Source organism: Halomonas sp. GXIMD04776 (assembly GCF_049808615.1).
Classification (GTDB): Bacteria; Pseudomonadota; Gammaproteobacteria; order Pseudomonadales; family Halomonadaceae; genus Modicisalibacter.
The window spans coordinates 114,441-167,792 of record NZ_JBNCAN010000007.1; the positions used below are offsets into that span (position 1 = coordinate 114,441).

Genomic DNA, 53,352 nt, shown 5'->3' on the forward strand with positions numbered 1-53,352 from the left:
CTTGCCTTGAAATGGTCCCAGGCTGAGTATTTCCGGCTCGCGCTGCAGATAGAAGCCTGCCCAGTTGATCCGATCCACCTCCTGCATGATGAAGGCGCAGGTCTGGGCGGCATTGGTCAGCCAGTCTCGAGTATCGAGCAGCGCCTCGAGTTGGCGTGTTAGGCGATCGTAATTCGTCATGATGAATGCTCACTCTTCCCAGCCAGGTACTGCGGCTCCCTTGAACAACTCCTTGGCCTTTTCCTTCACCTCTTCACTCTGATAGGCGTTCACCAATTGTTGAATGGCTTCGCGCTCCTCATCGCCTTTGCGCACCGCGATCAGATTGACGTAGGGAGATTCGGGCCCTTCCTTGATCAGCGCATCATCCAGGCTTAAGCCCGCCGGCTGGGCGAAGGTATTGTTGATGAAAGCCATGTCCACATCCGGCAGTACCCGCGGCAGCTGCGCGGCTTCGATCTCGCGGAACTCGTACTTGTGCGGGTTTCCGACGATATCGATGGGGGTTGCCTCGAGATTGGACGGGTCCTTGAGTTCGATGAGCCCTTCGTTGTGCATCAGGATCAGCGCACGGCCTTCATTGGAAGGATCGTTGGGCAGGGCGATGGTGGCTCCATCCGGCAACTGCTCGATGCTGTCGTATTTTTCGGAGTAGGCGCCGATCGGATAGACGAAGGTGCGCCCGGCGATGGCGAAGTCGTATCCCCGATCCTCGATCATGCTCTGCATGTAGGGCTCGTGCTGATAGGCATTGGCGTCCAGACTGCCATCCGCCAGCGCGGCGTTGGGTGAGACATAGTCGGTGAACTCGATGATCTCCACCTCGAGGTCGTGCTGCTCCTTGGCCAGACGCTTGGCAACCTGCATGACCTCGGTCTCCGGACCGGCCACGGTGCCGACCTTGATCGAATTCGAATCACCATCGTCACCGCCGCTACAACCGGCGAGAAGCGTGGCACCAAACAGAACGGCGCCTAGTAGCCGGGTCGAACCAGCAATGGAAGGGAGAGAGAAGGTCATGCGTGTTGCTCCTTATTTAAATTAACAACGTTATCTGCCGAAGAGCCGGTTCATGGGCGTCATGGGCGAGTTCTCATTTGTGGTCGGCCTTGCGTACCATTGCATCCCCCAGGCTCTGAAAGCCCTGCACCATCACCACCAGGATCACCACGGTAATCAACATCACCATCGGGTCGAAGCGGTTGTAACCGTAGCGAATACCCAGGTCGCCGAGACCGCCGCCGCCTACGGCGCCGGCCATGGCCGAGTAGCTGATCAAAGTGACCAGGGTGATGGTCAGGCCGGTGATGATGCCGCCGCGCGCCTCGGGAATCAGTACCTTGGTGATGATCTGATAGGGCGTTGCGCCCATGGACTGGGCCGCTTCGATCAGCCCCGGAGAGATTTCGTTGAGCGCTCCTTCTACCAGTCGTGCCACGAAGGGAATCGCGGCAATGGTCAGTGGCACGATGGCCGCATTGGTGCCGATCGAACTGCCTGCAATCAGGCGCGTGAAAGGAATGATCGCCACCATCAGAATGATGAAGGGGATCGAGCGGCCGACGTTGGTGACGATGCCCAGGATGCGATTGGTCAGTGGCCGGGCGAGTATCTGTCCCGGACGCGTGACATAGAGCAATACGCCGAGCGGCACCCCAAGGGCCGCTGCCACGAGCCCGGACAGCCCCACCATGTAGAGCGTATCGAGGGTGGCCTTGAGAATCAGTTCAAGCATCGCGTTGGACATGGCCAAGCACCTCCACTTGCAGGTCGTGAGCTTTTAGATAGTCCAGCGCCGCGCTAATCCGATCCTGTGGGCCGATCAGTTCAGCGATCATCAGCCCCAGGGTGCGATCCTGGATCGACTCGACCTTGGCTTCAAGAATGCTGACATCGACATCGCAGTCCCGCGTCAGACGAGAAATCAGAGGCATCGACACCGAATCGCCGGTAAAGGCGAGACGCACCACCGGATGGGTATGCTCTCCGGCTTGAGCCTGCATGCGCTCGACCAGGGCCTGAGGCGGTTCCAGTTCGAGAAAGGCATTGAGAAAGGTGCGACCGAGATGCGTCTTGGGAGCGGTAAAGAAATCGCCGACATCCGCTTCCTCGACCAGTTCACCGCTGGCGATCAGGCCGACACGATGGCAGATCGATTTGACCACTTCCATTTCGTGGGTGATCAGCAGAATGGTCAGTCCCAGCTTGCGGTTGATGTCCTTGAGCAGTTCGAGTATCGACGTGGTGGTCTGGGGATCCAGAGCCGAAGTGGCCTCGTCGCACAATAATACCTTGGGGCGGCTGGCCAGGGCCCGGGCGATCGCCACACGCTGCTTCTGACCTCCGGAAAGCTCCGAAGGATACTTGTCGTGCTTGTCGGTCAGGCCGGTCAGCTCGAGCAGTGGGTGCACGCGCTCGCGAATCTCGCGCCGTGGAACGCCCATCAGTTCCAAGGGCAGGGCGACATTGGCGAATACCGTGCGCGAGGAGAGCAGGTTGAAGTGCTGAAAGATCATGCCGACCCGGTGGCGTGCCTGGTTGAGCGCCCGAGACGAAAGGGCGGTAAGCTCTTGGCCATCAACGAAAACGCGACCGCTACTGGGGCGCTCGAGTAGATTGACACAGCGGATCAGCGTCGACTTGCCCGCGCCGGAGAGCCCGATCACGCCATGAATGGCGCCCTGGGGCACATGCAGGTCGGTCGGCTTCAAGGCATGGATTGCCTGAGCGCCATTGCCGTAGGTCTTGGAAACGTTTTCGAGTGTGATCATTATCCTGGTCGAGTCGTGGCGCCGTGCTTGGACGCGGAAGCAGATAGGCCGCCGCGGGGCGTTGATTGACCGAAGATGCGAACAAGTGCGGACAAGGAGGGTGGCTTCACCGCGGATGCGAAACCAGTAAGCCACCCGATACAGATTAGGGCGGCCATTAATGCTGGACACACCCTTTTAGCTGCATTTCCAAACCCTGGAATCTGGGACCCAAGGGCTTCGGCGCCCGCAATCCGGGATCAAATCGGCGCCTGTATGATGTGCGCGAGATGTTAGAAAGCTCGGCGCTCGCTGTCAATGATGGGAGTGAAAACGCCAGAGAAATCGGGTGCTCATGCTCCCATCGTCTCGGTCGAACTTCTGTAATACGGCGTGGACGCGCGGGGTGAATTTTCCCTAGACTAGCGGTCTTGCAACAGGAGAGCAGGATGTTCACTGGAATCGTTCAGGGCACGGTCGAGCTGGTGTCAATCGAAGAAAAAAGCGAGTTTCGCACCCATGTACTGGCGCTGCCAAAGCCACTGCTCGAGGGATTGGCGCTGGGGGCTTCCGTGGCTCATAACGGCTGTTGTCTTACCGTCACCGCCATCGACGACGAGCGAGTCAGTTTCGATTTGATGCGCGAAACCCTGCGCTTGACCAACCTGGGCGACCTCGTGCCGGGCGATCGGGTCAATATCGAACGCGCGGCCCGTTTCGGCGATGAGATCGGCGGTCACGTCATGTCCGGACATATCATTTGCATGGCCGAGCTCACGGATATCGAAGAGGCACCAAACAATAAACGTCTATGGTTTGAGTTGCCTACGGAGTATGCGCGCTTTTTGTTCGAAAAAGGCTACATCGGTATCGATGGGATCAGCTTGACCATCGGCGACGTGCAGGGGCGACGTTTTTGCGTCAATCTGATTCCCGAGACATTGGCCCGCACCACCCTGGGTGAACGTGTTCCGGGGGATCGCGTCAACATCGAGATCGATCCTCAGACCCAGGCCATCGTCGAGACCGTGGAGCGAGTGCTCGCGTCGCATCGTGTGGGATGATCTAGTCACAACCTATCTATAACAATCATGTACGGGGTCGAGCCCATGTTGAAAAAGCATCTGAACGACTATTTCAGGCTGGATGAGCATAACACTTCAGTCCGCACCGAGATCGTTGCCGGTATCACCACCTTCCTGACGATGGCCTACATCATTTTCGTCAACCCCAGCATTCTGGCGCAGGCGGGGATGGACAGCGGCGCCGTATTCGTCGCCACTTGTGTCGCTGCCGCCATCGGCTGTCTGATCATGGGGCTGTGGGCCAATTATCCCATCGCCTTGGCACCGGGCATGGGGCTCAATGCCTTCTTTACCTTCGGCGTCGTGTTGGGGATGGGCTATACCTGGGAAGCCGCTCTGGGGGCGGTATTCCTGTCGGGCATCATCTTTTTTATGCTCAGCATCTTCCGCATCCGTGAATGGATCATCAACTCGATTCCCATGTCACTTCGCCTCGGAATTGCAGCGGGTATCGGTCTGTTCCTGGCGCTCATTGCCTTGCAGAATGCGGGGATCGTCGTCGATCATTCCGCGACGCTGGTGACTATCGGCGACCTGTCCCAGCCCGCGGCGCTGTATACGCTGGCCGGGTTTTTCGTGATCTCGGCGCTGTCCTATCTGCGCGTGATCGGGGCGGTCATGATCGGCATCCTTGGGGTCACCTTCGTGGCCATCCTACTCGGTCACAGTGAGTTCGGCGGTATCGTTTCAACGCCTCCTTCCATTGCGCCGGTGTTTCTGGAACTGGATATTGCCGGGGCCTTGAACATCAGCATGATCAGCGTGGTCTTTGCGTTCCTGTTCGTCGATCTGTTCGACACCGCCGGTACCTTGATCGGCGTCGCCCAGCGCGGTGGTCTGCTCGACAAGGACGGCAAGCTGCCGCGGCTCAACAAGGCCTTGATGGCGGACAGCACGGCCACCATGAGTGGCGCGCTATTGGGTACGTCTTCGACCACCAGCTATATCGAGAGCGCCTCGGGCATTGCCGCCGGCGGGCGTACCGGTCTGACCGCAGTGATCGTCGCCCTCCTGTTTCTGGTCAGCCTGTTCTTCGCGCCGCTGGCGGGGTCGATCCCGGTCTATGCCACCGCCGGGGCACTGCTCTACGTGGCGGTGCTGATGTGCGGTAGCCTGGCTCATGCCAACTGGGAGGATGTCACCGATGCGGGTCCGGTGCTGATCGCCGCGCTGTCGATGCCCTTGACCTACTCCATCGCTAACGGCATCGCCCTGGGCTTTATCAGCTATGCTGGCATCAAGCTATTGTCCGGTCGCTATAAGGAACTCAATCCGGCGGTGATCGTGTTGGCTATCCTGTTTGCGCTTAAATTCCTGTTCATCGACTAAGGCTTCTCATGAGCATCTATGGCGACTACATCAAGTCCGTGATTCGCACCGTGCCGGATTGGCCACAAAAAGGGGTCAACTTCCGGGATATTACTCCGGTGCTGCAGAATCATTCGGCCTTCCGCAAGCTGATCGATAGTTTCGTGCATCGCTATCAGGATTCGAAGCTGGATGCCATCGCCGCGATCGATGCGCGAGGCTTCATCATCGGCGCGCCGGTGGCCTACGAGCTGGGGTGTAGCTTCGTGCCGGTGCGCAAGAAAGGCAAGCTGCCGTTCAGGACCATCAGCGAGACCTATACGCTGGAATATGGTGAATCCGCGGTGGAGCTTCATTCCGATGCGTTTCGTGCCAATGATCGCATTCTGGTAATGGATGACCTGATCGCCACCGGTGGCACCATGCTGGCCGCAGCCAAGTTGATCCAGCGCAGTGGCGGGCAGGTGGTGGAGACTGCCACCATCATCGATCTTCCCGAGCTGGGCGGCTCGCAGAAGATTCGAGAGGCCGGCCATGAGGTGTTTGCCGTGTGCTCCTTCCTCGAAGATGAGTGACCCGACCATGACTGCCAATCGCTATCAGCAACACTTTACCGTCTCCTGGGATCAGCTCCATCGTGATGTGCGTGCACTGTGCCATCAACTCGTCGAGCGGGATTTCAAGGGTATCGTGGCGATCACTCGCGGCGGGTTGATCCCAGCCGCACTGATTGCCCGCGAACTCAACGTGCGACTGATCGATACGGTCTGCATCAAGAGTTATGAGCATATGGACCAGGGCGGGCTCGAGGTCATGAAAGGGGTCGATCATGACGGTGATGGCTGGCTGCTGATCGATGATCTGGTGGATACCGGCAAGACCGCCCGGGCAGTACGCGATATGCTGCCCAAGGCGCACTTCGTCACCGTCTACGCCAAGCCGGAAGGGCGCCCGCTGGTCGATCAGTGCCTGACCGAGGTCGCTCAGGATTGCTGGATTCAGTTCCCTTGGGACATGGGCATCGCCTATGTGGAGCCGCTGGTGGATCAGGTGCGAGGACCTAGCACATGAACTACGATCTGCTGCGTGTCGGTCATACTTTGTTAAATTCGGACTCGTGCGCGAGCCCGGTGAAAATACTCATTTGCACCAGCAAACTCGCGTGCGAGCCCAGTCCGTTTTTTCGTCCGAATTTGCCTTGTCTGACTCTAACTCGCTAGATCGTGAGCAGGCTCCAAGGAGATGAGTGTGTCCGCCAATCCTTTACCCGAGAGCTGGAATCGTTATCTGGGCGATGAGTTCGATGCGCCTTACATGCAGGCCCTGCGTGCTTTCCTGGCACGAGAGAAAGACGCACACAAGGTCATCTATCCCCATTCATCGAACTGGTTTCGCGCGTTTGAACTCACACCCCTCGATCAGGTGCGGGTGGTGATCCTAGGGCAGGACCCCTATCACGGTCCCAATCAGGCACATGGATTGTGCTTCTCGGTACGCCCGAATATACCTACACCGCCATCGTTGCAAAATATCTACAAGGAGCTGGCCGAGGATGTCGGCATGACACCGGTCAATCATGGTTTTCTGGAAAGCTGGGCTCAGCAGGGGGTGCTGTTACTCAACAGTGTGCTCACCGTCGAGCAGGGCAATGCCGGGTCACACCGCAACCAGGGCTGGGAGCGTTTTACCGATCGTGCCATTCAGGTCGTCGATGAACACTGCGACCATGTGGTGTTTCTGCTGTGGGGCAGCTATGCCCAGAAAAAAGCCTCTTTCGTCGATCGGGACAAGCATCTGGTGCTGCATTCGCCGCATCCTTCGCCTCTCTCGGCACATCGGGGATTCTTCGGGCAACGGCATTTCTCCCAGGCCAACGCCTTTCTCGAAGCCAAAGGTAAGGGCGCCATCGATTGGCAGTTGTCAGCCCAAGCGCGGTAAAATTGCCGACAATTTTCAGCGCATTTTGAAGCGTTCTTTATTATCGCATTTATCATGAGGACACCGTGCAATGAGCGTTCATACCATCGATCATCCACTGGTCAAGCACAAGCTAGGCCTCATGCGCGCCGCGGATGTCAGTACCAAGGCCTTTCGTGAGCTGGCCGGCGAAGTCGCCAAGCTTCTGACCTATGAAGCCACTCAGGATCTAAAGCTCGAGTCCTCCACCGTGCTGGGCTGGGGCGGCGACGTGGCGGTTGAGCAACTCAAAGGCAAGAAAGTGACCATTGTGCCGATCCTGCGAGCGGGACTGGGCATGCTCGATGGCGTCACCGATCTGATTCCCAGTGCGCGAATAAGCGTGGTGGGGCTATACCGCAACGAGCAAACCCTGGAGCCGGTGGCGTACTTCGAGAAATTCGCCAACGACCTCGGCGAGCGCCTGGCGATCGTCATCGACCCGATGCTGGCCACCGGCGGTTCCATGGTGGCTACCCTGGACAAGCTCAAGGAACGCGGCTGCAAGTGGATGAAGGTCATCGTGCTTGTCGCCGCACCGGAGGGCATTCGCCGCGTGCAGGAGGCCCATCCAGAGGTGGAAATCTATACCGCGGCAGTGGACGAACGACTCGATGGGAATGGTTATATCGTGCCGGGATTAGGAGATGCGGGAGACAGGATTTTTGGCACTAGATAATGTTGTTTTGATGGCTGGACGCAAGTGATCACAAGCCTCTTTCGTTTCTAACGTCAGGGGCATTTTTTTGCCTGTGGACCGAGCAGGTAACGACTCAAGAACGATAACTCTGGAGATTCTCTGATGACCGATGCCGTAAGTTCGGCTCCTTCGACCGAGTCCTGGCCACGTACGCTGCTGGCCGGTTCGCAGATGCTGTTCGTCGCCTTCGGGGCACTGGTACTGGTGCCGCTGCTGACCGGGCTCGATCCCAGCGTGGCGCTATTCACCGCGGGTATCGGTACCCTCGTGTTTCATGGGGTGACCCGTAAGAGCGTGCCGGTATTCCTGGCCTCGTCCTTTGCCTTCATCGCCCCGATTCAGGGTTCGATTGCGAATTTTGGTATTCCCGCAACCTTAGGTGGTCTGTTTGCCGCAGGGCTGGTCTATACGGTGATTTCCCAGTTCGTGCGGCTCAAGGGCACCGGCTGGTTACATCGATTGCTGCCGCCGGTGGTGGTTGGGCCTGTGATCATGGTCATCGGACTGGCGCTGGCGCCGGTGGCGGTGGATATGGCCACCGGTGAAACCAGCGACAATATCGGCTACGGTCAGGCGATCTTTCTGTCCATGAGTAGCCTGCTGGCCACCTTGATACTGGCTGTCTTCGGGCGCGGCATGCTGAGATTGGTGCCGATCCTCGGCGGTATTCTGATCGGTTATCTGTTGGGCCTGATGATGGGGGTGGTCGACCTGTCGCCGGTGCAACAAGCAAGCTGGCTGGCGCTGCCGGATTTCGTTGCGCCGACTTTTCATCTATCGGCGATTCTGTTCATGATCCCGGTGGCGATCGCCCCGGCGGTCGAGCATATCGGTGACATGATCGCTATCGGTTCGGTAACCCGAGAGAATTATCTTGTCAAGCCGGGTCTGCATCGCACCCTGCTGGGCGACGGCTTGGCCACTTCTACCGCAGCGCTCTTCGGTGGACCGCCCAATACCACCTATTCCGAGGTGACGGGGGCGGTAACGCTGACCCGTAACTTCAATCCCAATATCATGGTAGTGGCCGCCGGCGTTGCGATCGTGTTGGCTTTTGTCGCCAAGCTTGGCATGTTGCTGCAGACCATTCCTGGGCCGGTGATGGGCGGCATCATGACGCTGCTGTTCGGCTCGATCGCCGTGGTGGGGATGAATACGCTCGTGCGTGCGGGCGCGCCGCTGACCGCGCCGCGTAATCTGGTGGTGGTATCGCTGATCCTGGTGTTCGGTATCGGTGGTATGCAGATCGGTGGCGGCCAGTTTGCCTTGCAGGGTGTCAGTCTTGCCGCGGTGGTAGGTATTCTGCTGAATCTAGTGCTGCCACCAGCCCGGGAGGATTATCACTGATCCATCCTCAGCCGTGATGCTGGGTATCACCGCCCTCAGCAAAGGAGGGCGGCGTATTGGCACTGACGATCACGCAGTCGCTGTCGCCGGTATTGCGAAAACGATGAGGCAGTCGGGAGTCGAAATAATAGGCATCGCCCTGGGTCAGCACCTGAGTGTCGCCATTGACCGAGATCTCGATGCTGCCCGCTACAATGACGCCGCCTTCCTCGCCTGCGTGTTCGAGCATGTCCTCGCCGGTATCGGCGCCGGGAGGGTAATGCTCGTAGAGAATCGACATGCTGCGATTGGGGCGTCGTGCCCCCACCAGACGCCAGGAGAGCATGCCGTCCCCGATCTCTGTCAACTCAGCCGCGCGATAGAAAACCTGGGCATTGGCGAGTTCTTCTCCGGCGAAGAATTCACTGATGGAAACGGGCAGGGCGTCGAGTATCTTCTTCAGCGAGCTGACCGAGGGGCTGACACTGTTCTGTTCGATCAGTGAAATGGTGCTATTGGTCACCCCGGCACGCTTGGCCAGTTCGCGCTGAGAAAGGTCACGGCTTTGACGCAATTGTTTGAGACGTGTGCCGACATTGAATCCGCTCATTGAGCATCCTTGTTGAACATCCTTGACGGTATGATACCTCTTCATCAAGGGCTCGATAAGCGCGGAAAATCGATCCCTTCATCCAGGAGGGCCGTATTCGCCTGGCTGAGCGGCATCGCTGAGACCCTCGAGCAGTTTGCGGGCGATGTCATCCTCGAAGGCGCCGGAGGGCGCGTGACAGGGTAGCCAGACATGAAAGGTGGCGCCTTGGCCCGGTATCGAGGTAACGCTGATATCGCCGCCGCCACGTCGAAGGATGCCGGCACAGATCGCCAGGCCAAGTCCGGAACCGGCCTCGCGAGTGGTGAAGAAGGGGTCGAAGATACGGGCTTTCAGATGCTCGGGAATGCCAGCGCCTTGATCGCTGACGGCGATACTTACGCCAGGCTCGGTATACTGATTGCTGTCCCGAGTCGTCAGTGCGATGCACTGGCCAGCATCGCCGGATTGCACGGCATTGAGGATCAGGTTGATCAATACCTGCTGCAGCTGGGCACTGTCGCACTCCACCTGGCGCCGTGCATTGAGCTCCAGCGTCAGCCGTTGGTCATGCTTGTCGAGGGTGTGGCGTACCAGCGTGTCGGTGCTGGTAACGATGTCGTTGACATCGTGACGCTGTAGCGGGGGGCGTGGATGGCCGGGACGAGAATGCCCCTGATGAGAATGCCTTTGATGAGAATAGTGCAATAGGTTATCGATCAAGGCGCGGATGCGCTCCACCTGGGCAATGATGATGTCGATCTCTTCCTTGACCGGCGCCGCCGCAGCGGGACCGAGCTGCTGTTCGATGAGCTCGACATGGCCGAGAATCACCGCGGCGGGGTTGTTGATTTCGTGAGCGATGCCGGCGGTCAACTCACCCAGCGCCGCCAGCTTTTCCTGGGTCAGCAGCCGAGTGCGTGCCTGCTTGAGCAAGGCGACGTGTTTCTCGAGGGCGCGAGTCTTGTCACGCAGAGAGTGGGTGCGCTCATCGACACGGCGTTCGAGCTCGGCAGCGGCACGGCGCAATTCATTCTGGTGTACCTCCAGGCGATCGAGCATGGCATCGAATTCCCGGGCCAGTTCTGCCAGTTCATCTTCGCTGCCAAGTTCGCCGATGCGCAGATGATTATCTTCCCGGACTCCGCGAATGACCTGATGCATACGTCGAATCGGTGCTGACAAACGCTCGACACCACGCAGGACGAGGGCAAGGGAAAGCAAGGTGACCAGTATCAGCGTGACGGCAATCTGCAACAGGGTCTCGCGATACAGTCGTGTAAAGGGCGCTTCGGGATAACCCGCATAGATCATGCCGATACGTTCGCCCTGTATGTTTCTCAAGGCTTCATAGGCGGCGACGTACCAGTCGCTGACCACGAAGGCACGATCGATGAAGCGTTCGCCCTGCTCGAGTACCTGATGAGCCACCTGGCGCGACACCCGAGTGCCGATGGCGCGTTCACCATTGGTCAGGCGGACGTTTGTGGCGATTCTGACATCGCTCAGAAACAAGGTGACCGTGCCCTCGCTGTTTTCCGGCAGTGTGCCGGGGCCATAAAGCAGATCGCGAATATCGTCGACGAGCGCTGCATCCCGGTTGAGCAGGCGTCCCCCATCGAGCACCAGACGCAAGCGCCCTCGACGGTCCTTGAGCGGGTAGAGGATACGCAGGACCAGTCCTCGGCGTTCGACCTGGCGTGCAGTGGGCCGTGCCCGCGGTGTGTCCTGCAAGGCCAGCCGCGCGAGATCGGAAAGTAATGGGTCAATGGCATCCAGTCGCCCCGGTGCCAGTGCCTCCAGCCCAGCGACCGTTTCGTCCTGGCGCAAGCGTTGTGCCACCCCGATCCCTAGCTGAGCCGTCAAGTCGCCAGGGGGCAGCGGGCGCAGCCAGTCGAGTTCGTTGGCGATCCGGGTTTCTTCGAGTACGGCATCAAGGGGTTGTATCCCATTGCCTTCCAGCGCGGTGGTCAAGGCATAACTGTCGGCCAGTTCCTCCAGTCGCGCTTGCTGCTGTTCGATCAGGCCCTCGAGCAAGCGACTGGCCACGGCCAGATCGGCTCTCACCTTCATGTAGAGCTGTCGATCGCTATAGGCATTGGTCCAGTAGTAGGTCAGACCGACCAGGGCCAGGCTGAACAGCAACAGGGGAACGCTGGCCATCCATAGCAGACGACGCCGAATCGAGACGTCCAACCAGCGTCGCAATCTCTTCACATTGCACTCTTCACATCGAATCCTGCCAGGCAGCGAGTTTGCGATCGAGGGTCTTGCGTGACACGCCCAGGCTGCGGGCAGCCCGCGATTTGTTGCCATCGTTGGCGTGGAGTACCGTCAATAGATGGTGCCGTTCCAGCGTTTCGAGGGACCAGTCGAGAGGCACATTGATGGCATCGCTTTCGTGCTGTTCACTCGCACCCTCTTCGAGAAGCTCTCTGGGTAATTTGCCCAGCAGGATGCAGCGCTCGACGAAATTCTTGAGTTCGCGGATGTTGCCGGGCCAGGAGTGACGCGTCATGCGCTCGAGATCGTCATGTTGCCAGGGCAGCGCCGGCAAGCCCAACTCATGGGATAGATGCTGGGAAAAATGATGCGTGAGCAACGCGATGTCGTCGGTACGCTCGCGCAGGGACGGCAGCCTGATCGTCAATACATTGAGCCGGTAGTAAAGGTCTTCGCGAAAGCGCCCCGCGGCAACTTCCTGTTCCATGTCCCGGTGAGTGGCGGTCACGATGCGTACGTCCACTGGCTGTTCCTGCTCGCCGCCCACCGGGCGAATCCGTTTTGTTTCGATGACCCGCAGCAGCTTTGCCTGCATGGCGAGCGGCATCTCAGCGATTTCGTCGAGAAAGAGGGTGCCGCCATCGGCGTAGGTGAACAGGCCTTCGCGGGTCTTGACCGCCCCGGTGAAAGCACCTTTGACATGACCGAACAGCTCCGACTCGAGCAATTCACCGGCCACGGCGCCACAGTTAAGGGGGACGAAGGCCCCCAAGCGACGGGAGAGGCGATGCAGGTCACGGGCGGCCAGCTCCTTACCGGTACCCGACTCCCCAGTGATCATGACGGCGGACGGGGTGGGCGCCACGCGCTCGATGATGGCCTGAACCTCGCGAATGGCCGTGCTGTTGCCCAGCATACTGTCCTGGGCCGGATGTAGCTGCGCCGCTTCACGGCGCAAAACAAAATTTTCCCGAGCCAGGCGGCGGCGCTCCAGACAGCGATCCACGGCATTGAGCAGCTGCTCGAGGCGAAATGGCTTCATGATGAAATCGCTCGCACCGACTCGCAGCGCATGGATGGCCATTTCGAGATCCGCATAGGCGGTCATGAAGATGATATCGCTGCGCCGATCCGCTCCCAACGCCTCGTGCCACTCGATACCGCTGCGATCGGGTAGACGTACATCCACCAGCAAGAGGTCAAAATGTAGCCGCTGACGCAGCGCCTCGGCGTCCGCCAGGGTGCCGGCGGTTTCGAGCATGGCGAAACGAGGCGCCAGCGCCTTGCTCAAATAACGGCACATGCCGGGCTCGTCATCGACGATCAGCACCGAGGCGGTAGGTAGTTCACTAGGCACGGTCATGCAGGCAACCCTCCATCGAGCGAGTCAGTTTGTCCCGATACGGGTCAATGTGGCGCACTTCGGGTGCGTCTATGATTTTTTTCATGGTAAAGAAGGCGATTTAAAACGGCAATCCGCCAAGGGTCGCGACAAGGATGCGAGAATGGGCATGTTGCTTGCTAGTGAAAGAAGATGGAACGGGCACGACAGCGAAATGTCCGCGACCATTCGATGGCGTCCTAGCGGCGATCGCCGCTAGGCAATGTCGTTTTACATTAGTGCTTCGACAACAGTACCAGTAAGGATCGAGAATCATGATGAGGTTATCCGTTCCCCTGCGCAAAGCCGCGATCGTCATAGGCGCTACTTTGCTCGCATCTCCGGTGCTGGCGGCAGAGGATGAGATCATCCGTCTGGCCACCACCACCAGCACCTACAATTCCGGTCTGCTGGATGAGCTGCTGCCCCAGTTTCAGGCCGATCATCCCTATCGGGTCCAGGTCATTGCCGTAGGAACCGGCAAGGCACTGCGCATGGGCCAGGATGGCGACGCCGATCTGGTGATGATTCATGCGCCGGCGGCGGAAAAGGAGTTTGTCGAGGCCGGCTATGGCGTCGAGCCCCACGGCGTAATGTACAACGATTTTGTCATCGTCGGGCCCGAGAACGATCCCGCCGACATCGAGGGTCTCGAGAACGCAACGGAAGCCTTCCAGCGCATCGCCGACAGTGACGCGCTGTTCGTTTCTCGAGGAGACGATTCCGGTACCCACAAGAAAGAGCTTGCACTGTGGCAGTCGAGCGATATCGAGCCCGGCTTCGAAGGCTATCGTGCCGTGGGTCAGGGCATGGGCAAGGTGTTGCAAATGGCGAGCGAGCTTCAGGCCTATACGCTGACCGATCGTGGTACCTGGCTGGCGATGCAGGACAAGCTGGATTTGAGCCTGCTCATGCAGGGGGATGAGCGCTTGTTCAATCCCTATCAGGTGATTCTGGTCAATCCTGAGCGTTACGACGATCTCAATACCGATGGCGCGCGTGCATTGGCCGAGTGGCTGATCTCCGAGGAAGGGCAGCAGGCGATTGGTGCGTTCCGTCTCGAAGGCGAGGCGCTGTTTCATGCGAGCGCCGGTGAGAAGGTATCGCCGCAAAAGGCAGTGAGCGGGGGTGGCAGCCAATGATGACAAGGGCCGGCGATGTCTGAATTGCTGGAATCCACCCGGGCAGCCCTGATACTGCTGATTTCCTTCGATCCCGATCTGTGGGAGATCATAGGTGTCTCGTTTCGGGTATCGCTGGCCGCCATGCTGTTTGCCATTCCGCCGGCACTGCTGATCGCCTTGATGCTGGCGCGCCTTACGTTTCCGGGGCGCTGGCTGCTGATTTCCCTGGCCAATACCTTGATGGCGGTACCCACCGTGGTGGTGGGGCTGGTGCTGTTCATGCTGCTTTCGCGCAGCGGCCCGTTGGGAGAGTGGCGGCTATTGTTCACCCAGCCGGCGATGGTCATCGGTCAATGGTTATTGGCCATTCCTTTGCTGGTTGCCATGCTGCACAGTGCCTTGCAGGGGGTCGATCAACGTGCCTGGGAGACCGCACGCCTGCATGGCGCCGGGCGTGGGGCGGCCTTGTGGCGTTTGCTGGGCGAGGCGCGTTTCGGCGTCATGGCGGCGATCGTCGCCTCCTTCGGGCGGATCATCGCCGAAGTGGGTAGCGCCGTGATGGTAGGCGGCAATATCGAACATTTTACTCGCAACATCACCACGGCAATCGCCCTCGAGACCCTCAAGGGCGAATATGCTCAGGGCATCGCCCTGGGATTGGTATTGCTGGTGCTGGCGCTGATCCTGAACCTGTTGCTGGGAATGTTGCGCGGGCGCGGACAGCAGACCTTGAGTTCCTGAATATGCTAGACATCAATCAGCTTTCTCATGGCTTCGCGGCCAAGCCGCTATGGATGATCGATCGGCTGCAATGGTCGGGTCGAGATATGGTGCACCTGCTGGGCGACAATGGCAGTGGTAAGACCACGTTACTGAGAATACTGGCGGGCTTGGAGACGCCTCGCCAAGGCACCGTACACTGGCGGCTCGATCGGCAATGGCAGCTTCCTCCTTGTCCGGGACGAGTGATCTATCTGCATCAAACGCCCTACATGTTCGATACCAGCGTATCCGAGAACCTTCGTCTGGCGGCCCGCTGGCATGGTCTGGGGCGGCGTGATACTCAGGCGCACGTCCGGCGCATGCTCATCTGGTGCGGCCTCGAACGGCAAGGACACCAATCGGCACGATCATTATCCGGTGGTGAACGCTTGCGTCTGGCATTGGCTCGGGCCTGGTCGATGCAACCCGACGTACTTCTTTTAGATGAACCCACCGCCAATCTGGATGCCCAGGCCATTGCCGATGTGGATACCCTGGTGGCCGATCTGGCGCGGGCCGGTTGCGCCGTCATCATGAGCGCCCATCATTCAAGCGTTCTGACCGAGCGCTGTCAGCGCTTATGGCAACTCCGCGACGGCACTCTGCAGGAGAGTGCGCCGAACGCCTTTTTTGAAGCAGAACGCATCTTGCGCTGAGCGCATTCATATTGAATCAGTCCTGATCTTGATCATGCCATCCGCACCCCATGAGAGTTATGCTGGGCACTGGCCATTAATCACGGACTCCCATGACTCAAGATGACATTACCCTGCTGGTATTGGCCGGCGGCCAGGGACGCCGTATGGGCGGCGTGGACAAAGGTTGGATATGTTGGTGCGGCCAGCCCTTGATCGTGCATGTTCTGTCGCGTCTGGCAGGGCAGGCGGGCTCGGTGCTGATCAATGCCAATCGTACACTCGAGGCCTATGAGCGACTTGGCTATCCGGTGATTACCGATCTCGAAGACGACTTCAAGGGCCCCTTGATGGGGATTCTAAGTGGATTATCCGCTGCATCGACCCCCTGGGTGCTCGTCGTACCCTGTGATACACCGGCGCTACCGGAAGATCTGGTCGTGCGCATGATCGATAATATCGGCGGGTGTGATATCGCCGTGGCTCATGACGGCGAGCGCGCACATCCGGTCATCGCGCTGATACGTCGCGAGCTGGCCGAGGATCTCCGCGAGGCCCTGGCGGCCGGTGAGCGCAAGATCGATCGCTGGTATGAGCGTCATGTCTGGTGTCACGTGGATTTCAGCGATCAGGCACTGGCCTTTACCAATCTCAATACCCCTGAAGACAAGACGAACCTGGCCCAGCGACTCGAGCGTGATGGGTCAACGTGACACAGTAGGATGAGTCACCGGCAGTGACAAAATGATAAGCCGGTGATTTCAGGATTTTATTCGCTGTCATGGGCGCAATCTCGGTACGATGGTTGCCTTGAATATTGACAGCGTAACCTGGGTGAGAGCGTCACCGCACACCACAAATTCGCAGATTATAGAACATCATGACACTCGATCTTGCCAACGAAACACTGCCCTTGCTGGGTATCGCCGCCTGGAGCGGCACAGGGAAAACCACCCTGCTCGAAGCCTTGTTGCCGCGTCTGGCGGAACGAGGAGTCCGCGTCGCGGTCATCAAGCATGCCCACCACGGCTTCGATGTAGATCAGCCCGGAAAGGATAGCCATCGTCTGCGCGCCGCCGGCGCGGCACCCATGCTGGTCGCCTCGAAGGCACGTTTCGCGCTGATGATGGAAACGCCGGATCGCACCGAGGCGGATCTTGCCATGCTGATCGATCAGGTTAGGCCCTTGCATCCGGATCTGGTGCTCATCGAAGGTTTCAAGGCCTGGCCAGTGCCCAAGCTGGAACTCTTCCGTCCCGTTCTTGAAAAACCACTATTGGCCGACAGCGATGGCTGGGTGCAGGTTGTCGCCAGCGACGACGCGCTGACGCTGCCCGAGGGCGTCGAAATCCTGGATCTGAATGATCTCGATGCTCTGACCGACTATATCGCGGCCTGGCCGCAACAGTGGACCCAGCGACGCCAACCTCGCGGGACGGGAGGCCGGCAATGAGCCTGTCCTGTTTCGAGCTTGGTGAGCGCATGCTCAGCGTCGATGAAGCCCTCGATGCCTTACGTGAGTTGGCGCCCAACTCACTGGAAAGTGAGTCTGTATCGCTATCGGCGTCATTGGATCGGGTGCTGGCGGAGGATGCGATATCACCCATTGATGTGCCGCAAAATACCAATGCGGCCATGGATGGCATCGCCATGAGCTGGCCCGGTGATAACGGACAAACCCGGTTCGCGCTTCAGGGAGAGGTGCTTGCCGGCAGCCGCTTTGATGGCCGTCTTTCTCCTGGCCAGGCGGTGACCATCACGACCGGTGCGCCACTGCCCGAAGGGGCCGATACCGTCATCATGTCCGAGCAGCTGCTCTGGGCACAGGAAGAGTCACAAGAAGGCGTGGGGCGCTGGGTCGAGGTACAGCAGGCGGATCGGGTACGCCGGGGCCAGAACGTGCGTGAGGCGGGGGAGGACATCCCTCGCGGCACGAAAGCCTTGAGTGCAGGGACCCGGTTGAAACCCCAGCATCTGGGATTGCTGGCATCTCTCGGGATGATCGAGGCGCGGGTCGTGCGTCGCCCGCGGGTCGCCATCTTTTCCACCGGCGATGAAGTGACCGCACCGGGTGAAACGCTACCTGCGGCGGGAATCTTCGACTCCAATCGCTTTTCTCTGCACGGGCTACTGACGCGGCTGGGCTGCGAAGTGATCGATCTAGGGATTCTTGCCGACGATTTTACTTACATTCGGGGCGCCCTGGAGGAGGCGACGCAGAAAGCTGACATGGTCATCACCAGCGGCGGCGTATCCGTGGGGCAGGCGGACTTGACCCGAAAGGCGCTGGATGACACGGGCCGACTCGGCTTCTGGCGTATCGCCATTCGACCGGGAAGGCCGCTGGCCTTCGGCACCCTGGGGGAGCACGAGATTCCTTTCTTTGGGCTGCCGGGCAACCCGGTAGCCGTGATGGTGACCTTCCTGCAATTCGTGCAGCCCTTGCTACGCACGCTGTTGGGAGAACACCAATGGCAGCCGCGTCGTCTGACGGCCATTGCCGACGAGCCGCTGCAAAGTCGTCAGGGGCGCGTCGATTTTCTACGCGGCGTCTATGCCTGCGATGATCAAGGGCGCCTGCATGTGCGCACGACCGGACGCCAGGGCTCGGGTATCCTGTCATCGATGGTAGCGGCCAACTGTCTGATCGAAATCGAGGCGGCCCGCGCCGGTGTGGCACAAGGCGAAACCGTGACCTTACAACCCTTTGGGGAGCTGACATGAGCCTGACGCATCTCAATTCACGTGGCGAGGCGCACATGGTCGATGTCGCCGACAAGACAGAAACTCGTCGCGAAGCGGTAGCCAGTGGACGAATTCACATGCGCGCGGAGACCCTGGCGCTCCTCGCCGAGGGGGGGCTGCCCAAGGGCGATGTCCTGGCCACGGCACGTATTGCCGGTATACAGGCGGCCAAGCGGACCTCTGAATTGATCCCGCTGTGTCACGCCCTGGCGCTGTCCAAGGTCAGTATCGACTTCGTTCTCAATGAGGCGGAGGCGAGTGTCGATGTGAGTGCCGCCTGTCGTCTGACCGGCCGCACCGGGGTCGAGATGGAGGCGTTGACCGCTGTATCGGTAGCCTGTCTGACTTTGTACGACATGTGCAAGGCGGTGGACAAGGATATGCGTATCGATGCCATTCAACTGCTCTCCAAGACCGGCGGCAAGTCCGGAGATTATCAACGCCAGCCCGGTGCAGCCGGAGAGGCCAGTGCCTCTTCGACCGCGATTGACACTGTGACGTCGGAGCCGGAGCAGGCCGGCGGTATGACTCCCATCGTGACCGGCAAGTGTTTCGAGGGCAATGTCGGTGTCATGCTGGATACGGAGCAGTCCTGCATCCATGTCAAGTGTCTTGCGGAACTGCGGGAACGCCTCGGCGTCAGCGATATCAGTGTTGCCTATACGGCCCTTCCCTCGCCCACCATTGCAGGACTCAAAAGCGCCCTCGAGCAACAGGACGAGCGCTTTGCCCTGCTGCGCGAACAGCGTGTATTGTGTGCTGTCAATCAGGTGATGAGCGCTGAAGAGACCCTGTTGACCGAAGGGGATGAAGTGGCTTTTTTTCCACCGGTGACGGGGGGATGAGAATGATCAACGTACAGACGCAACCGTTCGATGTCGGTGAAGAGCACAAGGCCTTGCTCGAAGGACGTACCGACGTCGGGGCCGTGGTATGTTTTACCGGGCTGGTACGGGATTTCAATGAGAGTCCGGAAGTAAAGGCCTTGTCTCTCGAGCATTATCCGGGCATGACCGAACAGGCACTTGCCCGCATTGTGAGCGAGGCCGAGCAGCGCTGGTCGTTGCAGGACGTGCGTCTGATTCATCGTATCGGTCGTCTCGAACCTGGCGATCCGATCGTACTGGTGGCGGTCGCCAGTGCTCATCGCCGCAACGCCTTCGAGGCGTGTGATTTCATCATGGATTATCTCAAGACCCAGGCGCCCTTCTGGAAAAAGGAGCACACGGCGGGGGGGCACTACTGGGTATCAGAACGTGACTCCGACAAGCAGGATGCCAAGCGTTGGGAGGTATCATGACGCAATTGATCGACGATTTTCAGCGCGTGGTGAGCTATGTCCGGATTTCCGTCACCGACCGCTGCGATTTTCGCTGTGTTTATTGCATGAGCGAAGAGATGACCTTCTTGCCTCGGGCGCAGATTCTCACGTTAGAAGAATTGGCAACCGTCGCCCGGGCCTTCACTGAACTGGGGGTGGAAAAGATTCGCCTGACGGGGGGCGAGCCCCTGGTGCGTCGGGGAATCGATGAGCTGGTGTCTGAAATCGGCAAGCTCGACGGCCTCCGGGATTTCGCCATGACCACCAACGGGGCCGGCTTGGTCAAACATGCCCCTGCCTTGCGTCAGGGGGGATTGCAGCGCCTGAATATCAGTCTGGACTCGCTGGATCCTGCGCTCTTCAAGAAACTGACCCGTACCGGCGATTTGCACAAGGTGATCGATGGAATGCATGCGGCCCAAGATGCCGGCTTTGATCGCATCAAGCTGAATGCCGTCATTCTCAAGGGTCGGAACGACAATGAGGTGCTTGACCTGGTGGAATTTGCGCGACGTGAATCTGTCGATATCAGTTTCATCGAGGAGATGCCTTTAGGCGACGTATCGGATCACTCTCGGGGTGAAACCTACTGCTCCAGCGATGACGTTCAAGCCATCATTGAATCTCGCCATGTACTCTTGCCGACCACCGAAACCACCCTAGGGCCTTCACGTTATTTTCGCATGCCGGATAGTTCTTCTAGAGTCGGTTTCATCTCGCCGCATAGCCACAACTTCTGTTCGACCTGCAATCGTGTGCGAGTGACGGCGGAAGGGCGACTTCTGCTCTGTCTTGGCAATGAGCATTCTGTAGACTTACGCGAGACCCTGCGACGCTATCCCGGTGATATCGATGCGTTGAAAGCACGTATTGTCGATGCCATGGCTCTCAAACCGGAGCGTCACCATTTCACGACCGATGGCGATGTACAAGTCGTGCGATTCATGAACATGACCGGCGGGTAATAGCGATTATCGATTGCTTTTTCCGATTAACAGCGATCCATGATCGCTGTTTTTTTGGATGAATACTTCTTTTTTTGTTATTAGTCGTTGGCATGTCTTGTCAATCGGGTAAGTAAGCATATACTTTTATGATAATAAGCTTTGAGTGGCCAATAATCTCTCGCACGGAGGAGTCCGATGTCCACCGAATCTCTTGAACGAATCGCACGTAATAAAAATGTCGCTCGTGCCGCTGCTCGACAGCTGAGCATGGAGCAGCTACATAAATTGGCAGAAGTCATCAGCGAAGTGATCGAGCAGAAACAGCAGGAAGATATTTATCGGCGTGAAGAACAAGAGCAAAAGGCTCGCAAGCTCGCCGAGATTCGTGAAGCCATTAATGATGCGGGCCTTTCCGTCGATGACTTGGTCGGCGAGCAACCTCGCCGCCGTCGAGGACGCCCGCCCAAGAATGCCAAGACATAACCACCTTCGCGGAAAACGTTTCTTGGCTACCATGCTCGATTCGTTATAAGAATATAAGAAGCGGTTTATAACCACTCCGCTTCTTTTTTAGTATGCGCAGTTCAAGTAGGTAAGATTCGAGGCTGTCTTTCACATATGCGTTTATAAAGATTGTTCGGCATTTGTCGTGAAATTTATCTCCGCAGGTGTCAGTTGCAGATGAACGGTGGGTAAATGACGCAGGTGGTCGGCGAGCCATTGCATCATTAGGGGTTGCAAGCGTTCTCGAAGTTGAACAAGGGTGGTCGCCGCTGCTTGCTCGAGCGTGGTGTCGATCCAATCGGCGAAACTGTCTTCATCGAGTGCCAATGGGACCGACGCATCGATCAGCAAGCGCCCGATACGCAGCCAGCCCGTCGACTCGGGAGCGACGGCGATCAGAATGAACAGCTCACCAAAACGCTCGCGGCGATCTCCCTTGGGCGCTTGCAGACCCGCCAACGCCTGTACTCGATCCTCCGTGATGATCCGCGGCGTCTGCGAATAGCGGGTTTCTACCGTCAATCCTTCATGATCGAAGCGTACGAGATCGCCATTGATCGGAATCAGCGGTGCGTTGATGTTTCTGGTTCTAGCCAGCGTCTGGTGGGCGCTTTGATGAGAATGCTCGCCATGCACCGGGAGTAGATAACGCGGCTTGAGCCATTCATAGAAAGTATGCAGTTCCTCCTGGGCGGGATGGCCGGAAGCGTGCAATTCGGGATGCAGGCGTTCCTCGAGAATAGCGACATTCAGACGCCGCAAGCCATTGTACAGTCGTTCGATGAGACGTTCGTTGCCGGGGATCGCCTTGGCAGAGAAGATGACCGTGTCTCCCTCCTGCAGTTCGAAATCCGGGTGGCGGCCCTGGGCAAGCCGGGATAGCGCTGCGCGCGGTTCGCCTTGACTGCCGGTCGCGATGACTACCACTTCCTGCGCGGGTAAATACCCGAGATCGCGTACCGGCACCAGAGGCGGGAAATCTTCCAGATAACCCAGTCCGCGGGCGATGCGTACCATGCGTTCCATGGAGCGCCCCATCAGGCTGACGCGTCGACCACAACGCGACGCGGCGCGTCCGATGGCAAGCACGCGAGCCAGATTGCTGGCGAAGCAGGAGACGATGACGCGACCCGTACAGTTCCCTAGCGTCTCTTCCAAGGCGCGAGCAACATCGCCTTCGCTGCGCGATCGGCCAGGCATCGGGGCGTTGGTGGAATCACCTACCAGCAGATCGATGGGTGCCAGAGAGCGAAAGAGTTCCTCATCGATTGCAGAGCCGATCAAGGGGTCAGGGTCGAGCTTCCAGTCCCCGCTGTGCAGCACTCGATGGTGAGGCGTCAAAAGCAACAGCGCACAGCTTTCGGGAATCGAGTGGGGCAGAGGAAGATAACGCAGAGCGAAAACGCCGATTTCCAGGGCGTCCCCCGGTTCGACGACTCGGATGGCGTCGGTGGCGAGACCGCGTTCGATGAATTTGGCGCGTAAGAGGCCCGCGGCTAGCGGTGTCGCATGAATAGGACAGCCCCAATGCGGCCACAGCCAGGCGGCTGCACCGATATGATCTTCATGACCGTGGGTAATGACCAGGGCCCGCGGGGTAATGCCCAGCGCCGGCAGCCCATCGATGTTGGGGACTTGCAGAGGGGAGTCGGGTAGATCCTGACGGATCATCATGCCGCAATCGACCGCTATCCAGTCGTCGCCGAAACCGTAGAGGCTCAGGTTCATACCGATCTCACCGCAGCCGCCCAAGGGCAGGAAATGTAAGGGGGGACGACGGCGAGGACGAAGCTGTACGCGGGAGTGAAGCATCATAGGCATTGGCGGCTAAAAAGATTTTTACTATACGTGATGCTAGGGCGACGTCACAATGAATGAACGCGGGTCGTTGGCTTCACTACACAGATTGACCCCGTATGATCTTTTTCTCGAGTTCGTATGAGTTCTCCATGTCGTTTGCTGCTGTTGTCCTCGCCCCCTGGATACTGATTCTAACCGCACTGCTTAGCATGAGCGTGCTGGTAAGAGCATTCTGGTTGTTTCCCTGGCAGCGGCTCGAGCAGGATCGTCCACTGCAGCATCGCCTGCTAGGCGCCACGGTCTTTGTCATGCTGATGTGGCAGCTACGTGCCCAAGCCATCGACTGGCTCACCCTGCATCTGATGTTTACGGTGTTTCTAACACTGGTATTCACCGCGCCGTTGGCGCTGTTGGCCAATGCGTTGATCAATCTGGCGATGGTCGTGATCGGCAAGATTGCCTGGCCCTTGTTGGGGGTCAACATACTGGTCACCGGGGTAATACCGGCCCTGATCAGTGTGGCGACCTGGCGCCTGGTGGACCGACGCATGCCGGACAATCTATTTGTGTTTCTTTTTGTCTGTGGTTTCTTCGGCTCGGCGCTGGCAACGCTGATCAGCGGGATCTGCACCATCGGGATCATATGGTTGGGCAGCAATGACCCGGAGGTGCTGCGCTTGATTGGCGAATATGCTCTATTCCTGCCATTGTTGTTGCCTTCAGAGGCATTCGTCACCGGTACGATACTCAGTTTGTTACTGGTCTATCACCCTCACTGGGTCCTGACCTTTGACAGTCATCGTTACATCGATACGAAGTAAGGGTTACTGCTGTTCATCGAACAGAGTCAACTGCCTTGCGCTGTCGGCAGGCACCAGGCGCACCCCTACACCAAGCAAGCGTACCGGACGGCTACCGCGCTTCCAGGCCTCATCGAGCAGGGCGAGGAAACGCTCGGTCGATGCTTGACGGCCCAGGCCTTCCAGCGTGGTCATGGAGAAATCGTTGAAGCGTACCTTGACGAACAGGCCCTTGATCGGCGGGTTCCCATGCCGTTCGAGACGCTGGCCGAGACGCTCGATCAGCGCCGGCAGTTCGGCTCGGCACTCGGTGAGCCCGGCCAGGTCGCGATGGAAGGTGTTTTCGGCACTCACGGATTTACGCTCGCGCTCGACCCTGACCGGGCGGTCATCCTGACCTCGAGCCAGTTCATACAGTCGGGTGCCGAACTTGCCGAAACGCTCGAGCAGGGTCTCCAGCGGCCAATCGCGTAGATGGCTGCAGGTGGTAATCCCCATGTTACGTAGCTTCGTCGCCGTGGCAGGGCCGACGCCGTGAAGCTTGCCCACGGGCAGGGCTGCGACGAATGATTCGGTGTCGTCGGGAGTAATGACGTGGAGCCCATCGGGCTTGTCCCAGTCACTGGCGATCTTGGCCAGGAACTTGCTGGGCGCCACACCAATGGACAGCGTGATCCCTGTGCGTCTCAAGGCCTCATCCTTGAGCCAGCGAGCCATCCAGGTGGCACTGCCCTTGAATCGGGTGACCGCGCTGACATCCAGGAAGGCTTCGTCCAGGGAAAGGGGTTCGACCAGCGGGGTCAGTTCGTAAAAAATCGCCTGAATGCGTTCGGAAACTGCGCGATATCGAGGGAAGTCCGCCGGCATCAGCGTCAGTTCGGGGCACAGCCGCATTGCCTGGGACGTAGGCATGGCGGAGTGAATGCCAAAGGCCCGGGCCGGGTAATTGCAGGTCGCAATGACGCCACGTCGATCGGCGCTACCGCCAATTGCCAGAGGAATCTCGCGCAGGCTCGGATTGTCGCGCATCTCCACGGCGGCATAGAAACAGTCGCAGTCGGCATGCAGGATCTTGCGCACGCGGGCCTCTAACGATTAGCCGAGGGCTTGGCCATTGCCACCACGAATCACGCCGACGCCTATTCCCTCGATTTCGAGATGCTCGCGGCGCAGATCGATCTCGATAGGTGAGAAGTCGGCATTCTCCGGCAGCAACCAGACCCGATGGCCGTCGCGCTGAATGCGCTTGACGGTAACATCGTCTTCCATGCGGGCCACGACGATCTGGCCGTCACGCACCCGGGTGGTCCGGTGTACCGCCAAAAGATCGCCTTCGAGAATGCCGATATCGCGCATGGAGAGCCCGCGCACACGCAAGAGATAGTCGGCATGGGGGGTGAAATAATCTGCGGGCAGAGGACAGTAACGATCGATATGGGCGGCGGCCAGCATCGGACTACCCGCGGCGACTTCGCCGATGACAGGCAAGCCTTGGCCGGTCTCGGCAGGATGATCGTCGTTTTCCGGTTGGGCGAGACGAATGCCTCGGGATGTGCCGGGAATCATGCGGATCACGCCTTTCTTGCTCAGCGCTCGTAGATGTTCCTCTGCGGCGTTGGGCGAACGAAAGCCCAGCGCTCGAGCAATTTCGGCACGGGTCGGGGGGTAGCCCTGTTCCTGCATGGTCTTGACGATGAAGTCATAGACATTCTGTTGACGGGGGGTGAGGGGACGGGTCATGGAATCTCCGCGATTACCACTGGTGGTTTGTGCAAGTATACAGCATGGGATTGTATCCAGTAATACAGGCGTTGGAAATCGATCGTTAGCGGTGTAATAGCGTCGGTGGTCGTGATTGAGTAGTCTGAGGAGATTATGACGATGTTTAAAACAGGCGTTTATCAGTCCAAGAGATCCTGCATGAACCAGACCGATACCGTAACGCGTATTCTCGATACCGCTGAAGTGCTGTTTGCCGAGCGCGGATTTGCCGAGACTTCACTGCGCACCATCACCAGCAAGGCCAAGGTCAATCTGGCGGCGGTGAACTACCATTTCGGTTCCAAGAAGGCCTTGATTCAGGCGGTATTCGCGCGCTATCTCGATCCCTTCACCGAGCGCTTTCACAAGACACTGGACAGGCTTGAAATCGAATATGGCGCTCAGCCCATTCCGCTTGAGGTATTGCTCGAGAGCATGGCGCGCACGGTGCTGGAGGTGCCGGCAGAGCGCAATAGTCTGAAGGTGTTCATTCGTCTGCTGGGGTTGGCCTATACCCAGGCCCAGGGGCATCTGCGGCGCTATATTCAGCAGCATTACGGTAGTGTCTTTACGCGCTTTACCGAACTCGTACGTCGCGCCACCCCCGAATTACCGGACGCCGAGCGCTTCTGGCGGTTGCATTTCATGCTGGGCACGGTGATCTTTACTCTGTCGGGACTCGATGCGCTGCGCGACATCGCTGCCAAGGATTACGGTGAGCAGGTCAGCGTGCGCGATCTGATCCACCGCTTGGGGCCCGTGGTGGTGGCCGGCATGAATGCGCCATTGCCCCAGGCTGTTCATCCGGCGCCGGTGTGATCGGCACGGATGAAGTAGATTCGTAGCGACCAAAGCGTCTGTTGTGATGTCGGTCTTTGTTCTAGAATCAGCCCCCTTCATGCAGAGGAACTCGATCATGACCCAACCACTCGGTCCGGTGATGCTGGATCTTGAAGGCGTCGCACTGTCCCGTGAAGAGCGCAAATTGCTGTCACGACCGGAAGTTGGGGGCGTCATCCTGTTTGCACGCAATATTGTCGATGCTGAACAGGTCATCAAGTTGTGCGCGTCCATTCGCAAGCTGCGTCCCGAGATATTGCTGGGCATCGATCAAGAAGGTGGTCGTGTGCAGCGCTTACGCAGGGGCGTGACGCGTATGCCCTCCATGGCTCGCCTGGGGCAATGTTATCCCGACGAGCCCCAGCATTGCCTGCAACTGTGCCAGGATGCCGGCTGGCTACTGGGTATGGAGATGTCGGCCTGTGGTCTGGATATCTCCTTCGCGCCAGTGCTCGATGTCGATACCGGTCGCTCCAGCGTGATCGGTGATCGTAGTTTCTCGAGTGATCCCCAGGCCGTGACCGCCATGGCCGGTGCCTTCATCGATGGTCTGCACGAGGCCGGAATGGCGGCTATCGGCAAGCATTTTCCCGGCCATGGCGGTGTCGCCGCAGACTCTCATCTTGAATTACCCATCGACGATCGACCCTTGCAGACGCTACGCGCGCATGATCTGGTGCCCTTTGCGGCGCTGGCCAATCGTCTGAATGGCGTGATGCCGGCCCATGTGGTCTATAGCGCCTTCGATGAACGTCCCGCGGGGTTCTCCCCGAACTGGTTGGGTATGCTGCGCGAAGAACTGGGCTTCAAGGGGGCGATCTTCTCCGATGATCTGTCCATGGCCGGTGCCCATGTTGCCGGTGGCCCCGGTGATCGTGCTATGGCGGCATTGAAGGCCGGCTGTGACATGGTATTGGTGTGCAATGATCGCGATGCCGCCCTGATGGTGGCGGATGCCTGTGTAGGCTATGAGTCGAAGCGCCAGGCCCGCCTACGCTATGCGCGTGCACGCCCCGGACTCGAGACTCTGCCGGCCCTGAGCCGCTGGCGACGCGTACACGCGCGTCTCGAGGCGTTGACCGATGCCCCTTCGGATAGCACCACGGGGAGTTGAGCGTGCTGGAATTTCTAGATCCGGTCGAGCAGTGGTTCCAGGCGACGTTTGACCTACCTTCTTGGCTATTGGCGCCGGTGGCGATTCTTAGCCTGGCGCTAGTGGCGGACTTATTCCTGCGTCTGGTGATCTGGCGGCTGAGCAACGCGCTGGAAAAGACGCGCAATCGTTGGGACGACGTGGTACTGCTGGCCTTGCGGCGCCCACTTTGGGTCGGCGTCTGGGGCTGTGCCCTTATCGCCCTGGCGAGTCTGGGAGCGGCCCGCCTGGAGCTGAGTCGCGTCGTTGCTCACACGCCGACTGCCTTATGGGTGTTCGTTCTGTTGATGTTGGGGTGGACCGGTCTACGCTTGGTGCGCCAGATCAAGCGTCGCTTGATGGTACCGCCGCAGCGCAATTCCGCCAAACCCATGGATGCCTCGACCGCCTCGGCGGTGAGCAAGCTGCTGGGCGCCGTCATTCTGACCGTAGTGGCGCTGGCAATATTGGAAGCGCTGGGCATGTCGCTGTCCGGCCTGCTGGCCTTTGGCGGCCTGGGTGGCTTGGTCATCGGCTTTGCCCTGCGCGACATTCTGGCCAACTTCTTCGGTGGCCTGGCCATTCATCTGGACAATCCCTTCAAGGTGGGTGATTGGATCAGCTCGCCGGATCGCGAGATCGAAGGAACCGTCGAGGATATCGGCTGGCGCCTGACGCGAATCCGCACCTTTGACCTGCGCCCGCTGTATATTCCCAACATGCTCTTCAGTTCGATTGCGATCGTCAATCCGTCGCGGATGCTCAATCGCCGTATCTACGAGACCATCGGCCTACGCTATGAAGACGTCGATCAGGTCGAGGGCATCGTTTCGAGCATTCGCAGCCTGCTTGAAGAGCACGAGTCGATCGACCAGGACAACTTCATGTTGGTCAACTTCGAGTCCTTTGGTGCCTATTCTCTTGATATCGTGATCTACGCCTATACCCGCACCACGGATTGGGCGGAGCACCTGGATATCAAGCAGGATATCTTGCTGCGCATCGCCTCGATCGTCGATGAAGCGGGAGCGGATATTGCCATGCCGACTCGGACGCTACATCTGGCCGATCCGCTCACTCTGGAGCGCGGCGAGGCCGAGGGTCATGACAGCAATGAACGAGACGAAAAAGCGTCGTCTCGCGCGATGCCGGGCAAGCGCAGTACCTCTTCTGCTGCTTCATCCCATTCTTCATCATCCCAGCGTGCCTCTTCCCCAGCGCGAGGAGAGGCGGACGATTCTTCTGCAAACGCCAGCAACCAGGATGCCGATGCCTAAACTCGATACCCACTATCACGAATCCTTGGCCACCATGCGCGATCTCATGGAGAACGCCGACTGCCTGATCACTCAGGAGCAGGTCGAGCGTGCCCTGGATCGCATGGCGGAGGAGATCACCCATCATCTCGGAGACAAGCTGCCGGTCTTCTACTGCGTCATGAATGGCGGCTTGATCACCACGGGGCACTTGCTGACCCGACTGGGCTTTCCACTGGAAGTCGATTATCTGCATGCGACCCGCTATCGCGGCGGCACCCGGGGCGGCGAGCTGTTCTGGCGGGTCTCGCCGGAGATTCCCATGGCGGGGCGCCATGTGGTGATCGTCGACGACATTCTCGATGAGGGCACGACCCTGGCGGCCATTCTGGCCTATTGCCGCGAGGCTCAGGCGGCAAGCATTTCCACCGCCGTGCTGGTCGACAAGCGCCACGAACGCAAGGCGGTACCGGGGCTGACGGCGGATTATTGCAGTCTCGAAGTCGAAGACCGCTATGTGTTCGGCTTCGGCATGGATTACAAGGGATATTGGCGCAATGCCCCAGGGATCTTTGCCCCCAAGGGCATGTAGGTCACTCTCAGGAGACTGGCGATGCTGGCGATCATTGGTGGGACCGGTCTGACCGAGATGGCGGGGCTGGAAGTGGTCAAGCGGCATTCCGCGGAGACGCCGCTGGGCGCGGCGTCCGCAGGGGTTATGCAGGGCAAGCTGAAGGGTCAAGACATTCTGTTTCTGGCCCGCCATGGTCATCCGCACAAGTTGCCGCCGCATCGGGTCAACTACCGCGCCAATCTATGGGCGCTCAAGCAAGCTGGCGCCACCGGTATTGTCGGGATCAATGCGGTGGGCGGCATCGACCCCACGCTGCAGCCCGGGGCGCTGGTGGTGCCGGATCAATTGATCGATTACACCACAGGGCGCGAGTCCACCTATTTCGACGGGCGCTTTCGGTCCTTGAAACACATCGATTTTTCCTGGCCCTACGACAATGACTTGCGGGATGTTCTGGTGATGGCAGGCAAGCAGGCCGGTGAGACAATTGAGGACGGTGGCGTTTACGGCTGCACCCAGGGGCCACGCCTCGAAACCGCCGCCGAGATTGCCCGCATGGCGAGGGACGGCTGTCGGTTGGTGGGAATGACCGGCATGCCGGAGGCGGTTCTAGCGCGTGAACTGTCGATTCCCTATGCGTGCCTGGCGCTGGTGGTCAATCCCGCCGCCGGCGTGGTCGAGAGCGAGATCACCATGGCCGAGATCGAAGCGGCCCTCGAGAACGGCATCGATCGTGTCAAGCGAGTGATCGACGCGCTGCTGACGACATGAGCGAAGCCGCCCGACAGCCTTGCTGTCGGGTGGCTTGGAGTGCGTGACGACTCCTACTTCAACCCCAGCTCGTGGGTCGCTTCTTCACGCATCTTGAACTTCTGGATCTTGCCGGTCACGGTCATGGGGAAGGCATCGACGAACTTGACGTAGCGCGGCACCTTGTAGTGGGCGATCTGGCCCTTGCAGAAGCTGCGCAGGCCTTCCTCGTCGAGGGTTTCGCCGTCGACCAGCTTGACCCAGGCCATGATCTCCTCACCGTACTTCTCGTCAGGCACGCCGATCACCTGCACGTCGGAAATCGCCGGGTGGGTGTAGAGGAAATCCTCGATCTCGCGAGGATAGACGTTCTCGCCGCCTCGGATGATCATGTCCTTGATGCGCCCGACGATGGTGGTATAGCCTTCATCGTCCATGATCGCAAGATCGCCGGTGTGCATCCAGCCGGCCGGGTCGATGGCCTTGTCGGTAGCCTCGCGATTGTCCCAGTAGCCGAGCATCACGCTGTAGCCGCGAGTGCAGAGTTCGCCTTTCTCACCTCTTGGCACCACCGCCCCGGTGGAAGGGTCAACCAGCTTGACCTCGATGTGCGGATGGATCGTACCCACCGTGGTGACACGCTTCTCGAGCGGGGCATCGGTCTGGGTCTGCAGGCTGACCGGACTGGTCTCGGTCATGCCGTAGCAGATGCTGACTTCCTTCATGTGCATCTTGTCGATGACCTGGCGCATCACCTCGATGGGGCAGATCGAGCCGGCCATGATGCCGGTACGCAGCGAGCCCAGATCGAAATGCTCGAATTCCGGATGTTCGAGTTCGGCGATGAACATGGTGGGCACGCCATACAGGGCGGTGGCTCGCTCTTCGCTGACGGCCTGTAGCGTCGTCAGGGGATCGAATCCGTGATCAGGATAGATCATCGCGGCACCGTGGGTCATGCACCCCAGGTTACCCATGACCATGCCGAAGCAATGATACAGCGGCACCGGGATCACCATGCGATCCTCGTTGGTCAATCCGATGCGCTCGGCGACGAAGAAGCCATTGTTGAGGATATTGTGGTGCGATAGCGTCGCGCCCTTGGGGGCACCAGTGGTGCCGGAGGTGTACTGGATATTGATCGGCTCATCGAACTGTAGCGTGGCCTGCAGCGCCGCCAGCTCCTCGGTCGTTATCTTGTCCGACTGCTCGAGCAGCGTCTTCCAGTGCATCATGCCGGGTAGGGTGAGAGCGGCATCGAGACAGATCACCCGCTTCAGACTGGGCAGGCGTGTGCTGCTCAGCGTGTCGGACGAAGCGCTGGCAAGCTCCGGCGCTAACTCACTGATCATGTCGACATAATTTGATGCCTTGAACTCACCCTGCAGGATCAGAGTCGAGGTGCCGGACTGGGTAAGGGCATACTCGAGTTCATGAGTGCGGTAGCTTGGATTGATGTTGACCAGTACCGCACCGATCTTCGCTGTGGCGAATTGCGTGATCGCCCACTCGGCACAGTTGGGCGCCCAGATGCCGACGCGCTCACCCTTGGTCACGCCAATGGCGAGCAGGGCGCGGGCAGCACGTTCGACCTCGATGTGCAGCTCTTGCCAGGTATAACGCAATTTCTGGTGGCGGCTGATCAGTGCATCCCGCTCGGGATGGCGCTCGACGGTCTCGTCGAAGCAGTCGCCGATGGTCTGGCCCTTGAGCGGCAGCTCACTGATGCCGCTGGCATAACTGAATGATCGAGTAGAGACAGTAGAATTAGTGGCGTGCTGGGTCATGGTGCTTCCTGCTTGTTGTTGGCAGTGGAATGCCTCGTGCATGACAAAGACGATTCGTATCGTGATTCAACGTTTGCCGCGGGCTGCCTCGAGCAGTGCAAGGGATTCGCGACAGCGTGTTTCGACCTCATCGAGTTCTCGTTGCAGTATGCGGATGTCTTCCAACTGTTGTTGCATGGCCTCGCGCTTCTCACTGAGTATGTCGAGAAGAAGCTGCAACTGTCGTTCATCGCCATCCGGGGCGTGATCGTAGAGCTGGATCACCTCGCGGATCTCCGCCAGGGAAAATCCAAGACGCTTGCCGCGCAGGGTCAGTTTCAACCGCACCCGATCCTTCTCATGATAGACCCGAGTTCGGCCGCGGCGCTCTGGTGTCAGCAATCCTTCCTGTTCATAGAAACGGATGGTGCGTGGCGTCACCTCGAAGATCTTGGCAAGTTCGCCAATCGTATACTGACGTCGCGACAAAGAGCGGCGCTGGGTAGAGCCGTGCTGAAGAGCGTTGCGCGGGGACACCTCGGACATGCTGCTATCCTTGACGTAGTGGGTGACGTGTTATCGCCATTGTTTTCCCGGTGGGGCTAGGCTAGATCAGCTTGACGTTAACGTAAAGTAGACCAAGCGATAGCTTTCATGCCGGTCGACAGATGCTAGGTTGTATAGATGATGCAATCCTTGTTGTGTATTTGCTTGCGCTAAGAGAGGCTGCCATGGATTTTGCCCTTAACGAGGACCAACGCGCACTGCAGCAGGCCGCTGCAGACTTCGCTCGAGTCGAGCTCGCCCCTCATGCCGCCGAATGGGATGCGACCTCTCATTTTCCTGTGGATGTGATCAAGCGAGCCGGTGACGCGGGATTTCTGGCGATCTACATCGATGAAGCCCACGGAGGCTTGGGCTTGTCGCGGCTCGACGCCTCCCTCATCTTCGAACAATTGGCCCAGGGGTGTATCTCCACCACCGCTTATCTGACCATTCACAACATGGCCAGTTGGATGATCGCCAACTGGGGCAGCGAGATCTTGCACGAAGCCTGGCTGCCCGCCCTGATTAGCGGTGAGCGTCTGGCTTCCTATTGCCTGACGGAACCCGGTTCTGGGTCGGATGCCGCTAACCTGCGCACCAAGGCGGTGCGGGAAGGCGATGAGTATGTGATTTCCGGTAGTAAGATGTTCATCTCCGGCGCCGGAGAAACCGACATGTTGGTGGTCATGGCCCGCACCGGGGAGCCGGATTCCGGCGCCGGAGGCGTGACGGCCTTTGCGGTACCCGCAGACAGCGCCGGGGTCGAATACGGCAAGAACGAAGACAAGATGGGCTGGAAGAGCCAGCCGACCCGGCTGGTCAGCTTCGATGGCGTGCGGGTGCCGGCAACTCATCGTCTTGCCGAAGAGGGCGAGGGGTTCAAGCTGGCCATGAAAGGGCTCGACGGTGGACGGTTGAACATCGCCAGCTGCTCCCTGGGTGCTGCCCAACACGCCTTGTCGCTGTCCCGGGAATATCTGCATGAGCGTAAGCAGTTCGGCAGTGCGTTGGCGTCGTTCCAGGCCCTGCAATTCAAGTTCGCCGACATGGCCACCGAACTGGTCAGCGCACGCCTGATGGTACGTCACGCTGCCTGGCGTCTGGATCATAACGATCCCCAGGCTCCGGCGCATTGCGCCATGGCCAAGCGCCTGGCGACGGATATCGGCTTCAATGTCTGCAATGAGGCTCTACAGCTGCACGGCGGCTACGGTTATATCAAGGAATATCCGCTGGAACGTCTGGTACGCGATACCCGAGTACATCAGATCCTCGAAGGCACCAACGAAATCATGCGCTTGATCGTCGCCCGCCGCCTGTTCGCAGAAGGCGCCATCGATGCCTTGCAGCAATGAATCCATTATTTTGGCAGGGAAGCATTTCGCATGTCTGAATCTCTCGTCCTGTTCAATGAACTATCGACTCGAGACGGTGGCGCTATTGCCATCGCTACTCTGAACGCTCCCAAGTCGCTCAATGCGCTGTCCCTGGAGATGATCGAGCAGCTGAGCGCCAGGCTCGATGCCTGGGCCGAGGATGACCGGATCAAGGTCGTATGGCTCGAAGGCGCCGGCGACAAGGCGCTATGCGCCGGTGGCGATGTGGTGGCGCTCTATCGCGCCATGACCGAGGCACATCATGTGGATGAGGCGGCTGCCTTCGCCGAGACCTATTTCACTGCAGAATATCGACTCGATCACCACATCCACACCTACCCCAAGCCGTTGATCGTATGGGGCAATGGCATCGTCATGGGCGGTGGCCTGGGCTTGATGGCGGGCGGCGGCCAACGGGTGGCCACCGAATCAACGCGCATCGCCATGCCCGAGATCACCATCGGGCTGTATCCGGATATCGGCGCCAGTTGGTTCCTCAATCGTATGCCCCCGGGGGTAGGGGCTTATCTGGGTCTGACCGGGGCGCAGCTCAATGCCCGGGATGCGCTTGATCTTGGTCTGGCGGATCGCCTGATTCCTCATGCCCGGCGTCAGGAAGTGCTCGATGCCTTGGTGGACGCGGATCTCGGTGCACCGGAAACCGACCTGCGCCGCGTGCTTCGGGATTTCGAAGCCCGGGATGAAGCACCCCAGGCTCAGGTGATGCCGCGTCTCGACAAGATTCAGTCCCTTGTCGACGCCGCCACGGTCACTGAAGCGGTCACACGTATTCTCGATGATGATGATGCCGACGAGTGGCTTGCGGCCAACCGCCAGCGTTTGGCCGTGGGTTGCCCGATGAGTGCTCATCTGGTCTGGCGCATGCTGGCGCGTCATCGTCATGCCAGCCTGGCGGAGGCTTTCCGTGATGAACTCAACCTGTCCGTGCAGTGTTGTCGCCATGGAGAACTCGCCGAAGGGGTGCGTGCCTTGCTTGTCGACAAGGACAAGAATCCGCGCTGGTCACATGTCGATGTGGCCAGCGTCCCGGAGCGCGACGTCGAGGATTTCTTGAGTTCGCTGTGGTCGCCGCAAGCGCATCCGTTGCGCGATCTATAGTCCTGCAACGTCAGCCCAGCAACGTTATTGACAACAAGAGTGTTTAAAGGAGACCCGCCATGAAAATCGCCTTCATCGGTCTGGGCAACATGGGCACGCCCATGGCCACTAATCTGGTCAACGCAGGCCACCAGGTCGTGGTCTTCGATCTGGTCGAGTCCGCCATCCAGACCCTGAAAACCGCTGGCGCGCAAAGTGCCTCTTCCGCAGCGGAAGCGGCTCGCGGTGCCGAGGTTATCGTATCGATGCTGCCCGCCGGTGCTCATGTGAAAGGGCTTTATCTCGGTCAGGAAAATCAACCGGGATTGCTCGATGCGCTTGACGGCAAACCGCTGATCATCGATGCCTCGACCATTGCCCCGGAGGACGCGCGCCTGGTCGCCGAGACGGCTCGCGAACGCGGTCTGAGTTATCTCGATGCCCCGGTTTCCGGTGGCGTCGGCGGTGCCAAGGCCGGCACCTTGACCTTCATCGTGGGGGGCGACGAAGCAGGCTTCGAACAGGCCAAACCGGTGCTCGAGGCGATGGGCAAGAATGTCTTTCATGCCGGTGAGAGCGGTGCGGGTCAGGTCGCCAAGATCTGCAACAACATGCTGTTGAGCATTCTCATGAGCGGCACCGCCGAGGCCCTGGCTCTGGGCGTCAAAAACGGTCTCGATCCGGCGGTATTGTCCGAAATCATGAAGCAAAGCTCCGGTGGCAACTGGGCGCTCAATGTGTATAACCCCTGGCCGGGGGTCATGGAGAATGCACCGGCCTCCAACGACTATCAGGGCGGCTTTCTGGTCGACTTGATGACCAAGGATCTGGGCCTGGCCTGGCAGATGGCGCTGGAGTCCAAGGCGGCGGTGCCCATGGGATCCCAGGCGCGCAACCTGTACGTGCAACATGCCGCCCAGGGGAATGGTCGACTCGATTTCTCCAGCATTCAGCGCTTTTACCGCGCTGGGGAGGAATAACAGGACGATGAAGCCCCTGCGCAAGAGTGTTGCCGAGCTGGTCGCCGAAGCGGAAACCGAGATCGAGACCCTGACCGCCGAAGAAGCCCTGGCCCTTCACGATCAGCCCGGCGTGACCTTCGTCGATATCCGAGATATACGGGAATTGGACAGGGAGGGTCGGGTGCCCGGCGCGGTACATGCCCCCCGGGGCATGCTCGAGTTCTGGGTCGATCCGGATTCCCCCTATCATCGCGAGGTGTTTGCCCGAGACGATCGTTTTGTGCTGTTCTGCGCCAAGGGTCAGCGCTCGGCCTTGGCGACTCAGCAGCTGCAGCGCATGGGGTTCGGGCCGATCTGCCATGTGGGCGGCGGGTTTTCGGCCTGGCGCGGTGCCGACGGGCCCATCGAAAAGTGAGCGTTGTTCGAAATGCATCTCGCTCACCGACTTTTTACGTAAAGCTTATATCAGTTGGTTGGGATTTTGGTTTGGGATAAAGCCCCACCGCCGGGCACAATAGCGGCTTTGCCTGATTGCATAACAGAGAGCCTGCATGCGTTCTTCCGTTCAGCCCGGTGATTCTTCTTCGGCAGCGTCTGCCAACCCTCTACTGACCGGGCCGATCGCCTCCACCCTGTTTAAAAAATCGCTACCGGTAGTGGCGGGCTCGATCGCGATGCTGATGTTCAACCTGGTGGATGCCTGGTTCATTGCGCGACTGGGTACCCAGCCCCTGGCAGCGGTTTCCTTTACCTTTCCGGTTTCCTTTGCCGCCATCAGTCTGGCAATCGGCATGGCCATCGGGACCTCGGCGGTGGTCGCGAGGCGCTTGGGGCGTGGCGAGGTAGAAACGGTGCGCCGGCGTGCCACGGACGCCTTCCTGATGGCGCTGCTGGTCGGCGTGGTGGTGACATTGGTCGGGCGGGCGAGTGTCGTGCCACTGTTCACGGCTCTGGGCGCCGACCAGGCCTTGATGCCCTATATTCGTGACTACATGAGCGTCTGGTACCTGGGCGCGGCGTTCGTCATTGCGCCTCGGGTGCTGAGTAGCGTATTGCGCGCTCAAGGCAATACGGTGGTGCCAGGGTTGATGATGGGCGGCGCAGCGGTACTCAACGCCATACTCGACCCTGTGTTGATTTTCGGTCTAGGGCCTGTCCCGGCGCTGGGCGTAAGTGGGGCGGCACTGGCCACGGTCATCAGTTGGGCCGCCATGACCCTGGCGTTGTTCGCTCAACACGATCTACGCAGGATGATGGATCTGGGCGGGTTCAAGCTCGCCGCGTTGATCGAGTCCTGGGGCGAGCTGGGCAAGATTGCACTGCCGGCGGCGATTACCAGTATCTTTACCCCCATCGCCATGGCACTGGTGACGCGCATCGTCGCGGATTACGGTCATGCGGCGGTAGCGGCCTTTGGGGTCGGTACCCGCATCGACGCCATCGCCCAGATCGCCGTGCTATCGTTGTCGATGACTCTGTCTCCTTTTGTCAGCCAGAACCATGGCGCCGATCAACCCGATCGAGTCAAACGGGCGATTTTAGGCTGTTTCGTTTTCGTGCTGGTCTGGCAGCTTGGGGTATGGATCGTACTGCAGTTGCTGGCGCCCTGGCTGACCAGCAGCTACGCGCAGAGCCCGGAAGTGGGGGAGGTGCTGCGGCTGTTCTTGTGGTGGGTGCCGTTGGGATTGGGCGCGCAGGGCGTGGTGATCCTGACCAACTCCTCCTTCAATGCGCTGCATCAGCCCCGGCGCGCCCTGGAGCTTTCCGTGGTGCGGTTGTTCGTGCTCTTCGTGCCCCTGGCCTGGCTCGGAGGTTACTTGCAAGGGCCGCTGGGCATCTTCCTCGGCATGATGTCCGCCAATCTGATCATGGCGCTGATCTCCTGGCATCAGATGCGGCGCACACTGCGCCAGCGGCTGAAGGTGTGAAAAACATGCCTTCTACAAATCGACAGACTGCATGAAGTTTTCTAGTAACTTGCGATAAAGGCTTGCCGCCGGAAAGCCCGCAGACCAAGCACCTTTACCGAGGGCTGAAACGCCGCTGCAGTCCGGTTTCCGCGATCATGCGGGTCGAGATTTCCTCGATGGAGAAACGGGTCGTGTCGATGAAAGGCACATGATAGCGCCGGTAGAGCGCCTCCGCCTGTTGCACTTCCTGAAGGCACTGATCGATGGAGCAGTAGCGGCTATTGGGCCGGCGCTCGCTGCGAATCGCCGATAGCCGCCTTGGGTCGATGGTCAGTCCGAATAGCTTGTGACGATGGGGGGCCAGCGCCTTGGGCATCTTGAGGGTGCCGTCTTCGTCGAGGTCGTCCTCGGTGAGCGGGTAATTGGCGGCACGGATACCGAACTGTAGCGCCAGATAGAGTGAGGTAGGCGTCTTGCCGCAGCGGGAAACCCCCACCAGAATGATATCCGCCTTGTCATACTGATGTACCCGGGCGCCGTCATCGTTGTCCAGGGCAAAATGCACCGAGTCGATGCGATGCATGTAGACCTCATCCTTGCCGATGGCATGAGTGCGGCCCACGGAGTAGGAAGAGTGGGTATGCAACTCTTCTTCCAGCGGGGCAAGGAAGGTAGTGAAGATATCCACCTTGAAGCCTGGTGCCTGGGAGATGACTTCACGAATCGACTCATCAACGATGGTGTCGATGATGATCGGCGTCTCTCCGTCCTTCGCTGCGGTGGCTTCGATCACCGTGGCCAGATTATGCGCCTTCTCCGTCGAGTCGATATAAGGTTTGGTCACCATGATGATCTCGACGTTCTCGAACTGGGCTAACAGGCTACGGCCTAGAGTCTCGGCGGTGATGCCGGTTCCATCGGAAATGAAGAAAGCGGTGCGCGGCATGGCGTCTTCCCTTGTATGTCCACTTGGCGGCGATAGGCGATATGCCGCGTATTGTCTCGGTTCGTCTGCATGGCCACAATCACTTTCCAAGATCATGGAGGCTTTTGCCCCGAGACTACAATAAGGGTGCAAAAAGCAGCGGTGTTGTAAAAATACTCCAGTGACTTCGCTATTAGACTAATGGCGAATAAGACTCGTGATTTGCTAGGGTAGCCAACATCCGAAAAAGCATGTCCTGCCTATCGTCGCATTGTATGCCGATAAGATTTTCTCGCAGGGCACTCGTTGCATCACGATCTAGGGGGTCTCTTGGAACAATACATCGAATGGTTCGATCGTCTTGGCATGAACGATGTCGAGCGGGTGGGAGGCAAGAATGCCTCCTTGGGCGAGATGATCTCCAATCTGGCCGACGCCGGAGTCACTGTACCCGGAGGCTTCGCCACCACTGCCTTCGCTTATCGTGAGTTCCTGGCCCATGAAGGACTCAATGAGCGCATCAACGATGCTCTGAATCGACTCGATGTGGACGATGTCAACGAGCTGGCACGGGTCGGCGCCGAGATTCGTCAGTGGGTCATCGACACACCGCTGCCGCCGGCCTTCGAGAAAGCCCTGCAAGAGAGCTATCACGAGCTCGAATCGCGTCATGAAAACCTCAAGGTGGCAGTGCGCTCCTCTGCGACCGCAGAGGATCTGCCGGATGCCTCCTTCGCTGGTCAGCAGGAGACCTTCCTCAATATCGAAGGCTTCGATAACGTCAAGCGTGCCGTACATGAGGTGTTCGCCTCCCTGTTCAACGACCGGGCGATCTCCTATCGCGTGCATCGCGGCTTCGATCACAGCCTAGTAGCGCTCTCCGCCGGTATTCAGAAGATGGTGCGCTCCGAGACCGGTGCTGCCGGGGTCATGTTCACCCTGGATACCGAGTCCGGCTATCGCGACGCGGTGTTCGTTACCGGCTCCTGGGGGCTGGGTGAAACGGTGGTTCAGGGAGCGGTCAATCCGGATGAGTTTTATGTACACAAGCCGACTCTGGCTGCCGGACGCCCCGCCGTGCTGCGTCGCACTCTGGGATCCAAGCTGATCAAGATGACCTATACCGACGATGCAGCGGCGGGTCGTTCCGTGCAGACCATCGATGTGCCGGTGGCGGATCGCGCACGCTTTTGCATCGACGATCAGGACGTCATGGCCTTGGCGCGTCAGGCAATGACCATCGAGCAGCACTATGGCCGCCCCATGGATATCGAATGGGCTCGGGATGGTGACGATGGCAAGCTCTACATCGTTCAGGCTCGTCCCGAGACCGTGGTCTCCAAACAGGAAGGCGGCAAGCTCGAGCGTTTCCAGCTCAATGAGAAAGGGCGCTTGCTGGTCTCGGGGCGGGCCATCGGTCAGCGCATCGGCCGTGGTGCGGTCAAGGTCATCGAGACCCCGGAGCAGATGGACAAGGTTAATCCCGGCGACATTCTGGTCACCGATATGACCGACCCGGACTGGGAGCCGGTGATGAAGCGTGCTTCCGCCATCGTTACCAACCGGGGCGGACGCACCTGCCATGCGGCGATCATTGCCCGGGAGCTGGGTATTGCCGCGGTAGTGGGGTGTGGTGATGCCACCCAGGTGCTTGCTGATGGTCGCGAGGTGACGGTCTCCTGCGCCGAGGGTGATACGGGTCATGTCTATGAAGGCTTGCTCGACTTCGACTGCAAGACCTCCAGTGTCGATGCGATGCCGGAAATCCCCTTCAAGATCATGATGAACGTGGGTAACCCGGATCGCGCCTTCAACTTCGCTTCCCTGCCCAACGCCGGTGTTGGTCTCGCGCGGCTGGAGTTCATCATCAATCGCATGATCGGAGTACATCCCAAGGCCTTACTGGATTACGCCACCCTGCCTACAGACCTGCAACAGGTCATCGATGCGCGCACCGCCGGTTATGATGACCCGGTGAGCTTCTATGTCGACAAGCTGGTGGAGGGCATCTCGACCCTGGCGGCGGCGTTCTATCCCAAGCGGGTCATCGTGCGCATGTCGGACTTCAAGTCCAACGAATACGAGAATCTGATCGGCGGCAAGCTCTACGAGCCCGGTGAAGAGAACCCGATGCTGGGCTTCCGTGGCGCCTCGCGCTATATTTCCGAGTCCTTCCGTCCCTGCTTCGAGCTGGAATGTCAGGCGATCAAGCGGGTGCGTGACGAGATGGGGCTCGACAATGTCGAGATCATGATTCCCTTCGTACGCACCACGGACGAAGCGCGAGAGGTCGTCGAGCTGCTCGGTACAGCCGGCCTCAAGCGTGGTGAGCGTGGTTTGAAGATCATCATGATGTGCGAGCTGCCGGCCAATGCGCTGCTGGCGGAGGAATTTCTCGAGCACTTCGACGGCTTCTCCATCGGCTCCAACGATCTGACCCAGCTGACTCTGGGGCTCGACCGGGACTCCGGCATCGTGGCCCACCTGTTTGACGAGCGTAATCCGGCGGTGAAGAAACTGCTGGCGATGGCCATCGCCGCCTGCAAGGAACAGGGCAAGTACGTGGGCATCTGCGGCCAGGGGCCCTCGGATTACCCGGAGCTGGCCAAGTGGCTGATGGAACAGGGGATCGATTCGGTGTCGTTGAACCCGGATGCGGTGCTCGAGACGTGGTTCATGCTTGCCGGTGAAACCATGGCCTGATCGCCTTCACAAGCAAGAAAAGTGCGCCCAGTCTATCCTCGAATAGGCTGGGCGTTTTCGTTGTCGCTATCAGCCACTATTAAGAGCGCAGCCAGTTGCGCAGCTTCAGCAACAGCAATTCCCCATCGCTGAGTGCAGCGCGTTCATTCAGCACTTCGCCGAGCAGATCGGGCCGGTCGGTGATGATGTTGTCGACGCCCAGGTCGATCAGACGCGACATCTCCGCTTGTCCATTCACCGTCCAGGTATGCAACTGATACCCATGCCGCTGAGCCGCTCTGATGGAGGCCGGCGTTACTCGGTTATGGCGCAAGCCAAGCGCGTCGAATAAACGCCTATCCATGCCCCCTCGCACCACGAATTGAGCGAAAAGCGTGGTGCGCAACTCAGGAGCGATACGTTTGGCTTCTTTGAGTGCCGAAGGAGAAAGCGATGCCAGAACGATGTCGTCACGAGGTACCGATGACAGGCTATCGATCACTGCGGTTGCCAGTGCCTCTTCGTCTCCGCGTGCCGGTTTGAGTTCGATGTACAGCTTGATGCGATCTTGGGTCATGGCGATGACTTCGTCGAGGGTAGGAATCCGTGCACCAACGAACACATCACCGAACCAGCTACCGACATCGATCTGACGCGCCTCTTCCAGCGTCATGTCGGAGAGGGATTGCTCGAGTGCCGTCAGTCGACGAAGACTATTGTCGTGGGCCACGACGACATGACCGTCCTGGGTCAGGCGTACGTCGAATTCGACATAATCCGCACCGTCCTCGATGGCTTGTTCGATCGATGCCAGAGTGTTTTCCGGTGCCTTGAACGAACTGCCACGATGGGCGGTGATACCGACCCGGTCACGAATCTCGAAACTGGTGAGCGCCATTGCTGCCTGGCTCAGCGCCAGCACCAGAACAATCGCTTCCGCGCCCCAGGCCACCCAGCCCGGATGACTGCCTTTGGACGGTGCTTGGGGTTTGGGTTGTTGATGAGCAAGGCGCAGATAGAGGCAGGTGAGCAGGAGACTGTTGATCGCCACACCCACGAAGGTGGCGGCGAGGGTCAGCAGGGCATAGGTGGTGAGGTAGGCCAGCATGGCGGGAATCAGCACCGCGCTACGCTCCGGCAACCATCCCAGTGAGGGTGTGATCAAGGCATCGAACAGGCTGGTGATGACGACCGGCAGGGCAATGATCACCATGATCGACATGATAATCGGCAGTGCCAGCCGTTTCTTGACGCCTCGGGTAAGCTCGCGGCTCCGTGCCAGGGCGCGGCGGGCAGACACACTCTCGAGGATCAACACGGGCAGGGCCAGGGACCAGCGTAGATAAAGACGCGCCGCGAACCACAGCCAAAGCAGAACGAAAGGCAAACCACTCGCCAAGAACAGCCACCACTCCTGAGGTTTGACGCGCAGCACGTAGTAGCTTTCCATGCCACCGAGCAGCCATTGGTAGAGAAGAACCAGGGCGATGAGCAAGGGTAAGGCGAGTAGCAGATGTGTACCGACCTGCAGCAGTGTCAGCGTGCCGATGGCAAAAAAGCGCCGGGCAACGCTCCATAGCGCTTCCAGCGCAGCCCGATAACGGCTGGCGTCAGGGCGCACCGCCACCAATAACATGCCGGCTTGTTGCAGAAATAGGATCAGGAAGGTGGCGCCGATGGCTGCCAGCAGCCATAACAAGCCAATCGGGGAAAGCGCGATATCGAGCAATTGACCATTGGTGAATACAGGTCGCCCAATACGTCTCAATAGTGCTGACAGGGCCGCCGCGGAGGAAGGTAGCAGCAAGGTAGTCGCCAGCAGCGTGAAGAACAGATGGTAGGCCACCAAGGGGCGCCAGTGTTCGCGTAACGAAACGATCACTGCCGTCAGTAAATGGTATGGCGTCAAGATAGGGGGCCGTTGAGGGAGCATGGAGCAAGCGTCTCATTCCATGCTCGTTATGACAAATAGCGTTAGAGAGAGCGCTGATAGTGAAGCGCTCGTTAAAATGTGCGATTCAGAACCTGTTTACGATCTAGCGAGCTAGAGTCAGACAAGGCGAATTCGGACGAAAAAACGGAGTTTACTGGTGTAAATGAGTATTTTGACCGGGCTCGCGCACGAGCCCGAATTTAACGACGTATGACCGACACGCAGCAGATCATAAATGGGTTCTCAGTCGTTCAACGCCAGGCGCTCCTCGGCAACCAGAATGCCGTTGTTATCGGCATATAACCATTGCCCTGGATGAATGGTCACGCCGGCAAAGGTGACGGAAAGATCACGCTGACCTTCACCACGTTTTTCGCTACGCCGAGGATGAGCGCTCAGCGCTTGAACGCCGAGTTCGATGTCGGCCAGTACGTCCACATCCCGCACACAGCCGAACATGAGAATGCCTGCCCAGCCATTGGCAGCGGCCTTTTCGGCGAGCATATCGCCGAGCATTGCGCAGCGCAGCGAACCGCCGGCATCCACTACCAGTACCGCGCCGTCACCGGGTTCATTTACGGCTTCCTTCACGCGAGAATTATCCTCGAAGCACTTGATGGTCTTCACGGGTCCATAAAAGGCGTCGATGCCGCCAAAATTGACGAATAAAGGATCGAGAATCTGAACGTCCGGGTACGCATCACAGATATCCGGGGTCACGATGGTAGGCATGGCATGATTCCTTGAGCGAGTGGGAATGGATTTACCACTGACAGGATTCCAGAAACGACAACGCCGGGACAAGCCCGGCGCAGCATCAATCGTGAATCCAGGCTTAGAAGCTGAAACCCGCCGAGGCGGTGAAGGTGTCGATCTGATAGTCACTGTCGAAATCGTAACGTTCGTACTCGGCCCGCACCAGGAACGGATCGAAATTGAATTGGGCGCCGGCGCCATAGACCGGATCGGTGCCATCCTGATCATCCAGATCGATACTGGCGTTGCCCAGGTTGCCATCGACATCGGTTTCCCACTTGGCGATACCGGCCTTGGCAAACAGCGTGAACCAGGAAGTAAGAGGCAGCTGACCCACGGCGCTTATGCCATATGCATCGGATTCCAGGTCGGTATTGGCATTGTTGCTGCCTTCCAGACGTGTGCGGCCAAGATCTGCATAGAACAGCTCGGTGGCAAAATAGGGGTTGAACTCGTAGCCGACGAATCCCTTGAAGACGTTGTCGTCGTCGTCGTCGAGATCGAAGTCCTCGGCGCCGTCCGAGATGAAGTCACCCACTTCGTCATCATCGTTTTCCAGAGAGCTGAAACCCGTGCCGACGCCCAGGTACAGACCATCTGCGTTGGGTGCGGCCAGAACCGAAGGCGCAGCGACGAGCATGGCAGTAGAAGCACAAGAAGCGACAACCAGCGTTTTGAGTTTCATCGGTATTCTCCAAACATTCATCGTGAGGCGAGTCGTGATTATCAGATGACACGACGGACCCGCACTGATGGGACAGGAAAAGGCGTTCAATCAGGTAGGAGAACGCTAATGCGAACGCTGTTCGATTACAAGTCTTGAGGTGCGGGTATTAGTAAGTTTTTGTTACAAAAAAACGCCCCGATAACGGGGCGCTTCTGTGGTCGATTCGGAATCTCATGGATTCCATCGATGTTGCGAGCATCGGAATCGATGGGTCATGCTTCCTGTGCAACAGGAATCACGTTCGAGGCCGCCTTCTGAAACTCCTCGATTTCATGAAAATTCATGTACCGGTAGATCTCTCCGGCCATGGCGTTGAACTCGCCCATATAGCCCTGGTACTCCTCGGCCGTGGGGAGGCGACCCACGACAGCGGCGACGGCCGCCAGCTCAGCGGAGGCCAGGTACACATTGGCACCATCACCCAAACGGTTGGGGAAGTTACGGGTCGAGGTGGAGACCACGGTGGACTTTGGTGCTACGCGAGCCTGGTTGCCCATACACAGCGAACAACCCGGCATTTCCATCCGTGCGCCTGCGCGCCCGTAGATTCCGTAATAACCTTCCTCGGTCAGCTGATGCTGATCCATCTTGGTGGGTGGTGCCAGCCATAGACGCGTCTTAAGACTACCTGCCGGTTGCTTTTCCAGCAACTTCCCAGCAGCTCGAAAATGTCCGATGTTGGTCATGCAGGAGCCGATGAAGACCTCGTCGATGGTTTCGCCGGCAACCTCCGAGAGCAACCGCGCATCGTCCGGATCGTTGGGGGCGCACAGGACCGGCTCGGTGATCTCGCTCAGATCGATCTCGATGATCTCGGCGTACTCGGCATCGTCGTCGGCACGCATCAGACTCGGGTTGGCCAGCCACTCCTGCATGCCTTCGATGCGTCGCTCCAGTGTACGACGATCACCGTAGCCCTGGTCGATCATCCACTTGAGCAGCGTGATGTTGGAGGTCAAGTACTCGCTGACGCGCTCCTCGGAGAGCGTGATGGTACAGCCCGCGGCGCTGCGTTCGGCGGAGGCATCCGAGAGCTCGAAGGCCTGTTCGGCGGTGAGATCCTCGAGGCCTTCGATCTCCAGTACACGCCCCGAGAAGGCGTTCTTCTTGCCGGACTTCTCGACGGTCAGCAGTCCTTGCTTGATGGCATATAGCGGGATGGCGTGGACCAGGTCGCGCAGGGTGATGCCGGGCTGACGCTCGCCCTTGAAACGCACAAGCACCGACTCCGGCATATCCAGGGGCATGACGCCGGTGGCTGCCGCGAAGGCGACGAGACCGGAGCCCGCGGGAAACGAAATACCCATCGGGAAGCGGGTATGGGAGTCGCCGCCGGTACCCACGGTGTCCGGCAACAGCATGCGATTCAACCAGGAGTGGATGATGCCGTCCCCCGGACGCAACGACACGCCGCCACGATTCATGATGAAGTCGGGGAGGGTGTGGTGAGTTTCCACATCGACGGGCTTCGGGTAAGCCGCGGTATGACAGAACGACTGCATCACCAGATCCGCCTGGAAGCCCAGGCAAGCAAGGTCCTTCAATTCGTCCCGAGTCATCGGTCCGGTGGTGTCCTGAGAGCCGACGGTGGTCATTTTCGGCTCGCAGTACATGCCAGGGCGCACGCCCTCCATTCCGCAGGCCTTGCCCACCATCTTCTGGGCCAGAGTGAACCCCTTGCCGGTATCGACCGGTTGTTCCGGCGTCTTGAATACCTCGGAAGGCCCCAGACCGAGTTCGCTACGTGCCTTGTCGGTCAGGCCGCGGCCGATGATCAATGGAATACGCCCGCCGGCACGCACTTCGTCGAGAATGACGCGGGTCTTGAGCTCAAACGTGCTCAGCAGTTCGTCGGTATCGTGCTTGCAGACCTTGCCTTCATAGGGGTAGACATCGATGACATCGCCCATGGCCATTTTCGAGACGTCCATCTCGACGGGCAGGGCGCCGGCATCTTCCATGGTATTGAAGAAGATCGGCGCGATCTTGCTGCCGAAGAAGAAGCCGCCGGCACGCTTATTGGGTACGAAAGGGATGTCGTCGCCAAAGAACCAGAGTACCGAGTTGGTAGCGGACTTGCGCGAGGAGCCCGTGCCGACCACGTCACCGACATAGGCCACCGGGTAGCCCTTGGCCTTGACTGCCTCGATCTGCTCGAGGGGTCCCTTGGTGCCTGCTTCGAGCGGTTCGATACCCTCGCGAGGGTTCTTGAGCATGGCATTGGCATGCAGTGGGATGTCCGGGCGCGACCAGGCATCCGGGGCCGGAGACAAATCGTCGGTATTGGTTTCACCGGGCACCTTGAAGACTGCTAGCGTGATTTTTTCGGCTAGGGCGGGCTTGGCCAAAAACCATTCAGCTTCCGCCCAGGACTGGAGAACGTCCTTGGCAATGGCATTGCCGGCTTTGGCGCGTTCGGCCACGTCATGAAAGGCATCGAACATCAATAGGGTGTGCTTGAGCTGTTCGCCGGCTTCCTTGGCGAGCGCATCGTCATCGAGAAGCTCTACCAGGGTGGCGATGTTGTAGCCGCCCTGCATGGTGCCGAGAAGCTTGACCGCGTGGGTCTTATCGATCAGCGGTGACTGTGCTTCGCCCTTGGTGATGGCGCTCAGGAAGCCTGCCTTGACGTAGGCGGCCTCATCGACCCCCGGGGGAACACGGTCGGTAATCAGCTCCAGCAGGAACTGTTCTTCGCCCGCCGGTGGGGCCTTGAGCAACTCGATCAGTGCAGCGGTCTGCTCGGCATTCAGCGGCTTCGGCGGCACGCCTTCGGCAGCGCGTTCCTCGACATGGTGACGGTAGGCTTCAAGCACGATGGTGTCCTTTTCAGTAGTCGGAAACCCTACGAACCTGCCCATGACCCGCTGCGTGTCGGTCATACGTCGTTGAAACCGATCTCAGAATACTCATCTACTTCAGTAAACTCGAGCGCGAGCCCGGTCCTTTCTTCAATCGCTTTCGCCTTGTCTGACCCTGACTCGCCGGATCGTGAACGGTCCCTAGGCGAAATCACGACGATGGGGCGTCGTCGGCGCTGGCTGGGCGCTCGCATGGGTTTCGCAGTTAGGCGGGCGGATAGTACGTGAAATTGTCGACAATGTTAAGGGTGTTGACTCGTTAGCTAATTCGACTTTGGTTGGGTTCGGAATCACGCTTTTTACTTCTTTGCCGGTCGCTGACGCGGAGTTGGCGCGCTACCATGGGCCACCGAGGAGGACGTCATGGGACAAACGATCGTTTCGCCCTGCGTTGGACTCTGCTCCACCACCCTTGGAGACCCCGTATGTCGGGGGTGCCAACGTACAGAAGGCGAGATTCGCAATTGGTTCGGGTATGCCGATGAACAACGTCGTGCACGCATGGCCGAATTGGACAGGCTACGCGCCCGCGTCGCCGGCGATTTTCTGGAAGTCATGGATGCGAGTCTGCTGCAAAGCCAACTCGAGCGTCACCGTATTCGCTTTCGTGACGATCAACCGTCATTGTCTCGGGCCATCGAGTTGTTACGCGTGGGTCGAACGCGTATTCGTGTTCTTTCTCGTTATGGCTTGCGGCCCAGGGGTAAAGGGTTGCGACTTTCCGCCGATGAACTGCATGAGGCCATCACGCGTGCATTGCTTGCCAGTGCTGAATCGCGTCGCCTGAACCTGGAGCTTGACTGACCCGAGATGATAAAGACGACTCAGGAAACTACCGACACATTATTGCCTGCCGAACTGCTGGCATTTCTACCCTGTGCCACCCCTCGGGAATGGATCGACGCCGCACTCGCCAATCCTAGTCTGCTGCTGATCGATCATGCCCAGTGTGAGAAAAAGGCAGCGTCCACGGCCATGAGTCTGATGTATCGCTATGTCGAGCATCCGTTGCTACTGACCAAGATGTCGCAGCTCGCCCGAGAGGAGCTCTTGCATTTCGAGCAGGTCGTCAAGCTCATGGAGGGGCGGGGCATCGCTTACCGGCATATCACCGCATCTCGTTACGCGACGGGATTGCGCGACTGCATTCGCCGAGAAGATCCGCATCGTCTGGTCGATGTGTTGATCGTAGGCGCCTTCATCGAGGCGCGAAGCTGTGAACGTTTTGCCTGCCTGATTCCGCATCTGGACGATGAGCTAGGCAAATTCTATCGTGGACTGGTCAAGTCGGAAGGGCGTCATTACGAAGACTATCTCATGCTGGCGCGCCACTACGCCGATGAGCCCCTGGAGGCGCGCATTGCTTTCTTTGCCGAACGTGAACGTGCGTTGATCGAGGCACCGGATCCCATTTTTCGCTTTCATAGCGGTCTGCCGATAGCCGCTTGAATGAGCGTCGTGGTGACGAGCAAGAACCCGATGGCATCACGACAATGTAGGAAACCACAACAATGACACGCAATACATCCGCTACTATCCAGTTGACGCTATTCGGTCACTTTTCCCTAAGTGTCGATGAGGATGCCTTGACCCAATTCAGTTACGACAAGGTCAAGGCGCTGCTGGTCTATCTGTTGCTCAATGAGCAACAGGTCAATCGTGCGGCATTGGCGGAATTGTTGTGGCCCGATCAAGGACTTTCATCGGGGCGCACCAATCTGCGTCACGCCTTGCATTGCCTGCGCCAGAGTCTGGGCGAACAGGCGGATCAGGTATTGACGGTAACGCGTCAGACCATCGCCTTTCAGTTGCCCCAGGAATGGCACTTCGATCTCAACCAGGTGGATCGACTGCTGAGCGAGCCTGCCACTACACAAGGACTCGAAGAGCTGCTGGATCTCTACCGCGGCGATCTCGCCGAGGAGCTGCAGCTCAGCCAATGCACCGATTACCAGCGTTGGTTGGTACGTCTTCGCGGTGAATGGCGTCAGCGAGTCATTGCCTATGCCGAGAAGGTACTGGCGACCACCGATGAGCTGGACGACGAGCTTCTGCGCACCTTGGTCAGTCGTTTTTCCGGTTATGCTCCCTTCCATGAACGACTGATGCATCAGTTGATCGAGCATGACCAGCCCGCCGCCGCTCACGAGGAGTACAACGCCTATCTGCAACTGCTGGCGCTGTCGGGGCAACAGCCGGACCCCGGAATTCTGCATCTGGCGCGGCATTGGAGCGACAGTAGTGGTGATGTTCAACGGCCATCCTCACAAACCGCCTATGCTCGCACGCTCGATTCAGAGAGCGTTCCGCTGCTCGATGCGGAAATCGAGCAGCGTCAATTATCGGTCATGGCCATCAGGTTGCGGTTGCAGGACGAGCGCGATCAGCGCCACGAGGTACGCGCCTGTCTGACGTTGCAGATCGAATTGCTGCGCTGGCTTGAGCAGCAGTGCCATTATCTGGGTGGCTTCTGGTTACCCGGTGTCACTGGAGGAATGGGACTCGCTTGCTTCGGTACGCATGGGCCGGCCCATCAGCTTGCCGAACTGGTGGCCCTTTATGAACATTGTCGGCGTGCCTTGCCGGAGGAAGTCGCGCGTTACTGGACGGAAGAGACACCACAACCCTCCTTTGATCTGGCCGCAGGACTCGATAGCGGTCGCGTGGTTTATCTTCCCGAGCGACACCTGGTCGATCCCTTGGGGCAGGTTACCCAGCGTGCATTGGAGTTGATGGGGGCTGCGGAGGGCAGTGAGCTGGTGATTTCTCAGGTGGCCAGTCAGCACATGCCCCCGGCGCTGGATCTTCAGCCACGCCTGACGACACGCTTGCTGGTCTGCGATGGAAAGATACGTCTGCGAGCATTGGTGTTGGGGGTCAATGAACATGGGCGCAATGCACTGCAGCCGATTCTGATCGGACGCGAGAACGCCCTGCGCAAGTTGCGCGACGCGCTGGCCCGCGCCGGCATCGGTCTGCGCCAGAGCGTGCTGGTGCAGGGGGCTTCCGGTATGGGGAAATCGGCCTTGATGGTGGGGTTCCGTCAACTGGAACAGAGCCAGGACACCACCATCTGCTGGCAGTCCATGACCCGCATGTCAATGCGAGAGCCCTATGGCCTGGCTCGTTCATTGCTGCGCTGGTACGCCGACCGTGAGCCTGATTGCGACACATTGCAGATGCTTTTGAGCGACAGCGACGATGCGACGATTCTCGAGGATGCGCAGCGTTATGAACTGTTGCAGCAAGCGTTGCAGATGGTCCCGATCGAATGTAGCGAGGCAGGGGGGCTGCGTAATGAAACGATCGAGCTGGTCATCCGCTTGCTCCATCGGCTGATTGAACGTGCCACCCGAAATAGTCCGCTGGTCGTGATGATCGATGATCTGCAGTGGATCGATGAGCTCTCGCTCAAGATGCTGTCCGGGTTGCAGGCGCGCTTGCCGATCAATTGCCCGTTCTTGCTGGTGGCCAGCATACGGGGGCAGGAGCCGTTGCCCATCAGGCTGCACTGGGATCAACAGATCGTATTGACACAGCTGGATGCGGTTCAGGCAGCGCGCCTGTTGTCGCAGCTGGCCAAGCACTACCGTCTGCATCTCACGCCACGACTGCGCAATCAGCTGATCGAGCGTTGCGAGGGAGTGCCGCTTTATCTGCAGGAAGTCTGCCGACGCCTTGACAGCAATCGCCGTGAAGGGCGCAGCCTGCAGATCGATGAGTTGCCTCAGGGGTTGTTGGGGCTGCTCGCCAGTCGTATCGATCAGCTCGATAGCGACCGCTCGGTGGCCCATGCCGCCGCTGTGCTCGGTCGTCAATTCCGACTCGATTTTCTGCGTCACTGCAGCACCGTCGAACAGGCCCGGCTCAAACAGGGACTGGAGCACATGCAGCGTCTGGAGATCATCGAGCCCTGCGCCGCGCCAAGCGGACATGACTATCAGTTCACGCATCCCTTGCTGCATGAGGCCGCCTATCTATCCTGCCCGACCGATATTCGGGCAGCGATCCATCAGCAGGTGGTGACGCTGATAGAAGAGCATCACCCGATGTACATCAGCCGTCATCCCGAGGAGTTTGCCCTGCATCTGCAGCGCAGTGGATATCACGCCCGTGGGGCACGTTATTTCGAGCTGGCCGCCCGAGAGGCCTTGAAGGTGAGTGCCAACCGCATGGCCTTGCGCATGGCGGATGCGGGCCTCAAGAGCCTGCAGACTGTGCAAGGACAGGAAGAGCGTGAGATCAGTCTGCTCACCATCAAGGGACAGGCAGCCTTTGCGCTAGAAGGGCATGGCTCTCCTACAGCCCACGAAAGTTTCGTGCGTGCTCGGGAGGTGCTCGAAAGAGCGGCTTGCGTCGATGAGGAAACCGAGCTCGAGCAGCACTTTCTGGTCAAGTGGGGGCTTTGGGTGGGCTGCAGTCAACGCCATGCCAATGCGGACGCCTTTTCTCTGGCATCCGGTATGACGGCACTGGCACGACAGCTTCCCGATCCGCGCTATGCGCGCCTGGCCGAATATGCTCAGGCGCACTGCGAATACTGGGCGGGTAGATTGCGTCAGGCCCATGACCATTTGCGCGAAATCGATCCCTTGCATGAGCCGATGATGATCGAATGGCTGCCATTTTCGGATCATCCGCAGGTCGCGGCAGCCTGTTATCAGGGGTGGACGCTGTGCCTGTGTGGGGATTATCTGGCGGCGGAACAGCATGTGGAAGCCGCCATCCGATTGGCAGAGGATGTCAAGCATCCGGGCTCCCTGGCCATGGCGTTGATGTTCGCCGCCACTATTTATCGCCAGCTGGGTCACGTTCATCTGGCCGGGAGCCGAGCCGAGCGCGCCTTCGGGCTGACGCATACCGTCGATCTGCATCTCTGGCATGTCGGTGCGCAATGTACGCTGGGTTGGTACAAGACGATGCAGGGCGATCGATCCGGGCTGGTGACGATCGAAAGCGGGCTCGATGAGTTTGCCGAACTGGTGGGACGTGATCGTTATCAGCGTCCCAATCTATGGTATGTGGACGCCTGCCTGAGTCTGGACGAATTGACCAAGGCGGAGGATTATCTGGATCAATGTCTGCTGGTGGCGCGAGAGCGCAATTCACTCTACGTGCCCGAATTGTCAGTGCGTCTGGCCAGTGTTCGTCTCAGGCTGGAGCGTCCGGTGGAGTCGGTACGCAGTCTGGTTGAGCAAGCCAGAGCCCTGGCTCGCGAGCATGGCAATATTCATCATTTACTGTTTGCGCTCGAACTGTGGCTGGAGAGCATCGAGCCCGACGATCGTGAAGCCCGCGATGAATTCCGTCAGTTGCTGCACGACGTGCACAAGACCGATGCACCGGTACTGATGCGTTGGCGGTCACTGCTCGATCGCAAAGCGCAGCCTGGCAGGCGCCACCCCAGCCGCAGTGTCTGAGACCCGGATATTGCACCAGACATGCAAAAAGCGGCTGAAAATCGGTTATAATTCAAGCTCCTATACAAGAACCAACCGACTCAGCCGCCATGACAAAATGTACCACGCCGACCGCCGCCTT

General features: G+C 59.0%; 49 protein-coding genes (1 of these 49 cut by a window edge). 32 read left to right on the forward strand and 17 right to left on the reverse strand.

The annotated features are described in order from the left end of the window. The 4 genes from ACPF7Z_RS06580 to ACPF7Z_RS06595 all read right to left on the reverse strand — a co-directional run. A protein-coding gene (locus ACPF7Z_RS06580) for a GAF domain-containing protein (protein ID WP_425192418.1) crosses the window boundary here: on the reverse strand, window positions 1-180 show its 5' portion. Its footprint begins 282 nt before the window's first position; only the first 180 of its 462 coding nucleotides appear in the window; the start codon lies at window positions 178-180; its stop codon lies beyond the left edge, outside the window. Between the two features lie 9 nt (window positions 181-189). Beyond that, window positions 190-1,020 (reverse strand): MetQ/NlpA family ABC transporter substrate-binding protein, encoded by an 831-nt coding sequence (locus ACPF7Z_RS06585; RefSeq protein WP_425192420.1) that lies wholly within the window; start codon window positions 1,018-1,020, stop codon window positions 190-192. 73 nt (window positions 1,021-1,093) lie between these two features. Next, entirely contained in the window at window positions 1,094-1,747 is a 654-nt protein-coding gene (locus ACPF7Z_RS06590) for a methionine ABC transporter permease (RefSeq protein WP_425192422.1), read from the reverse strand. Continuing rightward, the gene (locus ACPF7Z_RS06595; RefSeq protein WP_425192424.1) at window positions 1,728-2,771 is read right to left on the reverse strand and encodes a methionine ABC transporter ATP-binding protein; all 1,044 of its coding nucleotides are present in this window, start codon (window positions 2,769-2,771) and stop codon (window positions 1,728-1,730) included. Before ACPF7Z_RS06595 ends, ACPF7Z_RS06590 begins: the two co-directional genes overlap by 20 nt. Window positions 2,772-3,199: 428 nt before the next feature. On the opposite strand from ACPF7Z_RS06595, the gene ACPF7Z_RS06600 reads away from it, so the two are divergent. From ACPF7Z_RS06600 to ACPF7Z_RS06630, 7 genes are all read left to right on the forward strand, one after another. Next, entirely contained in the window at window positions 3,200-3,814 is a 615-nt protein-coding gene (locus ACPF7Z_RS06600) for a riboflavin synthase subunit alpha (RefSeq protein ID WP_425192426.1), read from the forward strand. Between the two features lie 45 nt (window positions 3,815-3,859). Beyond that, window positions 3,860-5,164 (forward strand): NCS2 family permease, encoded by a 1,305-nt coding sequence (locus ACPF7Z_RS06605; protein WP_425192428.1) that lies wholly within the window; start codon window positions 3,860-3,862, stop codon window positions 5,162-5,164. Between the two features lie 8 nt (window positions 5,165-5,172). Further along, window positions 5,173-5,718 (forward strand): adenine phosphoribosyltransferase, encoded by a 546-nt coding sequence (locus ACPF7Z_RS06610; RefSeq protein ID WP_425192430.1) that lies wholly within the window; start codon window positions 5,173-5,175, stop codon window positions 5,716-5,718. A gap of 7 nt (window positions 5,719-5,725) precedes the next feature. Next, window positions 5,726-6,214, forward strand: a complete 489-nt coding sequence (gpt, locus tag ACPF7Z_RS06615) for a xanthine phosphoribosyltransferase (protein ID WP_425192432.1) — start codon at window positions 5,726-5,728, stop codon at window positions 6,212-6,214. Window positions 6,215-6,391: 177 nt separating this feature from the next. Continuing rightward, the gene (ung, locus tag ACPF7Z_RS06620) at window positions 6,392-7,081 is read left to right on the forward strand and encodes a uracil-DNA glycosylase (RefSeq protein ID WP_425192434.1); all 690 of its coding nucleotides are present in this window, start codon (window positions 6,392-6,394) and stop codon (window positions 7,079-7,081) included. 70 nt (window positions 7,082-7,151) lie between these two features. Next, a complete protein-coding gene (upp, locus tag ACPF7Z_RS06625) occupies window positions 7,152-7,778 on the forward strand; it encodes a uracil phosphoribosyltransferase (RefSeq protein ID WP_425192436.1) in 627 nt (208 codons plus the stop codon). A gap of 123 nt (window positions 7,779-7,901) precedes the next feature. Continuing rightward, entirely contained in the window at window positions 7,902-9,146 is a 1,245-nt protein-coding gene (locus tag ACPF7Z_RS06630; protein WP_425192438.1) for a uracil-xanthine permease family protein, read from the forward strand. A gap of 7 nt (window positions 9,147-9,153) precedes the next feature. Here the strand turns inward: ACPF7Z_RS06630 and ACPF7Z_RS06635 are convergent, their stop codons facing one another. The 3 genes from ACPF7Z_RS06635 to ACPF7Z_RS06645 all read right to left on the reverse strand — a co-directional run bounded on the left by ACPF7Z_RS06635 (window position 9,154) and on the right by ACPF7Z_RS06645 (window position 13,300). After that, the gene (locus ACPF7Z_RS06635) at window positions 9,154-9,735 is read right to left on the reverse strand and encodes a cupin domain-containing protein (protein WP_425192440.1); all 582 of its coding nucleotides are present in this window, start codon (window positions 9,733-9,735) and stop codon (window positions 9,154-9,156) included. 78 nt (window positions 9,736-9,813) lie between these two features. Further along, complete coding sequence (locus tag ACPF7Z_RS06640) at window positions 9,814-11,931, reverse strand: sensor histidine kinase (protein WP_425192442.1); 2,118 nt, start codon at window positions 11,929-11,931, stop codon at window positions 9,814-9,816. A gap of 10 nt (window positions 11,932-11,941) precedes the next feature. Beyond that, window positions 11,942-13,300 (reverse strand): sigma-54-dependent transcriptional regulator, encoded by a 1,359-nt coding sequence (locus tag ACPF7Z_RS06645; protein WP_425192444.1) that lies wholly within the window; start codon window positions 13,298-13,300, stop codon window positions 11,942-11,944. Between the two features lie 293 nt (window positions 13,301-13,593). On the opposite strand from ACPF7Z_RS06645, the gene ACPF7Z_RS06650 reads away from it, so the two are divergent. The 10 genes from ACPF7Z_RS06650 (at window position 13,594) to ACPF7Z_RS06695 (ending at window position 21,335) form a co-directional block, all read left to right on the forward strand. Further along, window positions 13,594-14,460 (forward strand): substrate-binding domain-containing protein, encoded by an 867-nt coding sequence (locus ACPF7Z_RS06650; protein WP_425192446.1) that lies wholly within the window; start codon window positions 13,594-13,596, stop codon window positions 14,458-14,460. A gap of 15 nt (window positions 14,461-14,475) precedes the next feature. Continuing rightward, a complete protein-coding gene (locus tag ACPF7Z_RS06655) occupies window positions 14,476-15,183 on the forward strand; it encodes an ABC transporter permease (protein ID WP_425192448.1) in 708 nt (235 codons plus the stop codon). A gap of 2 nt (window positions 15,184-15,185) precedes the next feature. Continuing rightward, window positions 15,186-15,860, forward strand: a complete 675-nt coding sequence (locus tag ACPF7Z_RS06660) for an ABC transporter ATP-binding protein (RefSeq protein ID WP_425192450.1) — start codon at window positions 15,186-15,188, stop codon at window positions 15,858-15,860. 92 nt (window positions 15,861-15,952) lie between these two features. Next, window positions 15,953-16,552, forward strand: coding sequence for a molybdenum cofactor guanylyltransferase MobA (gene mobA, locus ACPF7Z_RS06665; RefSeq protein WP_425192451.1), 600 nt, complete (start codon window positions 15,953-15,955; stop codon window positions 16,550-16,552). A 167-nt stretch (window positions 16,553-16,719) separates the two neighbouring features. Beyond that, on the forward strand, window positions 16,720-17,292 hold the full coding sequence (mobB, locus tag ACPF7Z_RS06670; protein ID WP_425192453.1) for a molybdopterin-guanine dinucleotide biosynthesis protein B: 573 nt from the start codon (window positions 16,720-16,722) through the stop codon (window positions 17,290-17,292). Next, on the forward strand, window positions 17,289-18,563 hold the full coding sequence (gene glp, locus ACPF7Z_RS06675) for a gephyrin-like molybdotransferase Glp (protein WP_425192455.1): 1,275 nt from the start codon (window positions 17,289-17,291) through the stop codon (window positions 18,561-18,563). The genes mobB and glp overlap by 4 nt, the downstream gene beginning before the upstream one ends. After that, window positions 18,560-19,429: a cyclic pyranopterin monophosphate synthase MoaC gene (gene moaC, locus ACPF7Z_RS06680; RefSeq protein ID WP_425192456.1), complete on the forward strand. Its 870-nt coding sequence runs from the start codon at window positions 18,560-18,562 to the stop codon at window positions 19,427-19,429. Before glp ends, moaC begins: the two co-directional genes overlap by 4 nt. A gap of 2 nt (window positions 19,430-19,431) precedes the next feature. Then, on the forward strand, window positions 19,432-19,884 hold the full coding sequence (moaE, locus tag ACPF7Z_RS06685; protein ID WP_425192457.1) for a molybdopterin synthase catalytic subunit MoaE: 453 nt from the start codon (window positions 19,432-19,434) through the stop codon (window positions 19,882-19,884). Beyond that, on the forward strand, window positions 19,878-20,870 hold the full coding sequence (moaA, locus tag ACPF7Z_RS06690; RefSeq protein WP_425192487.1) for a GTP 3',8-cyclase MoaA: 993 nt from the start codon (window positions 19,878-19,880) through the stop codon (window positions 20,868-20,870). The genes moaE and moaA overlap by 7 nt, the downstream gene beginning before the upstream one ends. Before the next feature lie 177 nt (window positions 20,871-21,047). Beyond that, window positions 21,048-21,335 carry a hypothetical protein gene (locus ACPF7Z_RS06695; RefSeq protein ID WP_425192458.1) on the forward strand — a complete coding sequence of 96 codons (288 nt, stop codon included), beginning with the start codon at window positions 21,048-21,050 and terminating at the stop codon, window positions 21,333-21,335. A gap of 141 nt (window positions 21,336-21,476) precedes the next feature. Here the strand turns inward: ACPF7Z_RS06695 and ACPF7Z_RS06700 are convergent, their stop codons facing one another. Next, entirely contained in the window at window positions 21,477-23,084 is a 1,608-nt protein-coding gene (locus ACPF7Z_RS06700) for a ribonuclease J (protein WP_425192459.1), read from the reverse strand. Window positions 23,085-23,305: 221 nt separating this feature from the next. Between ACPF7Z_RS06700 and ACPF7Z_RS06705 the strand changes: the two genes are divergently transcribed. Then, complete coding sequence (locus ACPF7Z_RS06705) at window positions 23,306-23,977, forward strand: energy-coupling factor ABC transporter permease (RefSeq protein ID WP_425192460.1); 672 nt, start codon at window positions 23,306-23,308, stop codon at window positions 23,975-23,977. A gap of 3 nt (window positions 23,978-23,980) precedes the next feature. On the opposite strand, the gene dinB is transcribed toward ACPF7Z_RS06705, so the two are convergent. Then, a complete protein-coding gene (dinB, locus tag ACPF7Z_RS06710) occupies window positions 23,981-25,036 on the reverse strand; it encodes a DNA polymerase IV (RefSeq protein WP_425192461.1) in 1,056 nt (351 codons plus the stop codon). 15 nt (window positions 25,037-25,051) lie between these two features. Then, entirely contained in the window at window positions 25,052-25,696 is a 645-nt protein-coding gene (gene lexA, locus ACPF7Z_RS06715; protein WP_425192462.1) for a transcriptional repressor LexA, read from the reverse strand. A 180-nt stretch (window positions 25,697-25,876) separates the two neighbouring features. Here lexA and ACPF7Z_RS06720 point away from each other — a divergent pair, with 180 nt between their 5' ends. The 5 genes from ACPF7Z_RS06720 to ACPF7Z_RS06740 all read left to right on the forward strand — a co-directional run bounded on the left by ACPF7Z_RS06720 (window position 25,877) and on the right by ACPF7Z_RS06740 (window position 30,290). Next, entirely contained in the window at window positions 25,877-26,536 is a 660-nt protein-coding gene (locus ACPF7Z_RS06720; protein WP_425192463.1) for a TetR/AcrR family transcriptional regulator, read from the forward strand. A gap of 97 nt (window positions 26,537-26,633) precedes the next feature. Then, window positions 26,634-27,671 (forward strand): beta-N-acetylhexosaminidase, encoded by a 1,038-nt coding sequence (gene nagZ / locus ACPF7Z_RS06725; RefSeq protein WP_425192464.1) that lies wholly within the window; start codon window positions 26,634-26,636, stop codon window positions 27,669-27,671. A 2-nt stretch (window positions 27,672-27,673) separates the two neighbouring features. Further along, window positions 27,674-28,966: a mechanosensitive ion channel family protein gene (locus ACPF7Z_RS06730; RefSeq protein WP_425192465.1), complete on the forward strand. Its 1,293-nt coding sequence runs from the start codon at window positions 27,674-27,676 to the stop codon at window positions 28,964-28,966. Further along, complete coding sequence (locus ACPF7Z_RS06735) at window positions 28,959-29,537, forward strand: hypoxanthine-guanine phosphoribosyltransferase (protein WP_425192466.1); 579 nt, start codon at window positions 28,959-28,961, stop codon at window positions 29,535-29,537. The genes ACPF7Z_RS06730 and ACPF7Z_RS06735 overlap by 8 nt, the downstream gene beginning before the upstream one ends. A 21-nt stretch (window positions 29,538-29,558) precedes the next feature. Next, window positions 29,559-30,290 (forward strand): S-methyl-5'-thioinosine phosphorylase, encoded by a 732-nt coding sequence (locus tag ACPF7Z_RS06740; protein ID WP_425192467.1) that lies wholly within the window; start codon window positions 29,559-29,561, stop codon window positions 30,288-30,290. 53 nt (window positions 30,291-30,343) lie between these two features. Here ACPF7Z_RS06740 and ACPF7Z_RS06745 read toward each other — a convergent pair whose 3' ends face one another. Continuing rightward, window positions 30,344-32,056, reverse strand: a complete 1,713-nt coding sequence (locus ACPF7Z_RS06745; RefSeq protein WP_425192468.1) for an AMP-binding protein — start codon at window positions 32,054-32,056, stop codon at window positions 30,344-30,346. A gap of 66 nt (window positions 32,057-32,122) precedes the next feature. Further along, window positions 32,123-32,581 (reverse strand): MerR family transcriptional regulator, encoded by a 459-nt coding sequence (locus ACPF7Z_RS06750; protein ID WP_425192469.1) that lies wholly within the window; start codon window positions 32,579-32,581, stop codon window positions 32,123-32,125. A 185-nt stretch (window positions 32,582-32,766) separates the two neighbouring features. Between ACPF7Z_RS06750 and ACPF7Z_RS06755 the strand changes: the two genes are divergently transcribed. From ACPF7Z_RS06755 to ACPF7Z_RS06775, 5 genes are all read left to right on the forward strand, one after another. Then, on the forward strand, window positions 32,767-33,936 hold the full coding sequence (locus ACPF7Z_RS06755) for an acyl-CoA dehydrogenase family protein (RefSeq protein ID WP_425192470.1): 1,170 nt from the start codon (window positions 32,767-32,769) through the stop codon (window positions 33,934-33,936). A 30-nt stretch (window positions 33,937-33,966) separates the two neighbouring features. Beyond that, a complete protein-coding gene (locus ACPF7Z_RS06760; RefSeq protein ID WP_425192471.1) occupies window positions 33,967-35,076 on the forward strand; it encodes an enoyl-CoA hydratase/isomerase family protein in 1,110 nt (369 codons plus the stop codon). A 59-nt stretch (window positions 35,077-35,135) separates the two neighbouring features. Beyond that, window positions 35,136-36,035 carry a 3-hydroxyisobutyrate dehydrogenase gene (gene mmsB / locus ACPF7Z_RS06765; protein ID WP_425192472.1) on the forward strand — a complete coding sequence of 300 codons (900 nt, stop codon included), beginning with the start codon at window positions 35,136-35,138 and terminating at the stop codon, window positions 36,033-36,035. Window positions 36,036-36,042: 7 nt separating this feature from the next. Beyond that, the gene (locus tag ACPF7Z_RS06770; RefSeq protein WP_425192473.1) at window positions 36,043-36,432 is read left to right on the forward strand and encodes a rhodanese-like domain-containing protein; all 390 of its coding nucleotides are present in this window, start codon (window positions 36,043-36,045) and stop codon (window positions 36,430-36,432) included. 136 nt (window positions 36,433-36,568) lie between these two features. Then, on the forward strand, window positions 36,569-37,945 hold the full coding sequence (locus tag ACPF7Z_RS06775) for an MATE family efflux transporter (protein ID WP_425192474.1): 1,377 nt from the start codon (window positions 36,569-36,571) through the stop codon (window positions 37,943-37,945). A 94-nt stretch (window positions 37,946-38,039) separates the two neighbouring features. Here the strand turns inward: ACPF7Z_RS06775 and ppsR are convergent, their stop codons facing one another. Further along, window positions 38,040-38,873 (reverse strand): posphoenolpyruvate synthetase regulatory kinase/phosphorylase PpsR, encoded by an 834-nt coding sequence (gene ppsR / locus ACPF7Z_RS06780; RefSeq protein ID WP_425192475.1) that lies wholly within the window; start codon window positions 38,871-38,873, stop codon window positions 38,040-38,042. Between the two features lie 309 nt (window positions 38,874-39,182). Between ppsR and ppsA the strand changes: the two genes are divergently transcribed. Further along, window positions 39,183-41,555 carry a phosphoenolpyruvate synthase gene (ppsA, locus tag ACPF7Z_RS06785; RefSeq protein ID WP_425192476.1) on the forward strand — a complete coding sequence of 791 codons (2,373 nt, stop codon included), beginning with the start codon at window positions 39,183-39,185 and terminating at the stop codon, window positions 41,553-41,555. Between the two features lie 79 nt (window positions 41,556-41,634). On the opposite strand, the gene ACPF7Z_RS06790 is transcribed toward ppsA, so the two are convergent. From ACPF7Z_RS06790 to acnB, 4 genes are all read right to left on the reverse strand, one after another. Next, window positions 41,635-43,467 carry a glycerophosphodiester phosphodiesterase family protein gene (locus tag ACPF7Z_RS06790; protein WP_425192477.1) on the reverse strand — a complete coding sequence of 611 codons (1,833 nt, stop codon included), beginning with the start codon at window positions 43,465-43,467 and terminating at the stop codon, window positions 41,635-41,637. Between the two features lie 243 nt (window positions 43,468-43,710). After that, window positions 43,711-44,199, reverse strand: a complete 489-nt coding sequence (rraA, locus tag ACPF7Z_RS06795) for a ribonuclease E activity regulator RraA (protein ID WP_425192478.1) — start codon at window positions 44,197-44,199, stop codon at window positions 43,711-43,713. Between the two features lie 103 nt (window positions 44,200-44,302). Further along, window positions 44,303-44,908 carry a porin family protein gene (locus ACPF7Z_RS06800; RefSeq protein ID WP_425192479.1) on the reverse strand — a complete coding sequence of 202 codons (606 nt, stop codon included), beginning with the start codon at window positions 44,906-44,908 and terminating at the stop codon, window positions 44,303-44,305. A 254-nt stretch (window positions 44,909-45,162) separates the two neighbouring features. Then, entirely contained in the window at window positions 45,163-47,766 is a 2,604-nt protein-coding gene (gene acnB / locus ACPF7Z_RS06805; RefSeq protein WP_425192480.1) for a bifunctional aconitate hydratase 2/2-methylisocitrate dehydratase, read from the reverse strand. Between the two features lie 408 nt (window positions 47,767-48,174). On the opposite strand from acnB, the gene ACPF7Z_RS06810 reads away from it, so the two are divergent. The 3 genes from ACPF7Z_RS06810 (at window position 48,175) to ACPF7Z_RS06820 (ending at window position 53,231) form a co-directional block, all read left to right on the forward strand. Beyond that, window positions 48,175-48,615, forward strand: a complete 441-nt coding sequence (locus tag ACPF7Z_RS06810; protein WP_425192481.1) for a DUF1289 domain-containing protein — start codon at window positions 48,175-48,177, stop codon at window positions 48,613-48,615. A 6-nt stretch (window positions 48,616-48,621) separates the two neighbouring features. Continuing rightward, window positions 48,622-49,260: a tRNA-(ms[2]io[6]A)-hydroxylase gene (locus tag ACPF7Z_RS06815; protein WP_425192482.1), complete on the forward strand. Its 639-nt coding sequence runs from the start codon at window positions 48,622-48,624 to the stop codon at window positions 49,258-49,260. A gap of 62 nt (window positions 49,261-49,322) precedes the next feature. Next, window positions 49,323-53,231: an AAA family ATPase gene (locus tag ACPF7Z_RS06820; RefSeq protein ID WP_425192484.1), complete on the forward strand. Its 3,909-nt coding sequence runs from the start codon at window positions 49,323-49,325 to the stop codon at window positions 53,229-53,231. Window positions 53,232-53,352 lie beyond the last annotated feature (121 nt).

What these genes read in the sequence shown, in the direction of transcription:
- ACPF7Z_RS06585 (WP_425192420.1), bottom strand. Translation starts at nt 1,020, where the DNA reads ATGACCTTCTCTCTCCCTTCCATTGCTGGTTCGACCCGGCTACTAGGC.
- ACPF7Z_RS06590 (WP_425192422.1), bottom strand. Translation starts at nt 1,747, where the DNA reads ATGTCCAACGCGATGCTTGAACTGATTCTCAAGGCCACCCTCGATACG.
- ACPF7Z_RS06595 (WP_425192424.1), bottom strand. Translation starts at nt 2,771, where the DNA reads ATGATCACACTCGAAAACGTTTCCAAGACCTACGGCAATGGCGCTCAG.
- ACPF7Z_RS06600 (WP_425192426.1), top strand. Translation starts at nt 3,200, where the DNA reads ATGTTCACTGGAATCGTTCAGGGCACGGTCGAGCTGGTGTCAATCGAA.
- ACPF7Z_RS06605 (WP_425192428.1), top strand. Translation starts at nt 3,860, where the DNA reads ATGTTGAAAAAGCATCTGAACGACTATTTCAGGCTGGATGAGCATAAC.
- ACPF7Z_RS06610 (WP_425192430.1), top strand. Translation starts at nt 5,173, where the DNA reads ATGAGCATCTATGGCGACTACATCAAGTCCGTGATTCGCACCGTGCCG.
- gpt (WP_425192432.1), top strand. Translation starts at nt 5,726, where the DNA reads ATGACTGCCAATCGCTATCAGCAACACTTTACCGTCTCCTGGGATCAG.
- upp (WP_425192436.1), top strand. Translation starts at nt 7,152, where the DNA reads ATGAGCGTTCATACCATCGATCATCCACTGGTCAAGCACAAGCTAGGC.
- ACPF7Z_RS06630 (WP_425192438.1), top strand. Translation starts at nt 7,902, where the DNA reads ATGACCGATGCCGTAAGTTCGGCTCCTTCGACCGAGTCCTGGCCACGT.
- ACPF7Z_RS06635 (WP_425192440.1), bottom strand. Translation starts at nt 9,735, where the DNA reads ATGAGCGGATTCAATGTCGGCACACGTCTCAAACAATTGCGTCAAAGC.
- ACPF7Z_RS06645 (WP_425192444.1), bottom strand. Translation starts at nt 13,300, where the DNA reads ATGACCGTGCCTAGTGAACTACCTACCGCCTCGGTGCTGATCGTCGAT.
- ACPF7Z_RS06650 (WP_425192446.1), top strand. Translation starts at nt 13,594, where the DNA reads ATGATGAGGTTATCCGTTCCCCTGCGCAAAGCCGCGATCGTCATAGGC.
- ACPF7Z_RS06655 (WP_425192448.1), top strand. Translation starts at nt 14,476, where the DNA reads ATGTCTGAATTGCTGGAATCCACCCGGGCAGCCCTGATACTGCTGATT.
- ACPF7Z_RS06660 (WP_425192450.1), top strand. Translation starts at nt 15,186, where the DNA reads ATGCTAGACATCAATCAGCTTTCTCATGGCTTCGCGGCCAAGCCGCTA.
- mobA (WP_425192451.1), top strand. Translation starts at nt 15,953, where the DNA reads ATGACTCAAGATGACATTACCCTGCTGGTATTGGCCGGCGGCCAGGGA.
- mobB (WP_425192453.1), top strand. Translation starts at nt 16,720, where the DNA reads ATGACACTCGATCTTGCCAACGAAACACTGCCCTTGCTGGGTATCGCC.
- glp (WP_425192455.1), top strand. Translation starts at nt 17,289, where the DNA reads ATGAGCCTGTCCTGTTTCGAGCTTGGTGAGCGCATGCTCAGCGTCGAT.
- moaC (WP_425192456.1), top strand. Translation starts at nt 18,560, where the DNA reads ATGAGCCTGACGCATCTCAATTCACGTGGCGAGGCGCACATGGTCGAT.
- moaE (WP_425192457.1), top strand. Translation starts at nt 19,432, where the DNA reads ATGATCAACGTACAGACGCAACCGTTCGATGTCGGTGAAGAGCACAAG.
- ACPF7Z_RS06695 (WP_425192458.1), top strand. Translation starts at nt 21,048, where the DNA reads ATGTCCACCGAATCTCTTGAACGAATCGCACGTAATAAAAATGTCGCT.
- ACPF7Z_RS06700 (WP_425192459.1), bottom strand. Translation starts at nt 23,084, where the DNA reads ATGAACCTGAGCCTCTACGGTTTCGGCGACGACTGGATAGCGGTCGAT.
- ACPF7Z_RS06705 (WP_425192460.1), top strand. Translation starts at nt 23,306, where the DNA reads ATGTCGTTTGCTGCTGTTGTCCTCGCCCCCTGGATACTGATTCTAACC.
- lexA (WP_425192462.1), bottom strand. Translation starts at nt 25,696, where the DNA reads ATGACCCGTCCCCTCACCCCCCGTCAACAGAATGTCTATGACTTCATC.
- ACPF7Z_RS06720 (WP_425192463.1), top strand. Translation starts at nt 25,877, where the DNA reads ATGAACCAGACCGATACCGTAACGCGTATTCTCGATACCGCTGAAGTG.
- nagZ (WP_425192464.1), top strand. Translation starts at nt 26,634, where the DNA reads ATGACCCAACCACTCGGTCCGGTGATGCTGGATCTTGAAGGCGTCGCA.
- ACPF7Z_RS06735 (WP_425192466.1), top strand. Translation starts at nt 28,959, where the DNA reads ATGCCTAAACTCGATACCCACTATCACGAATCCTTGGCCACCATGCGC.
- ACPF7Z_RS06740 (WP_425192467.1), top strand. Translation starts at nt 29,559, where the DNA reads ATGCTGGCGATCATTGGTGGGACCGGTCTGACCGAGATGGCGGGGCTG.
- ACPF7Z_RS06745 (WP_425192468.1), bottom strand. Translation starts at nt 32,056, where the DNA reads ATGACCCAGCACGCCACTAATTCTACTGTCTCTACTCGATCATTCAGT.
- ACPF7Z_RS06750 (WP_425192469.1), bottom strand. Translation starts at nt 32,581, where the DNA reads ATGTCCGAGGTGTCCCCGCGCAACGCTCTTCAGCACGGCTCTACCCAG.
- ACPF7Z_RS06755 (WP_425192470.1), top strand. Translation starts at nt 32,767, where the DNA reads ATGGATTTTGCCCTTAACGAGGACCAACGCGCACTGCAGCAGGCCGCT.
- ACPF7Z_RS06760 (WP_425192471.1), top strand. Translation starts at nt 33,967, where the DNA reads ATGTCTGAATCTCTCGTCCTGTTCAATGAACTATCGACTCGAGACGGT.
- mmsB (WP_425192472.1), top strand. Translation starts at nt 35,136, where the DNA reads ATGAAAATCGCCTTCATCGGTCTGGGCAACATGGGCACGCCCATGGCC.
- ACPF7Z_RS06770 (WP_425192473.1), top strand. Translation starts at nt 36,043, where the DNA reads ATGAAGCCCCTGCGCAAGAGTGTTGCCGAGCTGGTCGCCGAAGCGGAA.
- ACPF7Z_RS06775 (WP_425192474.1), top strand. Translation starts at nt 36,569, where the DNA reads ATGCGTTCTTCCGTTCAGCCCGGTGATTCTTCTTCGGCAGCGTCTGCC.
- ppsR (WP_425192475.1), bottom strand. Translation starts at nt 38,873, where the DNA reads ATGCCGCGCACCGCTTTCTTCATTTCCGATGGAACCGGCATCACCGCC.
- ACPF7Z_RS06790 (WP_425192477.1), bottom strand. Translation starts at nt 43,467, where the DNA reads ATGCTCCCTCAACGGCCCCCTATCTTGACGCCATACCATTTACTGACG.
- rraA (WP_425192478.1), bottom strand. Translation starts at nt 44,199, where the DNA reads ATGCCTACCATCGTGACCCCGGATATCTGTGATGCGTACCCGGACGTT.
- ACPF7Z_RS06800 (WP_425192479.1), bottom strand. Translation starts at nt 44,908, where the DNA reads ATGAAACTCAAAACGCTGGTTGTCGCTTCTTGTGCTTCTACTGCCATG.
- ACPF7Z_RS06810 (WP_425192481.1), top strand. Translation starts at nt 48,175, where the DNA reads ATGGGACAAACGATCGTTTCGCCCTGCGTTGGACTCTGCTCCACCACC.
- ACPF7Z_RS06815 (WP_425192482.1), top strand. Translation starts at nt 48,622, where the DNA reads ATGATAAAGACGACTCAGGAAACTACCGACACATTATTGCCTGCCGAA.
- ACPF7Z_RS06820 (WP_425192484.1), top strand. Translation starts at nt 49,323, where the DNA reads ATGACACGCAATACATCCGCTACTATCCAGTTGACGCTATTCGGTCAC.